The organism is Microcoleus sp. MON1_C1 (assembly GCF_036701945.1).
Lineage (GTDB): Bacteria > Cyanobacteriota > Cyanobacteriia > Cyanobacteriales > Microcoleaceae > Microcoleus.
The window spans coordinates 1-57671 of the sequence record NZ_JAUBRO010000035.1; the positions used below are offsets into that span (position 1 = coordinate 1).

The window sequence follows — 57671 nt, forward strand, 5'->3', positions numbered from 1 at the left end:
CATGACAAGTAAAATTTGGCAGCAAGTTCGTGAGCGAGTGCTTCTTCGTTGATGTACTCGTTTTCTTTGGCAAGGGCTATCGCTTTGTCGTACATTTCGAGCGCTTCTATTTTTTCGCCTAAAACACGATGCCTTTCTGCCTCTACTAAATAGAACTTGTGCAAATAATTCATCGGGGCATGATGCGCCCATTTCTGCATTTTTTCTTGATTAGCTTGTACGCGACCGAGAATTTTCTGTTGTTCAGATTCTTGGCTATTGGCATACACCGCTAACCGTACTAAAGAATCGTAAAAATGGAAGATAGGAACAACGGGCAATCCTACTAATGCCTCTAAATGCTTCTCTGCTATAGCAATATTCTCAGTTGCTTCAAAGTAATTTTCAAACCAATAACCAAGTAAAGTTTTGTTTAAATATAGGTAGGCAACTCCCGCTTTGTCGTTTGCTTGCTGGTACAATGGCAACTTCAGATCCTCATCGCAGGCTTCACCCTTTAGAATGCAAGGATTTTCGGTTCTTCCCAGCAGATTTAATATAGCCTGCCAAAAAATTTCTATATAATTAAGCGCTGTTGCTTGCTTGATTTTCTCAATAGCATCTCTGTTGATTGGTATCTCTCTGTCAAGCACAGTTAGTTCTTTGCCGCTATAGTAAGCGAAACACGAATGCTGTAGTAGACTATAGCCTGCATATTCTAAATCTCCTGTCTCCATTCCGCTAGAGTAACCTGACACCAAAGGCTCTAAGGTTTCTCTCAGATGCTCTTTCCAATGTCGGATGAGTGTATTTACAATGAAGACTGTCTTGGCTTTGATTTCTTGAGCATTTAACTTTGACACTAGAGTTAAAGCCAATTGACCAAACTGATAACCTGAATCAATATCTCCCACAATGGCACAAAGAAGAAGACCATAATTGCCATAAGCAAACGGAGAAACGGAAGCATTACCATATTGGACGGATAAATTTATTTGTTTGCACACCGTCAAGGGTACCAGTGTAGGAGCAGCAAGGTATGCAGGAGAAAAGATACTTGATAAAACTCTCATGGCTGCTAGTTTATAGGCATCGGTCATTTGAGGCAGGTTAGCTAAATCCTCAATTTCCAAGCCCTTCAAAATTGCCGCAGTTTCCCCTAGTGCCTGACCAATATCTGACAGGTTCGGCTGAGAGGGAAACTCCACCCCTAATAGCTTTAAAACTTGTAACCCCGTACTAACAGCTTCTAGCAGCCTGTTCTGCCCCATGTAAGCTTGCATCTGGACTTCATACACTTTCACTTTGTCCAGCAGCGTTTTGGCGCAGTTTTGTACTATCTCCACAAATCTCTGCATTCCTTCAAAATCACCGCCCAAAAAAACTGCCTCTGCTGCTTCCTGATGCAGGGCTAATGTCAGTTCATACTGACTGTTCCAACTATCTTCTCCTAACAGTCTTAAACCTACTTGCAAATATTTAATCGCCGACTCATGGGCTGTAGCTGCTTTGGCTTTTTGACCGGCAATTAAATTTAGTTTAGCAATTTCAGTGCGTTCGGATTCGTCGCTAACCAGTTCAATTCCTAGATTGAGATGATCGACGAGCGCAAATATTTCTTCCGTTCGCGTCTCTGTCGAGGTATTTTGCCACAGCAAGCGACCAATTTGCAAGTGAACTATTTTTTTAGAACTTTCTTCAATCAGAGCATAAGCTGCTTGTTGCACGCGATCGTGCAAAAACTTATAAGTAGTAATGATGAGATGAGACTGAAGAATTTCTTCTTCTGTCGTGCCTAATTCAGAAGTTGCTAAAATTAATCCATCTTGGATGGCTGGCAATAGCTCTTGAAAAGTTTCGGCGGTAGATTTTTCGTTGACTATCGAGAGAGTATTTAAGTCAAAACTATTGCCCACACAAGCGGCTAACCGTAAAACCTGCTGAGTTGCATCTGGCATTTTTCTCAATTTACCGACCATCAATTCAACGACGTTATCGGTAATCCCTACGGCTTCAATTTCTGAAATATTCCAATCCCAGTTTTTTTTGTGAGAATTAAAATTCAGGAGGTTTTCTTCATAGAGAGTTATGAGAAACTGATTGACAAAAAAAGGATTGCCTTGAGTTTTACCGACGACTAACTCAGTTAGGGGGAGAACTGAGCCTCTATCCCTACGCACAGTATCAGCTATCAGGTTAGTAATATGTTCGATATCTAAGGGAGTTAAAGTAATTTGGTTAATAGTCGCTTCTTGCTTTTGCAGCGCCTCCAGAGTCATTATCAGAGGATGCGTCTGGCTCACTTCGTTATCTCGATAAGCACCCATTAGAAATAAGTATTTTGTTTCCTCATCTGCCATCATTACTTGCAGCAGTTTCAAAGTAGCGGAGTCAGCCCATTGCAAATCGTCTAGAAAAATGACTAAGGGATGCTCGACTGAACAAAACACCCGGATAAATTTTTGAAATACTAAATTAAAACGATTTTGCGCTTCCGTAGCGCCTAACTCTTGGACGGGTGGCTGCTTGCCAACAATGAGTTCTACGTCGGGAATGACATCTATAATGATTTGGCCGTTATCACCAAACGCTGCTAAAAGTTTTTCTTTCCAAGTGCTGAGTTGCGTTTCGCTTTCAGTTAAGAGTTGCTTGACTAAGGACCCAAAAGCTTTAACAATAGCTGAGTAAGGAATATTGCGTTGAAATTGGTCGAATTTTCCGGCAATAAAATAACCGCTTGCCTTAGTAATCGGTTTATAAACTTCTTGCACTAAGGCTGATTTGCCAATGCCAGAGTAACCCGACACTAACATAATTTCTGTTGTGCCATTGCTGACGCGCTGGAAGGCTGATAATAAGGTTTCAATTTCTCGTTCTCTCCCATAGAGTTTTTGAAGTATTTGAAACTTATCACTCATATCTTTTTGGGCGATCGCAAAATCTACAATCGTTCCTTTAGCCTGTAGTTGTTCCAGACATTCTTCTAAATCTGCGAGAATTCCCCAAGCACTTTGGTATCTTTTTTCAGCAGTTTTTTCTAACAGTTTTACTACAATATCCGAAACCACTTTAGGAATTTTTGGATTAATTTCATGGGGCGGCACTGCTTGTTTAGCCATATGACAGTGGACTAATTCCATTGCATCGTTGTAATCGCATGGCAGTTGCCCCGTTAGCAGTTCGTAAAAAGTAACTCCTAATGAGTAAAAATCCGTGCGGTAGTCGATCGCTCGGTTCATTCTGCCTGTTTGTTCCGGCGATATATAGCTGAGAGTGCCTTCTAAAACATTAGGATTTTTTAGGGTAGGATTCTCACGAGTTAAAACAGTAGAGATGCCAAAATCTATGATTTGGACTAGCCCTGTTGTCGAGTTAATAATAATATTGCTCGGGTTGATATCTTTATGAATAATGTTATGTTGATGAATGTCGCCTAACGCCCTGGTTATTTTAATAGCGGTTGCCAAAAACTCTTCTAAGGTAAGTTTGTGATCGACCAACCACAGCTTTAATGATTTTCCACCACAATCCTCGAAAATAATAACTAAACTGTTTTGATATCTTTCTAAGCTGTAGGTTTTAGGGACACTTTCTAGGTTAAAATTGCGTGTAATTTCGTATTCCTGCTTGTATCTGACTAACGAAGCTGGCATCGGATAATCTTGCTTGATAAATTTGAGAATTACCGGTTGGTTGTCTTGCTTTCTCAGTCCTCGGTAAACTAAAGAATTATTACTTTCATGAATTTGGTTGGTAATGTCGTAGCCCGGTAAGTTAATCATTCTTACAGCCTCTTGCCAGTATTAATACTCTATTATTTTTTTAGGAACTGTTAATTAATTAAGTAGATGTATCCTCTAATACATAATAATATCCGAAAATTTAAGAAAAACTTAAGTTTAAAAAGAAAATTTATTTTTTATTAACATTTCTTAAAAATAAGACGGCTAAACATTCCGGTCAGGAGTGATCTCGCTCCACAGTTTCCTGCAAAATCCGGCAAAACAGAGTGAAGGGATCTCGCCCTTGGTCTTCACAGGAGATTTGTACGGCTTGTTATAGTTACTAGATCTATAGCCAGATATGGGGGGACTGGCGGGGGGTAAATTTGACTTTTGCAAGAACTCTAAAGAAGTTTATAGAGCACCTGCGATCGTGTAGAATCTGAAAAATTAATTTTAATGGAGTTTTGTTGCAAATGAAATTTTTGGCGATCGAAACACTAATTGTTAGTTCTATCCTTCTGTCAATCTCATCATTGTCCTCTGCTCAAAGTAATCAACAGGGCTCTACAATTCTCCCCACAGGAGCTTACTACGCTCAAGGAACAATGTTCAATAACTCCCGTAGAGAGATTGCACATCAAAACAATAGAATCTGCATCAAGATCGTCGATGGCCCTGCAAATCCCTACAAAGGAGTCGAATCTATCACAATTAGCAGCGTGTCTTTGGAAAATGGGAAATTCTATATTGATGCAACTGGCACAGAGCTAGTATTAAAAAACAATGGAAAAGCATTCTCTGGCGACATTCGCGGTACATGGGAGTATAGAGGTATCTCGCCCGATCCAAGGAGTCAACCCATACAAGCTAAAAAAATGGCAGAATGTGTAGCTGCTCAAGGACGATATGTGCAGAAGATGGAAGGAATATCCATTTCAGGAATCGATTTTCCCAAGCATTAACCACGATCGAGATGGGTGGGGGCGAAACCAAAAGGTGCTCTGTGAGATGCAGTAATCGGTAATCGAAGTAAGGTGCGGAGTACGCACCCTACTTAATTAGGTTATGCGTCCAAGACTGTATCCTCAATCGCAAAGCAAACTCGGAGAAGTCAGCACAAAGACATCCCTGGTTCCCACCCCTTCAGATTCCGGTTTAATCGGCGTAGTAAAGTGGAAAAACTCGTGGTCGTTAACTAACAGCAATTCCCCTGGCTGCAGAACTTTATTAAAAACAGGCTTCTCTTTTTTAGCCAAGTACAAATGCGTTTCCCCGCCTACAATATTAGTTCTGTCAACCGAGAAAATCCCGATAAAGTCAGTACCGTCTTGGTGAATCCCTTCCGGTGCGGGGTTGCCGAAATTGTGCGGCGAACAAGTCGTCCTGATTTGATGGATGCCGATTTCAGCTTCCGGGTGAATTTTGCAGGAATCGAAAAAAGCAAAAATCATCTGTTTGAAATTATCGAGGGCAATTAGCCGATCGTCCAATTCGGCAAATTCCCGCCTGATATCACCCACTAGCGGATTGTATGTTTTGCTTTGAAACAAATAGCCGTGAGGTAACTTAACTAACTCATCTCCGTTGACTGTAAACCGCGACAATCTTCTAGAACGATACTTACCTTTCACATACGGATCGACAGGCATATCGTCAAAAAAATCCTTGAAACCTTCTAGCTTAATCGAGTTTACTTTTTTGAAAGTAAACATGAAAGCATAATCCAAATGAATGGATTCTAATACCGTTTTCATAGATTTTTCTCCATGAAGCCTTGCTCCCCTCTCTAATTTAGCCTTGAGGAGGTGTATGCTTCTACTCTAGCGCAGGTTTTTTGTATGTGTCGTAAAAGACACTACAAAAATTGCAAAGATATCGTAAAGCTTGCAAGATGAATCCGGGGGCTTGTTCTTTTTTTAATCCAAAATCCAAAATCTAAAATCTAAAATCGATTGACCGCTTTCACCAGCGACTGACAGGCGCGCAGGAAAACGGCAACATCGACCCCAAGTGTGACGTACTGAACGCCAGCATCCATCCACTCCTGGGCGATTTCGGGGTTATCCGCAAAAGTACCCGCAGCTTTGCCTGCTTTGCGGATGGTTTGCACTGCCTCCTGCATCATGTCGATGACTCGGGGATCGCGGACTTGGCCGGGAATGCCGATCGACTGTGACAGATCGTAAGGCCCTAGAAAAATCACGTCCACCTCTGGCACAGTAACAATTTCTGCCAGGTTGTCGATGCCGCCTTTGCCTTCGACATGAATCACAACTAAGGATTCTTCGTTGAGTTTGTCGGTGATATTTGTACCTGCGGCGGTGTAAAGTCCCGCCCGCGTAGCGAAGGAAAGGCCTCGCGTTCCCAGAGGACTGTATTTAGCGCTTTTGACAGCGGTTTCGGCATCGATTTTGCTTTCTATTTGAGGTATTTGAACGCCTGCACTGCCGATGTCGAGAGCTCGTTGAATTTGCGGCCCGTCGTTTTTGCGGACGCGAATAATCGGTGCAATTCCAGTGCAGTCGGCGGCGCGACACAAATCTTCAGCAGCAAGCGGGTTCAGGGGGCCGTGTTCCATATCGATAACGGCGAAATCGAATCCAGCGTGACCGCATATTTCCATGAATGCGGGATAAGCGCAGTTCATAAATAAACCGAGGACGGTTTCCCCTTGTTTAATTTTTTGTTTGAGTTGGTTTTGACGCATAAATTTGGAGTTTTTTTACCGCCGCTGACGACCGATGAACCTAAATTGTTTTTAATAAAACAGCTAAAATATTGCTGTTACAAATTACTTTAGGTTAAGAGAATAGACAAAAACTTTGTAGCTGCTTTTGCTTCTCTTTTAAAAGGAATCAAGCACAAAAGCCAGCCAAAAATAAACATTCCTAAAATGGGTAAAAATATTGCTCCCACGGAGGGCTCGACTAACCAAGCAAATAAAGCAAACATTCCAATACTGCCAGTCGTCCACAGCCAAAGAATCAAAATTCCTATAACTATTTTATGTAAACTCATCCTAATTTTGATGGAACAACCGAACTGTTGAGTATGTATTTCTCCTTGTATAATTGGGAACAATAAATTTCGACCGATCATGATGCGATTGATTGTGAAGGTTTTGCCAGAAATCGTTCCTTCATAGGGTTTCGCAGGTGGCGGCCCAAAGGGTATAATTATTCTAACAACTTTGGGAGGAGTAACAACTTCGTCCAACCTGCGTAAAACCTCCGAAAAAGTTAAACTGGTGGTAATTGTTAAACTCTCAAAAGGAATCAATGACCTAAAAATTTTGACGATTTTGAGCATAAGGTAGAGCCGACTGTTCAATAGTTGTTGCTGGTATTAATGCCTCTTCTCTAAAAAAGTTTTCCCTGACAACACCGCGAAATACCAGTATACTGCAAAATAAACATTTAGATGGCATGAGTGTTTTTGGCGCTATGTCAAAATTAATTCCACAATCTCCGATGAAACTTCGACAGTATCTATTTTTGCTCAAAGGTCGATCGATCCTTAGCCTCACCCTCGGCATCATTTCCGCGATAGGGAGCATTTCGCCAGTATTTGCCGCACCTCCCCGCAATCCCGACACTGCTGAAACTTGCGACATTCTAGTAGCAGGCGGCGGGCTCGCAGGCGCTGCTACCGCTTACGAAGGTTTGCTGGCGGGGCGCACAGTTTGCCTTACTGAAATTACTGACTGGGTAGGCGGTCAAATTTCCTCCCAGGGAACTTCCGCACTCGATGAAAGAGAGACTCAGCGATCGCTCTTATTTTACCCCCGTGGCTACCTCGAATTGCGGGGGCGGATCGAGCAACATTACGGCCGGCTAAATCCCGGAGGCTGTTGGGTTAGCTATTCGTGTTTCATGCCCTACGACGGTCACAAAATTCTATTTAACATCTTGCAGGATGCCGCTAGAAAAGGCAAAGGCACGCTGAAATGGTTTCCCAATACGGTTATTAAAGAACTAGCAATTACTCCTGCTGTGGCCGGCAATGCGGTTGGGGGCCAACAAATTAAAAGTGCGATCGCCATTCAACACAAACCCGCCGCCAACACGCCACCACTAAACACCGAAACTCTTTCTCAAACTATCGAAGATGCCTATCGCTACGAAAATTCGGCGCGCTTTAATAAAACTATTATTCGGTTTATTCCTAAAGCATCTCAGAACCCCCCTAACCCCAGAAGAGGGGGGAATTCCACCAGTTCCCCCCCTTTACAAGGGGGTGCTGATTGGTACGTTGTAGATGCCACTGAAACAGGGGAATTGATCGGACTTGCGGATGTTCCCTACCGCCTCGGAATTGACCCGCGTTCTCCTCTCGAACCTTCCTCCCCCAGCCCAACCGGCGACGCTTACTGCACTCAAGGTTTTACCTACACCTTTGCGATGCAAGCAACGAAGGAACCGCAGCAGCATCAAGTGCCGTCTTTTTATCAACAATACGCTCCTTACTACAGCTACGAATTGCAGAGATTGGCGAGCTTTCCCTTAGTTTTCACCTACCGCCAAATCAGGAGCATGAGACCGGATGAAAAGCGACCTTCAGACCCGAAGCAATTCCCGATTTATCCCGGGGATATTTCGATGCAAAACTGGACTTGGGGCAATGACTATCGTCCCGGTTCTGCCCAGGATAATTTAATTTATTCTCGCGAGCAGTTGGAAGCAGCAGGTCAACTGCAACCGGGGGGATGGATGGGCGGTTTGCGAACGGAAACTTTGCGAAAGGGAGAGGAAAATGCCAAAGGATTTTTCTACTGGCTGGTAACAGGAACTACTGACTCGCAGCTAGGAGAGGGAGTCAAAAAGCCTAATCCAAACAATCGTTTTTTGAGCGGGTTGGATTCGCCGATGGGGACGGTACACGGACTTTCTAAATATCCTTATATGCGGGAGGGCCGGCGCATTATTGGGCGGCCGAGTTTCAATCAGCCTCAAGGTTTTATGGTGTGGGAAGTTGATATGTCTCGCACTGACTTTACGGCTGATTTTTACCGCCAGAATTTGTCGGAGGAAGAGTATCGCAATTTGTGGTTGGCTGTGGGTGGTTTGAATGCGCCGGCTTTGGCTGTGGGAAGTCAATCTGTTGAGGATACAAAATCGCGATCGCGCGCTACGATTTATCCTGATTCTGTGGGTATCGGTCATTATGCGATCGACTTTCACCCCTGCATGACCAACAGTCCGCCGGAAGCACCGGGAAATACCGAACGCGAAGGCACTCGCAAAGCTCAAGGACAAGCTTATCCCTTCCAAATTCCGCTGCGGGCAATGATTCCTCAGAAAATTGACAATATGTTAGTGGCGGGTAAAAGTATTGCTGTTAGCCACACAGCGGCGGCTGCTTATCGAGTGCATTCTTTTGAATGGTCTGCCGGTGTGGCGGCGGGAGTTACGGCTGCTTTTTCCTTGGAAAAAGGGATTCTACCTTATGAATTAGTGGACGAATTGCCATCCCGCGAGCCGAATTTGGAAGTGTTGCAGTTGCGGTTGCAACAAAATGCCAATCCGATCGCCTTTCCGGGTACTTCTATTTTCAATAGTTCGTGGCAAAATTGGAAATAATCGCAGTTGGTAATCTGTAGGGCGGGCATCCTGCCCGCCCTACAATAAAATTCACTCTTTGTAGAACAGGGTGGAACAGGCTTTCGGGCTTGTTCCTGACACCCGACAATCAACTGGTTACCAAGAAGAGCCTGCGAACCAGTATAAAATAACCAATAACAAAATAGCTGATCAACAGCAATTTGTCATCCATCTTTCGACAGAAGCAATCAGACACTGCTTTAGTTGGATAATATCAATAATCTCAAAAATATTCCCCCCTTCCCCTTCAAACTCGTCAAAGGTAACGCTCATGTCAACTGCACAGATAACCAGCCCCACTTCCAATAATTATGCCAAACAGTTACTTAGAACCTTAGTGGCAGTCAAAAAAGGGGACTTTTCAGTTCGGATGCCCATAGACCAGACCGGTCTAGCGGGGAAAATTGCTGACGAACTTAACGACATTATCGATCTCAATGAGAGAATGGCGGCCGAACTCGAGCGGATCGGCACAGTTGTCGGTAAAGAAGGCAAAATCGCCCAGCGGGCCACCATTGGCAGCGCCGAGGGGTCATGGGCAGCTAGCGTAAACTCTGTCAATACCCTAATTACAGATTTAGTGCAACCAACCTCTGAAACCGCCAGAGTAATTCGGGCCGTAGCAAAAGGAGATTTATCGCAAACTATCGCCTTAGAAATAGAAGACAGACCCCTCAAAGGAGAATTCCTCCAAACAGCGCAAATTGTCAACACAATGGTAGACCAATTGAGCTCCTTTGCGTCGGAAGTAACGCGGGTGGCTAGGGAAGTGGGAACCGAAGGGAAATTAGGGGTGCAAGCAGAAGTTAAAGGAGTTGCTGGAACTTGGAAAGATTTAACGGATTCAGTTAACTCGATGGCGGGGAATTTAACAGCACAAGTGCGTAACATTGCCGAAGTGACAACGGCGGTGGCAAATGGCGACTTGTCGAAGAAAATTACAGTAGATGTAAAAGGTGAAATTCTCGAACTGAAAAACACGATTAACATCATGGTGGATCAGTTGAGTTCCTTCGCATCAGAAGTAACCCGGGTGGCGAGAGAAGTGGGAACCGAAGGGAAATTAGGCGTGCAAGCTGAAGTCCGAGGAGTAGCAGGAACATGGAAAGATTTAACGGATTCAGTTAACTCGATGGCCGGCAATCTTACCGCACAAGTACGGAACATTGCCGACGTGACGACTGCTGTGGCAAATGGTGACTTATCTAAAAAAATTACTGTAGATGTTAAAGGTGAAATTCTGGAGTTAAAAAACACTATTAACATCATGGTGGATCAGTTAAATTCCTTCGCATCTGAAGTAACGCGGGTGGCGAGAGAAGTAGGTTCCGAAGGCAAACTCGGCGGTCAAGCAGAAGTTAAAGGAGTTGCCGGAACTTGGAAGGATTTAACGGATAGCGTTAACTTCATGGCAGGCAGTTTGACAGCACAAGTGCGGAACATCGCTGAAGTGACAACCGCTGTGGCAAAGGGCGATTTATCTAAGAAAATTACCGTAGATGTTAAAGGGGAAATTCTCGAACTCAAAAATACCGTCAACACGATGGTTGACCAATTAAATTCCTTCGCATCTGAAGTAACCAGGGTTGCTAGGGAAGTGGGAAATGAAGGAAAATTAGGCGTACAAGCTGAAGTGCAGGAAGTAGCAGGAACCTGGAAAGATTTAACGGATTCAGTTAACTCAATGGCCGGAAATTTAACAGCACAAGTCCGCAACATTGCTGAGGTGACGACGGCTGTTGCTAACGGTGACTTATCTAAAAAAATTACGGTACAGGTTAAAGGAGAAATTTTAGAACTGAAAAACACCATTAACGTGATGGTGGATCAGCTTAATTCCTTCGCATCTGAAGTAACGCGGGTGGCGAGAGAAGTGGGTTCCGAAGGTAAACTCGGCGGTCAAGCGGATGTCCGAGGCGTAGCAGGAACTTGGAAGGATTTAACGGATTCAGTTAATTTTATGGCGGGTAGTTTGACAGAGCAAGTACGGAATATTGCGGCTGTTACGACTGCTGTGGCAAATGGCGACTTGTCGAAGAAAATTACTGTAGATGTTAAAGGTGAAATTCTTGAACTGAAGAACACCGTCAACACGATGGTGGATCAATTAAATTCCTTTGCGTCGGAAGTAACCAGGGTTGCTAGGGAAGTGGGAACCGAAGGGAAATTAGGCGTGCAAGCTGAAGTTAAAGGAGTTGCGGGAACCTGGAAAGATTTAACGGATTCAGTTAACTCGATGGCGGGGAATTTAACAGCACAAGTGCGTAACATTGCCGAAGTGACAACGGCGGTGGCAAATGGGGACTTGTCGAAGAAAATTACAGTAGATGTAAAAGGTGAAATTCTCGAACTGAAAAACACGATTAACATCATGGTGGATCAGTTGAGTTCCTTCGCATCAGAAGTAACCCGGGTGGCGAGAGAAGTGGGAACGGAAGGTAAATTAGGCGTGCAAGCTTACGTGCGGGGTGTAGGGGGAACTTGGAAAGATTTAACCGACAACGTAAACTTGATGGCGGGGAATTTGACCGCGCAGGTGCGGAACATTGCGGAAGTGACGAAAGCGGTGGCAAATGGCGATTTGTCTAAGAAAATCACCGTGGATGTCAAAGGCGAAATTCTGGAGTTGAAAGACACTATTAACGTGATGGTGGATCAGCTTAATTCCTTCGCTTCTGAGGTGACGCGGGTGGCGCGGGAGGTAGGAACCGAGGGTAAATTGGGCGGTCAAGCTGAGGTGAAAGGAGTTGCGGGAACTTGGAAAGATTTAACCGATAACGTAAACTCGATGGCGGGGAATTTGACAGCGCAAGTGCGGGGTATTGCTAAGGTTGTGACGGCGGTGGCGAATGGCGATTTGAAGCGCAAATTAATGCTGGAAGCTAAGGGAGAAATTGCGACTCTGGCAGATACGATTAACGAGATGATTGATACGCTGGCGACGTTTGCCGATCAAGTTACTACCGTGGCGCGGGAGGTGGGAATTGAAGGGAAATTGGGCGGCCAGGCCAAGGTTCCGGGCGCGGCGGGGACGTGGCGAGATTTGACGGATAATGTGAATGAATTGGCGGCGAATTTGACTACTCAGTTGCGGGCGATCGCCGAAGTGGCAATTGCTGTTACCAGAGGCGATTTAACGAGGTCAATTTCCGTCGCCACTGAAGGAGAAGTTGCGATCGTTAAGGACAACATTAACCAGATGATCGCCAATCTCCGGGAGACTACGCAGAAAAATACTGAGCAAGATTGGCTGAAAACAAACCTTGCTAAGTTCACTCGAATGCTACAAGGTCAGCGGGATTTAGAAACTGTTTCTAAACTAATTCTCTCAGAATTGACGCCGCTGGTGTCTGCTCAGCATGGCGTCTTCTTTATGATGGAAGCTGTCGAACACGATCCGTTTCTCAAACTGTTAAGTACCTACGCATACCGCGAACGGAAGCATCTGGGAAATAGATTTAATTTAGGCGAAGGTTTGGTAGGACAGTGCGCCCTGGAAAAGGAACGCATACTGTTGACAGAAGTGCCCGAAAACTACGTTAAAATTTGCTCTGGACTGGGAGAATCTACGCCGCTGAATGTGGTGGTTTTACCCGTATTATTTGAGGGACAAGTGACGGCAGTAATCGAGTTAGCTTCGTTCCGCCGCTTCAGCGAAATACACTTGACATTCCTCGACCAACTTACAGAAAGTATCGCCATTGTCTTAAATACAATTGCGGCGAGTATGCGGACGGAAGAGTTGCTGAAACAGTCACAGTCTTTGGCAGAAGAGTTACAAACTCAGCAAAAAGAACTAACGGAAACTAACAAGCGCCTCGAACAACAAGCGCAGTCACTCCGCGCATCTGAGGAACTGTTGAAGAGTCAGCAGGAAGAGTTGCAACAAACGAATGAAGAACTAGAAGAACAAGCTGAATTGCTAGCGCTGCAAAATAAGGAAGTTGAGCGGAAAAACCGAGATATCGAACAGGCGAGGGGGTTGTTGGAAGAAAGAGCCGAACAGTTGGCTCTAACTTCTAAGTATAAGTCGGAGTTTCTGGCAAATATGTCTCACGAGTTGCGAACTCCGCTAAATTCGCTGTTGATTCTGGCTCGATTGCTTTCTGACAATACTGAAGGCAATTTGACTCAGAAGCAAGTTGAATACACGCGCACAATTTACTCGGCGGGAAATGATTTGCTGGGGCTGATTAATGACATCTTGGATCTCGCTAAGATTGAATCAGGCACGATGTCGGTGGAAATTGAGCAAGTGTTGTTTACGGACTTGCGAGATCATTTGGATCGGACTTTCCGCCAAATCGCCCAGGATAAGAAGTTGAGTTTTAAAATAGAGCTTGAGGCTGGGTTGCCAAAAGGTCTCTATACTGATGCTAAACGGCTGCAACAAGTTTTGAAGAATCTCCTCTCTAATGCGTTTAAGTTTACAGAGCGAGGTGAGGTGAAATTGCGTGCCGAAGTAGCGCGGGAAGGGTGGAGTTTAGAGATAGAAAGTTTAAGGAGTTCCCCTACTGTTTTGGCTTTCTCAGTTAGCGATACCGGGATTGGGATTTCTGCTGAAAAACACAGGGTTATTTTTGAGGCTTTCCAACAAGCAGATGGTAGCACTAGCCGCAAATACGGGGGCACGGGTTTGGGTTTGTCAATTAGTAGAGAAATCGCTAATTTGTTAGGCGGAGAAATTAAATTGACAAGTAGCCCTGGTGAGGGTAGTAGGTTCACGCTTTATCTGCCACAAACTTACCAAGAATCGCGAATAATAATCACTGATACGGGCTCGGGAACGGGCAAGCAAACGCCTCAATTACCCTCTGCTACTTCTCCCGCACTTCCTTTGCCGAATTTCCACTTGCCGATCGCGCCTTACCCCTCACCTTTAATCTCTGATGATCGAGAAAATATTGAGAGTGACGATCGCGTGCTTTTGATTATTGAAGATGATGTAAACTTCGCTCGAATTCTGTTGGATATGGCGCAGGAACAGGGTTTTAAAGGTTTGGTGGCTTTGCGGAGCGATATCGGTTTGGCGATGGCGCGAGAGTTCAAGCCAACTGCGATTATGCTGGATCTAAATTTGCCTGTGATGGATGGCTGGACAGTGCTCGATCGCTTGAAGCACGACCCAACTACGCGCCACATTCCGGTTCACATTGTATCAGTTGAAGAAGGGCGGCAGCGCAGTTTGCAGTTAGGGGCGATCGCGTACTTACAAAAGCCTGTCAGTCGCGAAGCCTTGAGCAAAGCTTTGACTGATATTAAGGGTTTTGTCGAGCGGCCAGTGAAGAGTTTGCTAGTCGTGGAAGACGACGAAACACAGCGTCTGAGCATTGTGGATTTAATCGGCAATCACGATGTTTCTACAACGGCTGTGGGGAGTGGTGCAGAGGCGCTAGCAATTTTGAAATCGGGGCATTTTGACTGCGTTGTACTCGATTTGGGACTACCAGATATGACTGGTTTTGAACTTATCGATCAGATCAAGCAAGAGGCTAATTTGAAAAGTCTGCCGATTATTATTTATACGGGCAAAGACTTGACAAGATCCGAAGAAACTCAACTCAAGCGCATGGCGGAAACAATCATTGTTAAAGATGTGCGATCGCCGGAACGTTTGTTAGATGAAACAGCTTTGTTTTTGCACCGAGTCCAAGCAAATTTGCCGGAACCAAAGCGCCAAATGCTAGAGCAATTGTATCAAACAGATTCGACGCTCGCGGGCAAAACAGTCTTGATTGTTGACGACGATATGCGGAATATTTTCGCCCTCACGAGTATGCTGGAGCGCCATAAAATGAAGATTGAGTATGCTGAGAATGGGAGAGAGGGCATTGCTAAATTGCAAAATACGCCTGACATAAATATTGTGTTGATGGACGTGATGATGCCAGAGATGGACGGTTACGAAACAATGGAAGCAATTCGTAATATGCCTCAATTTGCTTCGTTGCCAATGATTGCTCTTACTGCGAAAGCTATGAAGGGCGATCGGGAAAAATGTATCGAAGCTGGTGCGTCTGACTACATTACCAAACCTGTTGATACGGAACAGTTGCTCTCGCTGCTGCGTGTCTGGCTTTATCGCTAATGGAAGTCAGTTGTCAGTTGGCAGTTGACTGTTGGCAGTTGTTAGTTATTAGTTGTCAACAGTCAACAGTCAGCAGTCAACAGTCAACAGTCAGCAGTCAACAGTCAACAGTCAACAGTCAACAGTCAACAGTCAACAGTCAACAATGCCCCCTAACCAATTAGTAATTAAAAATGCCCGAAAGCCATGAACTTGAAACAATCGAAATTCAACTCCTACTAGAGGGAATGTTTCGCTATTACGGATTTGATTTTCGCAATTATGCTCTTGCCTCTCTCAAGCGCCGTATTTGGAACACTATTCGCTCGGAACGGCTCACCACTGTCTCGGCACTTCAGGAAAAGGTACTTCACAATCCTGCTTACCTAGACCGTTTACTGCTGGACATTTCTGTCAATGTAACGGCGATGTTTCGCGATCCCAGCTTTTACATTAGTTTCAGAAATAAAGTGGTGCCGCTACTGCGTACTTATCCTTTTATTCGGATTTGGCACGCTGGATGTTCAACGGGAGAAGAAGTCTATTCTATGGCAATCTTGCTGCAAGAAGAAGGACTTTATGACCGTTGTCGGATTTACGCTACGGACATGAATGAATTAGTTTTGAAAACAGCCAAAACAGGGATATACCCGCTGAAACAAATGAAAGAATATACGCAACTCTACCACCAAGCGGGGGGCAAGAAAGCGTTTTCTGAGTATTACACTGCTGCCTATGAAAATGCGATTTTTCGCTCTTCACTTAAAGATAATATTGTCTTTGCTCACCACAACCTAGCAACGGATAATTCTTTTAATGAGTTTAATGTTATTTTATGCCGTAATGTGATGATTTATTTTAACTCACACCTCCAAGAGCGGGTACACAAGCTTTTTTATGAGAGCCTAACAATGTTTGGAGTTTTGGGACTAGGACATCAGGAGTCTCTGACTTTTACACCTTATGAAAAATACTATGAACCAATTGAAAGTAGTGAGAAAATCTACCGAAGAGTTAAATAAAAAAAATTTTGAAATAGTGGTTGTTGGCACGTCTTTGGGAGGGCTAGAGGCTCTGACTGTGCTGCTGGCAAATTTGCCACAAAGCTTTCCTTTGCCTGTAGTTATTGTCCAACACCGCCATAAGAGTTCTCAGAATAGGCTGACTTATTTTTTACAAAAGCAAAGCTCTCTCCAAATCACAGAGGCGCAAGACAAAGAGGAGATCGTACCTGGACGGGTTTACTTGGCTCCTGCTGACTATCACTTGCTAATAGAATCGCCCTCTGACGAGGAGTTTAGCCTGTATGAAAACGACTTTACAGAAGGGGGGAGCGTGGCAGTGGAGCCAATCCACAATTCAAAATCCCCAATCCCCAATCGCGGAACTCCTAAATTTGCACTATCAACTGAGGCTCCTGTCTGCTACGCGCGGCCCTCAATCGATGTGCTGTTTGAGTCTGCTGCGGATGCCTTTGGGGAGAAAGTTATCGGCATAATTTTAACGGGAGCTAATTCGGATGGCACTAAAGGGCTGGCAAAAATTAAAGCTGAGGGAGGATTGACATTTGTGGAGGAACCGGCTTCAGCTCTATGCCCGGCCATGCCAGCGTCGGCGATCGCAAATGTTGAAGTAGACTGGATTTTACCCCTCTCTAAAATCGCTCCCTGTTTAGTCAATTTGCTAAGAATTAAAGATTAAAAAAATTATGACTCTGCAGCCCCCCCATCGAGTAAATGTCCTTTTAGTTGACGATCGCCCAGAAAATTTGATAGCTCTAGAAGCTATTCTCAACAGCCCGTCTTATCATCTAGTACAAGCTAATTCGGGCGCGGAGGCTCTGAGATGTCTGCTTAATGAAGATTTTGCGGTAATTTTGCTTGATGTGCAGATGCCGGGAATGGATGGATTTGAGACAGCTACATTGATTCGCTCTAGAGATCGATCGCGAGCGACTCCGATTATTTTTATCACAGCATTCAGCAGTAATGACACCCACGTGTTTAAAGGTTATTCTCTGGGCGCGGTGGATTACCTCTTCAAACCCTTAGAACCGGAAATATTGACCTCGAAGGTGCAGGTATTTGTGGAATTGTTCCAAAAAACAGTCGAGGTGAAGCAGCAAGCAACACAGTTAGCTGCGGTTAATAGTGAACTAAAGAAAAGTGAAGAGCGGTTTCGCACTTTGTGTGCTTGTTCACCACTGGGAATTTACTTAGCTGACGTTGAAGGCCGCTGTACTTACATCAACCCGCGTTGTCAAGCGATTTGCGGGTTAACTTTGGAGGAAAGTTTGGCAGAGGTTTGGCAGCGGGAAGTTCATCCAGAAGATCGCGATCGCGTAGTAGCAGATTGGTTAGCTTGGATTAAAGAAAGCCAGGAATATTCTAACGAGTTTCGATTAGCTGGTAGCGAAACTGTGCGGTGGATTCACGTGCAGTCGTCGCCCATGTTTTCGGATTTTGGAACACTGATCGGTCACGTGGGCACGGTTAGAGATGTCACAGACCGCAAGCAAGCAGAGGAAGAACGCGGCAGACTAATCCGCGAACAAGTGGCGCGGCAAGAAGCGGAGAGAGCTAACCAGATGAAGGATGAATTTCTAGCTATTCTCTCTCACGAACTCCGTACTCCTTTAAATGCAATTCTCGGCTGGTCTAGGCTGCTTCGCAGCAAAACATTTGACCAAGAAACTATTGATAAAGCCCTAGAAACAATTGAGCGCAATGCTAAATCTCAAGCTCAACTCATCGAAGATATTTTAGATGTTTCGCGGATTCTGCGGGGAAAAATAAATTTAAATATGCATCCGATTCGGTTGGAATCTGCGATTAAGTTGGCAATAGATTCATTGCAACCGCTGGCTGAGGAAAAATCAATAGTCCTAGAATTAACGTGCAGTCCAAATGTAGGTGAAGTGACCGGCGATTTCGATCGCTTGCAGCAAATTGTGTGGAATTTGCTGTCAAATGCGATTAAGTTTACTCCGCAAGAGGGTAAAGTAGAAGTGCGGTTAGAGTCAGTTGGAGATGAGGCTCAAATTCAGATAATTGATAGCGGCATTGGTATCGCTCCTGATTTTTTGCCTTATGTTTTCGATCGCTTCCGCCAAGCTGATAGCAGCACAACTAGGTCTTACGGGGGTTTGGGACTGGGATTGGCGATCGTCCGTCACTTGGTGGAACTGCACGGCGGTAAGGTGGATGCAGAAAATAATCCGGGCGAGGGTGCGAAATTTACGGTGGTTCTACCTATTGCTCAGAGGAAGACCCGAGGTGCAGAGGATGATTGGTCGCAGCTCAATGAGGCGACAGAGACTCTCCCCACTCTGGCTAATTTGCAATTGCTGGTGGTGGATGATGACGATGACACGCGGGAGTTTTTGATTGCTTTACTCGAGGACGAAGGAGCTATGGTGCGATCGGCGGCATCGGTGGCCGGGGCTCTAGATGCACTGGAGAGTTATTGGCCGGATCTGCTGCTGAGCGACATTGGAATGCCGGAAGCAGACGGTTATGAGTTGATCGCCCGGGTGAGAGAAATGGAAAGGCTCAGGGGTGGAAAGATGCCTGCGATCGCCCTGACAGCCTACGCCCGAGAGGAAGAGCGGCAGCAAGCGCTGGAAGCTGGTTTCCAGACGCACTTATCTAAACCAGTTGAGCTAACTAAGTTAATTGCCGCAATTGCTAACCTCACAGGAAGGCTCGGAAATCCCGAGCAGACGGACTCGGCGGTTTCAACCGCTTTGTTGACCCCCCAATCCCGTGCCGATTAGTGAGAAAAATATTAAGCTAGCTTAAAGGACAAGCGATCGACAGTTCGGAACAAGACACTCGTTTTTCCACAAAAAACTGGATATTTGCCGTTTTTTTGCTTCTACCTGCCGTCAAAGTACAAAATTACCCGCCAATCAATACATGAATATTTTTAGCAGTCTGCTTTCTGGTCCAACTCCAGCACCCCAAGTCAAAAAACAGCGTCGAGGCATTGAAATTAAGTCGGAACGCGAAATCGAAATTATGCGACAGGCAGGGAAAATCGTTGCAACGGTACTCAAAGAAATTTCCCTAATGGTAAAACCGGGAATGACTACTGCTGATTTGGATGCTTATGCCGAAAAACGCATCCGCGAAATGGGTGCCACTCCCAGTTTTAAAGGCTATCACGGTTTCACGGGATCGATTTGCTCTAGCATTAATAACGAAGTTGTTCACGGCATCCCCAGCGCCAAAAAAGTAATTCGGGCAGGAGATGTTCTCAAGGTAGATACTGGGGCATATTATCAAGGTTTTCACGGCGATTCTTGCATTACGATCGCAGTTGTGGAAGTGACTCCCGAATCGGCAAAATTAATCCGAGTCGCAGAAGAAGCTCTCTACAAAGGCATCGAACAAGTGAAGGCTGGAGCTTATTTGCTCGATCTGGCTGGTGCGATCGAAGATCATGTCAAAAGCAACGGTTTTAGCGTCGTTGAGGAGTTTACCGGCCACGGTGTCGGGCGAAATTTGCACGAGGAACCCTCGGTTTTCAATTTCCGCACGCGGGAAATGCCGAACGTGAAATTGCGAGCGGGCATGACATTGGCGATCGAACCAATTCTGAATGCCGGTTCTAAGTACACTCGGACGCTTTCTGACAAGTGGACTGCTGTAACGGTTGACAATGCTATGTCTGCTCAGTTTGAGCATACTGTGTTGGTGACAGAAACTGGTTATGAAATTTTGACAGATCGTTCAAAAGTTTAAGTGGAAGGGTTCAAGAATAATTTTGAGTTTTGAGTTTTGAGTTTTGAATTAAAGATTTAATCAGTTTTTAATCGTTAGATCAAAACCTAACTCAAAACTCTTGAGTTGAAAAACAATTTTTTTAGTTCCTTCGATGGATGGAGTGACAACAAGACTTAAATGCGGCTAAATTAAAAAATAGTGGTAAAGCGTAAGGGTAACAACTATGTCAGCACGATTATTATTGGTAGATGATGAACCGGGCTTGCGGGAAGCAGTACAAGCTTATTTGGAAGATAGCGATTTCGCGGTTGAGGTGGCCAGTAATGCTCGGGATGGGTGGGAACTCTTGCAGCAGACTAATCCGGATTTGGTGATTTCAGACATTATGATGCCCCAGGTGGACGGTTATCAGTTTCTCAAGCAAGTGCGGGAAGATCCTCGCTATAAGGCTTTGCCGGTGGTGTTTTTGACGGCTAAGGGGATGACGAGCGATCGCATTCAAGGCTATCAAGCAGGCTGCGATGCTTATCTTTCTAAACCCTTCGATCCCGACGAATTAGTAGCAATAGTAACCAATTTGCTGGCCCGCCGCGCGGCTGCTAAGGAGACGAGCGAAAATGCTGAAAGTCCAGATATTGCGGCTTTGACAAGCCAAATGGCGAGAATTGAGTCTTTGCTGAGCGGGCGGAGTTCGATCGCCCAAAGTCCTTCGCCGATTAAAATTGATTTGACTCCGCGAGAACAAAGTGTTTTGGATTTGGTTGCTCAAGGTTTGATGAATAAGGAAATTGCCCGCCGCTTGGAAACTAGCGTGCGTAATGTGGAAAAGTACGTCAGCCGTTTGTTTAGCAAGACGGGTACTAACAGCCGTACTGAGTTGGTTCGCTTCGCTCTCGAACACGGCTTGACGAAATAGGAGCCCTCTCGACTTGGCTGGAGGCTGTGCCTCGCCGAGCTGCGTTACCAGGCTCTTCCTGGTAACGAGAATTATGAAAAAACTTAGAAATGTTAAGATATAAATATTGACAGATATCCGGTGGCTGTGGTATGTCACATCAGCTTGCTGGTGGCAGCGCGGGAGTGCGAAAACTGATGTGCGATCGAACTTCTCACCCACTTTGCTTTGAGTCTGAGATGAACATTCGCAAAGGCTGGGGAATTACTTAACGGGAAAACCTGACTGTTTAAGAGTTTTCACGTAGTAAATAGAAAGGCAAACAGTTGACCGGATATGCTCCGTTAAGCAAACTTGCCGCGAAGAGTCAGATAAGGTTATATCCTGTGGAAAAAGAAGTCGCTATTCATTAATGACTCTGCTCAAAAACGGATACTTGCGAACGGCAGGAGTGGTAAGTAGCCCACAATTTTAGACCCTCGTTCAAGCTCTCAGATTCATCTGTGGAGTAAATCTAAAATCTAAAATCTAAAATCGACTCACAGCGCTCTAAAGTAGCGGCGGATGTTGGATGTATAGCAGCACCAAAGTTTGGTTTATATCAGGAGGATACCATGAGGAAAATCACGGCGCGACAAACAATAAGTGCCATAGTAGCACTGCCGATCCTACTAATGGCCAATACAACTCAAGCTTTTGCCGCTGATACCAGTCAGAAAATAGATCCAATTAAGAAAGTTTCGGATTTGGGCGATGAGCTAGATGTTGATATAGGGCTACCAACAACAATCAGCATTGAAGAAAGCGAGGATTGGGATGAACCTGATTTTACAGCTACTTTAGATATGGAGATTAGTAAATTTATGACAAACAATCTTCAAGCTGTAATTGATGAGCCGCCGCCGGTAGTTTATCTCAGTGCGGCGAGGGGCCAGTCAACCCGGGCCTGCCGGATTTCGGGGATCTGCGAATAACTGAATCGGAGTTGGGCGATCGACTCTTTTGCTGGGTACAATTGGAGCGATGGTAAAGATTTCAGTAAAATCAGGTTGATTTTGCTGAGAATATGCGAATAACAGAGTATGTATTTTTTCGGGTATGCTTTAATTTTATCCGCTACAACAATAAGTATGCAAGCTGAAATCAACTTAACTAGGTGATTGTTCGCTGTGATTGGCGATCGCAAAAAGAAGCTGAAATCAACTTAACTATGCCATTGTTCGCTGGGATTGGCGATCGCAAAAACGGTTACAAATCAGCTTAGATCAACCGCAAAAAGGGTCAGCACTTTCTGAATTTCACCTTTCCCATGCGGTCAAATCCTTCTTCCTTCTTTTTCCTCGCTTGCGAAGTAGAAGGGCATTCTTTCTGGCTTCGGCAGTTGACAGCACCTCTTCTGAAAAACTTTTTCAAATATTAATTATGATGAATTCGCATTGTCAGCAAGACACCGCAGCACAGCAAAACAAAAGTTCGCTGCAAACTCTCTCCCGGACTCTGAGAATGTCTCAGGGGCAATTTTCGCTGATTTTGGTGCGGTGCAATTACAGTGCGATGAGAGAGGAAATTGTACGGCAATTGCGGGAGGCGTCTGATATCGAGATTCTAGAAATTGTCCTCCCGCCATCTGTTAAAACTCTTTACACGACGATAGAAACCAAACTTTCCTGCAGCCATCCGGCAGCTTTAATGGTGTTTGGATTGGAATCGGTAAGGGCGATCGATCGACTGCTGACTTCTACCAACTACGTGAGGGAAGAATTTCGGAATAATTTTCCCTTCCCGGTGGTGCTGTGGGTGACCGACAAAATATTAAAAAAACTGATTCGGTTAGTAACAGATATCGAGACTTGGACGACCACTGTTGAATTTGTGATCGGCCCCGACGACTTGGTGGATTTCCTGGGCAAAAGTGCCGATCGCATTTTTTCTAATATTTTAGAAAGTGGCAATTGGCGTTTAACTAATTCTGCCATTCTCGGAGCCAATTCTTTGAGTGAACTAGAGTCGGCTAGCCAAGACTTGCAAACTTGCAACATCAGGTTAGAACCAGCTATTGAAGCGAGTTTGCAATTTATTCGCGGTCGGCACGAATATGCTTGTCACCGCATCCCTGCGGCTATTGAATTGTATCAAAAAAGTCTCAGTTTTTGGAAGCATCAAGTAGCGTTTATTGGGTCTAAAACACAATTTAGCGATTTGTTATTTACCGTTCACCCAGCACCGGTGTTAGAGGGAATTCTGCTATTCCACATCGGTCTTTGCTACCGCTTCCAAGCCGAAAAACACCGCAGCGGCAACCGTCCTTACTGGACGGAAGCTAAGAATTATTTTCAGGAATGTATTAATGTTTTAGAACGGGCGGGACGGTCGGATGCCGTTGGTATATTCATCAATCAACTTGGCGAAGTATTGCAGCATTTAGAAGATTGGGATGCACTCTGGAATTTAGCTATCAAAGCTCGGAGGTTACATGAAAATATGGAAAATTCAGCAGTTAACTTGGCTCAAGATTACGGCTTTTTGGCTAGAGTAGCCTTAGAGCAGAAGAACTGGCAAGGGGCGAAAGAATGGGCTTTAGTGGCTCTAGACGTTCTCAACTCTAATTTAGAAGCGACGGGACAGGGTACCCCTGTAAAGTCGCAGCATCTAGGCTTGTATCTGTTAATTTTAGCAGAGGCCCAGAGTCAGTTGGGCGAGATGCAGGAGGCGATCGCGCATTTAGAGCTTGCTCGCTCGGAAACCGAAGCGTGCTACAACCCGCAACTGTATTTGCGGGTTTTAGAAATGCTGCGATCGCTCTATTTTCAGCGGGGAGAATATCTCAAAGCCTTTCAAATTAAGCAAGATTATCGAGCGGTGGAACACACGTATCGGTTCCGAGCTTTTATTGGAGCTGGAAAGTTGCAGCCGCACAGAGAAGCGATTAATTCCGTCGCCGAAACTCTTGCCGGCGCTGCTACTATTGCTGACGAAATTACAGCTTCCGGCAGAGAGCAAGACCTCAACCGCTTGATATATAGGATGAACAATACCCCCGACAAACTGACAGTAATTTACGGTCAGTCTGGAGTTGGCAAAAGTTCAATAGTCACGGGAGGATTAGTACCAGCTCTCAAACAAAAAAAAATAGAAATGCGGACTGTTTTGCCGATAGTGCTGCAAGTTTACAACAACTGGCCGCGGGAATTGACCAGACAGTTATCTGCTGGGAAAGCTGAAATATTCGATCCGGAAATTTCCGAAGCCGTACCAGAAACTGCTCCGGTAGATTTTCCAGTAGAAGCAGGCGCAGTCGAGGGAAATCTTATTTCGGGATTTCACAGTGGCTCGACTGGGAATAATGAGGCTCAAAGGGAGCAGTCACAGCCAGTAGAATTAATCATAGAACAACAGGCGATCGAATACGAAAATATTCTCAAGGAGCTGAAAAGAAATTCCGAACATTTAGTGACTGTGCTGATATTTGACCAATTTGAAGAATTTTTTTTCGTGTGGAAAGAGCCAGCGGAAAGGCAGATATTTTTTAATTTTTTGCGGGGATGCTTGAAAATTAAATATTTAAAAGTCGTTCTGTGTTTGCGGGAAGATTACCTGCACTATTTGCTAGAATTTTCCCGACCAAAAAACCAGACCGGATTGGGTAATAATGATATTTTAGAGGACATTCTCAGCAAAAATATTCTGTTTTATTTAGGAAATTTTTCGCTGGTCGATGCGCGATCGGTAATTCGCACTTTAACTGAACGAGCGCAGTTTTACTTAGAACCGGATCTGATCGAAGAATTAGTCAAAGATTTAGCTGGAGAACTGGGAGAAGTCCGCCCGATAGAACTACAACTTGTCGGCGCTCAACTGCAACAAGAGGACATTAGAACTTTAACTCAATATCAGGAACTCGGCAACAATCCGCAACAAAAATTAGTCGAAAGGTTTCTTGAAGAGGTCATCAAAGATTGCGGTCCGGAAAATGAAGTTGCAGCGCGCCGAGTTTTGTATTTTCTAACAGATGAAGACGAGATCCGTCCCCTCAAAACCCGCGCCGAATTAGCCTCTAATTTAGCGACATTTGCCGAAGCTGACAAATTAGATTTAGTCTTAGAACTGTTAGTAAACTCGGGTTTAGTTTTTCGATGGACGGAACTGCCTGCTGAGCTTTATCAGCTCGTTCACGATTATTTAGTTAGCTTCATTCGCCAGCAGCAAGAATTAGATAAAAAGGCAGAATTTGAGGAACTGCGAAAGCAAAACCAAATTAACCGAGATGAAATTGAACAAATTCGCAAAGACAGAGAGCGAGACGCTTTGCTGTCGGAAGCTAGAGACAAACAGCGCCAAGCCCGAGACAAACAGCACGAAGCGGAAGCTCAACTTTACCACACTCGGAGATGGCAATTGCGGGCGGCGGTTCTAGGAGTGCTTGTACTCGGAGGTGTTTCGGCGATGGCATTCGAGCAAGCGAAACTAGCAGAAAGCGCGCGGCAAGAAGCAGAAAAAAGTCGGACTGATGCCCTAAATTCGGCGTCGGAAGCTTTAGTGCTTTCTAATGAAAAAAATCAATTAGGAGTGTTGGGAAATAGTATCAAAATCGGCCGTGATTCTCAGAAAAGTACAGCGCTGCCTGTGGACACTAAAAATCAAATTGCTGAAAGACTCAGACAAGCAGTTTCCGGGGTGCAAGAACGCAACCGTTTCGAGCAGCACAGCAAGTTTGTTTTGGATGTGAGTGTCAGCCCCGACGGCAATTTAGTTGCTTCGGCAAGTGCTGACAAAACTGTTAAATTGTGGAGCAAAGAAGGTAAGTTATTAAAAACTTTCAATCACCCAGATAGCGTGACGAGTGTTAATTTTAGTCCCGATGGGAAAACGATCGCTACTGGTTGTGCCGATCGCACAATTAGAATTTGGCAAGTAGATAACGACAAAAGTGCGATCGGCATTTTATCCGGCCACCGCGATATCGTCACCAGCGTCAGTTTCAGTCCCGACGGCAAAACCCTAGCTTCCGCCAGTCACGACAACACCGTCAAAATCTGGAACCTGGCGAACAAAAAATTGCTGCAAACCTTAACCGGACACAAAGACTGGGTGCTCGGCGTCAGTTTCAGCCCCGACGGCCAAACAATAGCATCAGCAAGTGTTGACAAAACTGTCAAACTTTGGAACCGAGAAAGTAAAACCCAAAAATTTACAATTAATCCCAAAACATTAACCAAACATTCTGACATTGTGTACAGCATTAAGTTCAGTCCAAACAGCCGAGAACTCGTCTCAGCAAGTGCCGACACCACAGCTAAAATTTGGAACCGAAACGGTGAGGAAATCAGAACTCTCAAAGGACATAACGATGAAGTTGTCAGCGCGAGTTTCAGTCGCGACGGCAAAAAAATTGTCACCGGCAGTGCAGACGATACGGTGAAAGTTTGGAGTCGCAGCGGCACTTTGCTCAATACTTTTCGAGGACATCAAGACGACGTAAGGGCCGTAACTTTCAGCGGGGACGGCACTATTGCTTCCGCAAGTAAAGACAAAATAGTGAAAATTTGGAAACCGGACAGCACTCCGCTGAATAAGATTTTATCTGGACACGAAGACTGGGTTTACAAAGTCAGTTTTAGCGCTGATAGCAAAACAATTGCTTCTGCTAGCGGGGACAAAACCGTGAGACTTTGGCGGGCTGACGGCAGTTTATTGAAAACCTTAGAAGGTCACAAGGATTCTGTTACCTGGGTTAGCATTTCCCCTGATGATAAAACAGTTGCTTCGGCGAGCGATGACAAAACAGTGAAAGTCTGGAGTTTAAACGGCAAACTGTTAGATACTCTCAGCCACAGCGGCATTGTCAGAAGCGTGAGTTTTAGTCCTGACGGAAAGATAATTGCCGCCGCCAATGCCGATCGCAAATTGTACCTCTGGCGCTGGAACGGTTCTAAAGCAACTTTGTTTGCAAAACTCGATCACAGCAATCCAGTAATTAGCGTTAGCTTCAGTCCCGACGGCAAAACTATTGCTACTGCTACCGCTGCTGAGGACAAGGCAAGCGGGAAGAAAAAGGCTTTTGAAATTACCGGAGAAAAGAGAGTTTACCTGTGGCAATTTAACGGTTCGTCGGCGAAAGCTTTGAAAACTCTCGACCACCAAGACAGCGTTAAAAATGTTAGTTTCAGTCCCGATGGCAAGACTATTGCTGCGGCTTGCGCTGACAAAAAAGTTTACTTGTGGGGGTTTGATGGAAAGGTGGCGGATTTAACTGAAAAACTCGACCACAGCGATACTGTAGAAAGCGTGAGTTTTAGTCCCGACGGCAAGTTGATTGCGGCGGCGAGTGGGGGAAATACTGTTAAGCTGTGGGAGTTTAATGGCAAGAAGGCGCTGCTATCTAAGACTTTGGAATCGAGCGATCGCGTGTTGAGCGTTACTTTTAGTTCTGATAGCAAAACTCTGGGTTTTGCTAGTAGGGATAGGACTGTAATTCTGTTGCCTGTGGAGAATTTGGAACTAAATAATATCATTGCTCGCAGTTGCGAGTGGTTGGGAGATTATTTGCAGAATGACCCGAATGTTGCTGAGGGCGATCGACTGCTGTGTCTTGGGTTTGGGAAGCAGGCGTTAAATAAGAGGAAGTAAACCCTGTTTGTAGTGAGGACTTCAGTCCTCTCTCTGTGGATGAATAAGGACTTGCATTCCTGACTGCGAACCTGGAGTTGAATTTAGATTAAAAAATATATGTGTTGACTGGTGTTTTAGGTTGTAAATTTGCGGTAAAATTCTAGTAATAAACTTAACTTCTTTGGCGCTTCGCCCGCCACATCAATCCGCAATACAAACAAAAGGTAAACCGCATGGATGTCAACTCCCCAAATGTCCACCCAATCCCGCCATTCAGCGAGACAAACGAGGAAACACCAGAGATAGGTGGCGGTTTGCCCATAATAGAATATTGGGCAAAACATACATTGTCCCCGGAAGGCCCGAAACTTTGGAAAACTTTGCTGCACAAAAGTGCCTGTTTGTCGTGTTCTTGGGGTACTGGCGGGCAGAAAGGAGGTTTTACAAATGAAGAGGGCGAAAAACTTCAGCGCTGCATGAAAAGCGTCGAAGCAATCTCCGCTGAAATCAAGCCGGCTATCTCAACTCAATTTTTTGAAAAGCAGAGTATTGCACAACTTCAGCAATTAACTTCAATGGAAGCAGACAGGTTGGGAAGGCTGAGTTTTCCGATGATTTTGCGGGCTGGTTCATCTCATTACGATCGCATTTCTTGGGAAGAAGTTTATCAAATTGCCGAAGCTGCTTTTCGCAAAACCCCCGAAAGAGTGGCATCTTACAGTTCCGGTCGCTCTTCCAACGAAGCCGCTTTTCTGCTGCAATTGATGATGCGGGCGATGGGTTCCAATAACTTAGCAGATTGTTCCGATCTCTGCCACGCTCCCTCGACAATCGGGTTAAGCGAAATGTTTGCTACCCGCACCTCGTTAGTGAGTCTAGAAAACTTGAAGGAAGCAGATTGCGTCGTGCTAGCGGGCAGCAATTCTTCCTACAACCATCCCCGTTTGATGAACGAGTTAATTAAAATTCGCGACAAAGGCGGTAAAATAATTGTAATCAATCCGGTGATGGAAATCGGGTTAGTCAAGTTTGGTTCTCCGGCATTTCCTGTCAAGTCGCTCATCCCCGGTTCCGATATTTCCTCCTTATACTTGCAACCAATTCCCGGCAGCGATACGGCGCTATTTGTCGGCATTCAAAAGTCTATAATCGAACAAGGATTGCTGGACGAAAAATACTTGCAAGCTCATACAGAAGGCTGGGAAGCAGTAGTCCAGCACGCCCGCGAAACCGATTGGGAAACTATTACTAAAACCTGCGGAGTTTCTCAAGCAGAAATTGAGGCTGCCGCCAAAATTATCGGCACGTCCCAGCGGGTTGTATTCGGTTGGGCGATGGGAATTACCCAACACGATAACGGTGTAGATAACGTTTTCAGCATTGCCAATACTGCGTTAATGACAGGAAATGTCGGCAAAGAAGGGGCGGGATTAATGCCCGTCAGAGGACACTCAAACGTCCAAGGATTCGGCTCTATGGGCGTCACTGTGAAGCTGAAAAAAGAAATTCAACAAGCTTTAGAAAAGTTATTGAATCGTCCCCTCAGTCCTGTTAAGGGCTACGACACTCGATCGCTCATTGAAGCAGCAGATGCAGGCAAAGTCGATACGCTGATATGTCTGGGCGGTAACTTGTATGGGGCAAATCCAGATTCAAATCAGGCAAAACAGGCTTTAAGCAATGTTGAAACCGTTATATACCTCGCAACTAAACCGAATTTAGGGCATTTTCACGGCTTGGCAAAACACAATACAATTGTGATTCCTGTACTGAATCGCTTTGAAAATCCCCACAAAACCACGGTGGAAGCCGGTAATAATTTTGTGCGTTTAAATGATGAGGGTGAAACTCATCTCAAAAATGCCGATCTGATTCCCGAAGTACAATTTTTGACGGAATTAGCGAGCAGAATTCACGGCGATTTTCCCGTGGATTGGCGCCAACTTCAAGACACAAAATACGTTCGGCAATTGATTGCTAAAACTATTCCGGGCTATGAAAAAATAGCGACAATTGATGAAACCAAAGAGGAATTCACCATCGGCGGTCGCATTTTTACAGAACCTAAATTTCCTACAAAGTCTGGGAAAGCGAAGATGTTTGTCACGCCTTTACCGAAGCTGAAATTACCGGAAGCGAAAGAGTTTGGAGTATCGGAATCAACACAGGGTATTGTTGTGGCATTGATGACGGGACGCAGCTATTCTCAGCACAATACTGTCGTCTACAAAATTGATGACAAGTACCGGGGAATGCCGCACCGCAACTGCATTTTGATGAACCGCGCGGATGCAGAAAGCGCGGGTTTGCAAGAACATCAGCGGGTTACGGTGCAGGGAAATGTGGGGAAAATGGAAAATGTCGAGGTGATTTACGGGGCGGTTCGTGAGGGTGCTGCTTTGATGTTTTATCCTGAAGTTAATGTGATTTTTCACCCGGAGATTGAAAAGCGATCGGGCACGCCTGCTTACAAGCGCGTACCTGCTTTTGTATACGCGGAAGTTCGGTAACGGATTCTGTAACGGATGTAATGGATGTTATGATTAGCTCTGCCTTCTGTCTTCTATAACTCACATTTTAGATGATTTTTAAGAACACGCAAGATGCTTGTTCCACAAGGAGTTAATTTTTTGTAGGGTGGGCATCTTGCCTGCCCCTATGCAAGTCTTAATTAACTCTTAATTTGCAAAGTTCTACCGCGCCAAGTCCATCCCCAACCAGTTTCAGTTTTAATCGCAGAACCGATCGCAATCGCCGCCACTAACGCACCTCCCAAACCTCCCAACCACCAGTATTTCGTCGGACATTCAGACATCTGGGCACCCAAGCGGCGCAAAGTGTAATGCTGCCAAATTACGATTAAGGATAAACAAATAGTTAACCAGGTAATTGGCAATTGGTAATTGGTAATTGGTAATTGGTAATTGCTGATTGCCAGAATTTCTGCGAAGTCCCCGTTAGCCAGCAAAATAGCTAATGCCAACCACGGCATAGGATAAAGAAATAACTTAATTGCAGCCATGTAAAACATCAAGCCCCAACTGCGGTTAGCGGCGAGATACAGATTCTTTGTCCAGCCTTCCCACAATGCGCTCCAAGACCGATACATCCGCACGGATGCCAAATTTGGCCCGGAATAAAGTCCGAGCTTTAAACCCGCACGTTTGATGCGTTTAGCTAATTCCACATCTTCCACAATTTCGCCGGCAACTGCTTCGTGACCGCCTATTTTTTCGTAGCCCGAGCGCCTAAATAACATGAACGGCCCGCCGGCAAAAGCACTGTCTGTTTTCGAGGGATCGTTGACGGCGGTAAAGTCGTAGCAAACTGCTAGGTGATTGAACATTATCGGCTGCACCAACCACTCGGCAAAACACTCACTTTCCCAGCGCTGGCATACAGGTGAACAAGTCTATTTTCTCGGTTTCGGCTGTGGCGATAGCGGTTTCGATCGCCGCCGGTTTGAGTCGCACGTCGGCATCGATAAATAATAAGAAGTCTCCGGTTGCTATTTGAACAGCTTGGGCGCAGGCCCAGTTTTTGCCCGCCCAATATTGGTTGGTTGGTCGCGGCTGACCTGCTAATATTTTAAGCCGGGGGTCGTTGAGATGCTGTTGCAGGGTTTGCCCGATCGCTAGTGTGTCGTCAGTCGATCGATCGTCTACAATCAAAACCTCTAGGTTCTCCACAGACAGCGGTGTACTCTCCAAAATGGCGATCGCGCAATCCCGAATATTCTCTGCCTCGTTGTATGCTGGTACGATTACCGAAAATTTAGGGAACTGCGCGGCGGACTCCGGTGACAGCTTAGCCAAACTTCTGTCGGTTCGAGGCGCATTTTCCACTGATCGGCGCAAGTTCTTAGTGTAAGCTCTACTTACAATCAGAGAAAAAATTAGCAGGGTTAACAATATCAAAGCGAACAGACCTCAAATTTTCGGTACACGATTTGTCTCCCTAAATATTAAAAAATATTAAAACAAAAAGCTAGTCGATCGCCCGAAAAGTTATTTTGACCGCCTCTTTTGCTATAATTTGTGAGCATCTTTCGGCTCGCTCGCAGCGAGGGGTCAGACCCCTCACCCATACAGCGACCGAAAAGCCGAGGATAGATATCAGTTGTCAGAGGATATTGGAATGGGCGAATTTTTGACAGTCGATGTGTTGGCGAACGGGATAGCCGTACTTGGTGCTTTCGGTTTTTTCTTTTTAGGATATCAAGCTTTGCAGATGTTGAAAAAATAAAGTATGGAAGAAGGAAGAAAGAAGAAGGAAGAAGGAAGAAGGATTAGCTCCTTGTTCCCCCCAAACCCCTAAAAAAAGGTGAGTAGGGGGTGGGAGAAGAGCATTCTTTCGCTCCCCTCAAACCCCTGAAAAAGGAGGATTTAGGGAGCGAAACTCAAAGACAAGTGACTCAACAGTGCAACTGTTTCTTGCGAAAATCAACCAAAAAAAGGCTGCGTTATTATCATGGTGAGCCAACTTTTAGATGGACGCTATCAAATCATTGAAGTCATAGAAACAGGAGAATTTGGACAAACCTATCTGGCAAAAGATATTCGCCGTCCGGGAGAACCGCAGTGCTTTGTCAAGCACCTGCGTCCCGGTACCACCGAACCGAAATTAATTAATACTACGCGCCGTCTTTTTCAGAAAGAAGCAGAAGTTCTAGAAAGGCTCGGTCAACACGACCAAATTCCTCAGCTATTCGCTTATTTTGAAGAAAATGAAGAATTTTTCTTAGTTGAATCCTTTGTTGCCGGTCACTCGCTATCAACCGAGATTGTACCGGGCAAGCCTCTGAGCGAAGAAAAAATGATTTCTTTGCTGAAGGAACTGTTAGAAATTTTAGTGTTTGTACACGGACAGGGAGTAATTCACCGAGATATTAAACCGGCAAATTTAATCCGTCGCTATTCAGATAACAAGTTAGTTTTAATCGACTTTGGCTCGGTGAAAGAAATTCACATCGCTCAAAGACAAGCACCGGTAACTGTGCGGATTGGCACGCTGGAATATATGCCGATCGAACAATTTCAATACAACCCGCAACTCAACAGCGATATCTACGCTTTGGGAATGATTGGCATCCAAGCAATGACGGGTTTGCCGGCTTACGATTTGCCTAAACTGCGGGATTTGAAAAATTCTAATAAGGGCGAAATTGTTTGGCGGCATTTAGCCACGTGTTCCCAAGCGCTGGCCGATGTTTTGGATAATATGGTGCGCTACGATTTTCGGGAGAGATACCAGTCGGCGGCGGAAGCTTTAGCCGATTTGAGGAAAATTGGCGATCGCTCGCGGGCGCGGATTCCCAAGCTGACAATATATCGCGAAGAAGTCGATCGGCGCAGCAGCAGCCGGGGTGATATTACAGTCGTCGGTCGTAGAATATTAGATGAACTGCGCGTCAGTTTGGAATTGCTGCCAGAAGAAGCAGAGGCGATCGAAGATGAGGTATTGAACCCTTACCGGAAATACAGGCAAAAAGGCGAACGCTACGAACAATCACTGCAAGAAGCAATGCAGCAAGAATATCCCTTTTCTCAGGAAACTCGCGACGAATTAAAACGCTTGCAGCAAGTTTTAGGGCTTACCGACGAAGATGCCGCGAAAATCGAAGAATTAGTCATTCCTAAATCTTTATTTGCTAAATTGTACAAGGCGATCTCCACAGTTTTGGAGGGACACCGCAACCCCAGTGGGCCACCAGCCAGCAGCGCCCCTCAACTCGAATTGCAGGCAAGTCCGGCGGTATCCTCGCAGGTAAATCTGAACGGAAAAACCGATTTCTCGTTAGCGCAGCCCGCCCCTACGGGGGCTACGCCAACGGAGAGGCTCGCTAGCCCCACAGCACTTGTCCCCAAAGAAACTCGCAAATTCAATCCTTATCTCGCCGGGGCAACAATTGCGGCTATCTTAGCTGCGATCGGCGGAATTTACGGATATCTCAAGTGGCAAGAATGGGAGCAGCGATCCCAGAAAGAATCCCAACAGCTCAATCAAATTGCCGCTCTCTATAAAGCCAGCAATTATGAAGACTGCATCAGCCAAATACCAACAATTGCCAACACTTCCAGCAGCTATGCGTCCGCTCAGGAGTTACAGGAACAGTGCCAAGCAGGTCTGCGGTGGAAGAACGCCAAAGTCAAAAATTTCGCTCAGCATTCAGATGCAGTTGGGTCTGTTGCTTTCAGTCCAGACGGCTTAATGTTAGCCAGCGGTTCTAAAGACAAAACCATCCAAATTTGGGATTTAGCTACAGGCAAGTCGATCCGCACTTTTCCAGGAGATTCCTCCACTATTTGGTCGGTTGCTTTTGACTCAAACGGTACGAAACTGGCGACTGGAACCGGTTTTTGGCGAGTCATGCTGTGGGATTTGAAAACAGGGCAAGTGATTCGCAGTCTCGACCACACTGCTTCTGTGTGGTCTGTCGCTCTCAGCCCGGACGGACAGCTTGTTGCTAGCGGTAGCGGAGACAAAACCACGAAGATTTCGGATGCAGCAACTGGCAGTTTGATTCAGAATTTTCCCGACCATACAGATTTTGTTTATTCTGTTGCTTTCACTCCCGATGGAAAAAGTTTGGTTAGCGCTTCTAAGGATAAAAAAATTACAGTTGTTGATGTAGCAACGGGGAGCTTGCTCAAAACTATTGAGGGACACGGCGACGCGGTGAGGTCGGTGGCTGTTAGCCCGGACGGCCAGACAATTGTTAGCGGTTCCTACGATGAAAGTATTAAAATCTGGAATATCGAAACAGGAGATTTAATTCGCTCTATCCAGGGACATTCTGACGATATTGTCTCGGTTGCTATCAGCCCGGACGGGAAGTTTATTGCGAGCGGGAGCAAGGATAAAACTATTAAAGTTTGGGATTTTGCTACCGGAGAATTGCTGAATACTTTGACGGGACATTCCGATGAAGTTTATGTGGTGACTTTTAGTCCTGATGGCAAAACTATTGCTAGCGGTTCTAAAGACAATACTATTAAGTTGTGGCTGAGGTAATCAGAAAGAAGGAAGAAGGAAGAAGGAAGAAGGAAGAAGGAAGAAGGAAGAAGAAAGAAGGAAAAATAGTCCTTGACGCACAGACTATACTTGTAGGGTGCGAAGTGCGTACCTTGTTACTACAGATAGTGTAACAATTGAAAACTTGTGTCCAGGACTGAAGAAGTCAGTCAACAGTCAACAGTATCCATTAGTCACTGGTCATTTAATTCCTAAGATTAAGCTCGTTTTTTAAGGTTTGGGGAAAGTGCCAATAAGGCGTTTCTAATTCGTCCTCAGTTGGATAATTTTCAGTTGATTTCTCTCGGATTTGAAAAAAGTGGTAGAGGTTCGCCACAGTTAAATCGGATATTTCTTGCCAATTCGAGGCAGCTAAAGCTTGATAGCCCGTAGCGATCGCCTGCTGGCTGATATAAAATTCGTATCTCCGGCGGATTTCCGGCGACACAGCGAAGGTTAGCTGGTCGCGCAAGGATAGAAAGTGAGACTTTTGCTTTAAACTTTCATAAAGTGAAGGTTCCGCAGCTAATACCGCGAATGTAGTGTACACGCTGCTTTTTAAACTCTCGCCGGTGAGTTTATCTAAACTAGCTAACTGGTGCTGCTCTTTTGGAGACAAAGTTTGCATCCAATCAACCTCATTTTGCCAAAATTCTATTACACTTAAATCATGACCGAGAATCCTAGTAACTTCAGGAAATAAAAAATCTAGTTCGGGTTCGGATTGACATCCTTTAACAACAGTTAGAAGATTTTGACAAATTTTTGATTGGAGTTCCAGCAGGCGATCGCTCACCATCTTGTAGGCCCGCTGCAACTGAAACGTGACCCCGATCGCCTGCTCGATCGCCCAAACACATTCCATTTGCCTGAGCTGTCCAGCAGAAGACAGCCCCTCCAACAAACTAGGATTATCATAAATTTTTAAAGCCTCAAACAGCATATCTCGCCCGCTATTAATTTCGGAATTCCGAAGTTTAATATCTGGCACAGTCAGGGCTGACTGACAGCGTTTGATAGCTTTAGAAAAAATCTCGTAACCGTTAACCAGTTTCTGGCGGTGCATTTCAAAATTAGAGTCGTGAGCCACCTTAAAAATCTGCTGGATTACCTCTACTCCCCTATCTTTGAGGATGTGTCTGAGATCGATAAATCCGTCTTTAATTTTTAGCTTCTGGTGCTTTGCCTCTTCTCGGATTTTTAATACTTGGTTGAGGTTTACTGCTGACAAAACTGTGCTCGATACAGTGCCAATACCAATGACAGCAGCAGTCGCTTGCATCACTGCCAAATTAATTTTCAGACAGTTAAGCATTCTGTATATTTTTTGAAACCCCTGATGAGTTTGAGCAACCTGCAGCGGCGCCAGTGTCACGTACACGGGAGCTACCAGTGGCTGTATGGGCCCACCTCCGGCTAACTGTGCGAGCAATCCTATAACTCCGCGATCGGATAGAGTTTCACTTCTTGATTGATAAAAAATTTTTGCAAGCTCCACAAACTCCCCTGTCACCGGATCTCTAGCTGCCGGGAGCAATTTTCCTGTTTTGGCAGCAGGCTGTACTAGGTTGCCACTATTGAGTCGCGCCTGAGTTGCAGGAGTGAATATATAATCCATGTGGTGACTCAGTTTCCATTCAAAAAGGCAGATGTTCTGTATTGTATGCTGTTTAGGGAAACGAGGGATGAAAGACAGATGAATGAGTATCTCAAGGCATTCCAGGCTATTACCCTGTTTAGCGATCGATTGTTGGCAGACGAATATCAATCCGTGGAGATTAAACAGTCAGCTACCCAACTCAGTTTAGATGTGGAACCTTGTATTGACGAAATTAAGCAATCTGCCATCAGACTCAAGGGGCTACTTCAGGTATGTTTCAAAGATGTATCTCAGGCTGAGGATGTCTGGAATAGCAAGCCGAGAATTGCTGGAGCATCTCCTGTTGATGTCTGGGAGCAAATTGGCGAACTAAGCGGATGCGATGTGAGAATTCGCAGTTTAGGAAAACAGGGCAAATATGATGCTGTTGTTAAAGTTCGCAAATCTTGGAGCGACAAGGCGACCAAGTTAAAAACTCAGTGGTTTTTGTGGGATAAAAACCCTCAACTATTTCAAAGAGATACTATTGGTTTTTTTGACAAAGATAATTTGCACAAAGAGTTACGTAATGAAGTGGATTCCCAGGCAGAGCGAGTCAGTTTAATTATGGAGAATGAACTGAGTTTAATTTTTAAAGAATTACAATCTATTGATATAGAAAAAATTGAAGTTTGTATTGACTGCTTCGACCTCAACAGTCAATCTAAATTTAGAGAGCGACTACAATCAATAGGGGGAGAGATTGTATCTAAGTTTACGGAGCCACTGAAATATTTGCCGGATTCTTATATGAAGAGTTTTAAAGATACGTTGAAAGAACCTGTAGAAACTCTCGTTCATAAAAGCAATCTCGGAATTACTTTGGTGGATTTTGAAGAGTTCTGTAAAGTGATTGGCTTAATCCTAGATAATGTGATTCTAGCTGTTTTTGAAGAGCGCATGAAACTGGCAATTAAAACCGTTGAAAAAGCGATTAGATTCTACAATAATTTTTTATATAAGCAGGCGCGGTATCAGAAAGAGACGCCGGAACAGCGAGCGGCGGAAAAAGATTGGATCGAATGCCAGCGGCAGCAACTCAGGGAAGTTCAGCAGTATATTGATGCAGTCATCAATCATTAGTGGTTAGTTATTAGTAATTGGCAATTTGTAATTAGGAGTTACTAATTAGTGTTTTAACTACTAATTACTGACTCCTAACTGCTGAATTCACGCAAACAGGACTTACGCCGAACGTAATTAATTATTTACGGCTCCATGCACACCGCACCTTAGCGCTATAATTCGCGCGTTAAACCACTTTTTGCGTAAGTCTTGCTAAAAATAGATACAAGCCCCGTAATTACGTCATGAAAAAAAAAATTAGACTTTAGTTCAACCTCCCACTCAAGGCTGGGGAGTTAATCTAAAATCTAAAATCTAAAATCTAAAATCGAATGACTATTGATATTGACCGCTGATTTCGTAAACGATCGCGCCCAAAGACGCTAAGCTAGCTAAAATTAGCATTCCTGCCGGCATGAATTTTTGAGTTTTAACAAGGCGCACAATAAATACTATTACTAAAACAGCGGAGATGGCTGCTGCTAATGTTAAACCCCAACTTTGTCCCATAAGCTGGGCGGTGCCGGCAAAAATTAGCAGCGAACCGCTAATCAAGCCCGAAATGAGCGAGGCTTGGCTTTTGGCCTTGATATAACCCATGATGCCGCCAACGAGTGTTAAAATGCCGTAGCCGATCGCCGCTGCTGTACCTAAATTCATTTTTAATCCTCCCGATTTCACTCTTTGCATCTAAATTTATACAGCGCGGCCTGCAATTAGTGTCACGAATTGTTAGAAAATTTATTAAAGCCAGTCAGGATATGTAACTGTTATACAATTGCCATTATGTCAGCCCTAACTTCTGGTGCGATCGCCCAAATCCGTTACCTCCAGCGCCAAGCAGCATCCCTGCTGCTGTATCAATCAGTTCTCAAAAGCCCCGCCGGTCAAGCTTTTCTCGATTTGCTGCAAGCCCTTCACCACAGCGAAGTCAGCGGTTTGGAATGTCAGGTAGCTTACGGGAACTGGTTCAAAGTTCAGGCTGCTAAAAATTTAAGCTGGAAAGATTCTCTGATTTCCGAAATTCTCAAAGACGAAAACCCCTTTTCACGCCGAGCACAGCAAACAGATTTTGCAAGTTTGCCCCCCGCTTTGGTGGAGGCCGCCCGACATGATTTACAAGTGCTGCAAAATATTTACGAATGCAGCAGCGAACAGTTGAGCAAGTGGGTGCGGGTAGCGGGTAAACTTGACGCAGTGCCTCCGATTTGGCATTCAGAAACTGTAGCAGAACAGGGAGATTTGCCGCTGCACGGGAAACTAGAAAAATGGTCGAGCGCGGCGGAATCTTTGGCAGTTTATTACCGACAGTTTGGCACGGGTTTGTTTGCCGAATATCGCGCTTTTAGGTGGCGGGGAGGGCAGTTTGCGAGTATTTCACATCCCGATCGCATAACTTTAAAAGAGTTGGTTTGCTGCGATTGGCAGCGGGATGCTCTGGTGAAAAATACGGAGTTTTTGTTAGCAGGTTATCCGGCTTTGCACGTCTTGCTGTACGGGAGCCGCGGTTCGGGCAAGTCTTCTTTGGTGAAGTCGCTGTTAAATGAATTTGGCTCTCGCAATCTGCGTGTGATTGAAGTATCTAAATCGGATTTGCAAGATTTGCCGCTAATTGTCGAGCAGTTGCGGGGAGTTCCTCAAAAGTTTATTATTTTTGTGGATGACCTTTCCTTTGAGGAAGATGACGATGCTTTTAAAGCTCTGAAAGTTGTTTTGGAAGGAAATGTCACTGCTCGCTCTCAAAATGTGGTAGTTTACGCAACATCTAACCGCAGGCATTTAATTCGAGAGTTTTTTGACGACAGGCCTCGCCCCCGCGACGGAGATGAAGTTCACGCTTGGGATACTGTGCAGGAAAAACTTTCCTTTAGCGATCGATTTGGCTTGACTTTAACTTTTGAGCCGGCGGATCAAAACACTTATTTAACAATTGTCCGACATCTCGCAGAACTTGCTGGAATCAAACTCGCTCCCGAGGATTTGGATCACCGAGCTAAAGAATGGGCAACTCGCCGCAATGGGCGATCGGGCAGGACTGCGCGGCAGTTTGTTGATTTCCTGAAAGCAGATTTAGCCATTTTTCACAAGTAGATCGTCTGCGCTGCGAGGGCGGGTTTTACCTGAAATATGGGAAGGGAATTCATGAGCTGAATACACCCGCCATTGCAGCGCCAAAGGGCGAAAGAAAAATTCTTAAGTTTTTCATAATTTAATTGATAATAAATAACTAACACAATTTGATATAATTATCAAAATCCCCAAAGAAACCTCCAGAGCCAGAACCCCTCCTGACTCCATAAATCGACCACTAAATAATGAGGAAAATATCATGGGTTTATTTGATAAAGTATCGCAGACTCGTCAAGAAACGGACGTAACGTTAGGGCCGGCAGAAGCATTTGCGGCGATCGCGCTAATTGCCGTAGCAGCCGACGGTTACATCAATGACAGCGAAAGTAAAGCGATTAGCATGACGCTATCTCGGATGCAACTGTTCCGCAGTTATCCGGATGACGTGATGAGAAAAATGCTCGATCGCCTGCTGATGATTCTGCAACGGCAAGGAGTTGAGGTACTGTTTAATGCTGCTTTGGCAACGCTTCCCGACGAACTTAAAGAAACTGTTTTTGCTGTCACAACTGATATCGCTTTAGCAGATGGCGAGGTTTCAGAAGAAGAAGAACAACTTTTGAACGATCTTTACAGTGCATTGGGGCTTTCCGAAGATATTGCCCTCAAGATTATAGACGTGATGTTGATTAAGAACAAAGGTTAAGAAAGAAAGGGGAGGAGTGAGGAGGGCGAATTTTACAATATAAAAAATTAGCGCCTACTTACTTAGCTGACAACTTCTCCAAAAGTGCGGTTTTACCGATATGATGGTTGGTAAAATTGCGATCGAATTTGCGATCGCCGTTACTACCTCAAATGCCTTTCACTTACACCCGCACTGTTCGCTTTCAAGATACCGATGCTGCTGGAGTCGTTTACTTTGCTAACGTTTTGGCGATGTGCCACGAAGCTTACGAGGCATCTCTAGCAGCATCGGGAATCAATCTCAAAGCATTTTTCAGCAATCCCCAGGTTGCCTTTCCCATAATTCATGCTAGTGTAGATTTTTATCGCCCAATGTTTGCGGGCGATCGGCTGATGATTCAATTGATGCCGAAACAAGTTACTGGCGATGAATTTGAAATTGCCTATCAAGTATTTTCGGGGGAAGTTGCAGGAAGAAGCGCTGCTAAAGCTCTTACTAAGCACGTCTGCATAGATGCAGTTAGCCGAGATCGAAAACAGCTATCAGAAGACTTGATGCAGTGGATGAGGAAATTTGAGATTGAGATTTCAAATTAGTTCTATCTTTAAATAATAGCAGGGTATGACAGTCAAATTTCTGTTTTGTTGATATTATTTCTGACTTTTTGATATTATGTCAAATCGCAATTATGCCATTGTGGGCACGGGAGCTTTAGGCGGATTCTACGGTGCTAGACTGCAACAAGCAGGTTTAGAAGTCAATTTTTTGCTACGCAGCGATTACGATCAGGTCAGAAAACACGGTTTGATTGTCGAGTCTCCCGAAGGCGACTTCACCCTCCCCCACGTCCGCGCCTACCACAACACGCATAAAATGCCTAAGTGCGACGTAGTAATTGTAGCGCTGAAAACAACTCAAAATCACTTTTTGCCCCAAATTTTGCCTCCTTTATTAAAGGATAACGGGACGGTTTTAGTATTGCAAAACGGATTGAATGTCGAACCGGAAGTAGCTAAAATTGTTGGTGCAGAACGAGTGGTTGGCGGGCTGTGTTTTCTCTGCTCTTATAAAGTTGGGCCCGGTCACATCTGCCACCTAGATTACGGCACTATCACCCTGGGAGAATATGCCCAGGACTACAAAGCAATTGGTATTACTGATAGATTGCACCAAATTGCTAAGGATTTTAAACGTGCTCATATTCCTATTAAAATGAGCGAAGATTTGCTATTGTCAAGGTGGAAAAAGCTGGTTTGGAATATTCCTTATAACGGGCTGTCTGTAGTGTTGGATGCCAGAACAGATGAACTGATGGCTAATCCCGATACTCTGATTTTAGTCAAGGAAATGATGCGGGAAGTGATAGCGGGCGCCAAAAGTTGCGATCGCATTATTCCCGATGACTTTATCCCACAGATGCTCGAATACACTCAGAAAATGAAGCCTTACCGCACGAGCATGAAAATCGATTATGATGAATCGCGGCCCCTGGAAGTTGAGGCGATTTTTGGTAATCCGATACGGGTGGCGCAGCAAGCAGGTATTAAGTTGCCCCAAATAGAGGTAGTTTACCGAATGTTGAAGTTTGTGGATGTTCAAAGACAAGAAGCAGAGAAGACGAGAAGGCTGTTAGGTTTGTCGTAATTAGTCAGTTGACTGTTGACTGTTGACTGTTGACTGTTGACTGTTGACTGTTGTCAGGAGGCGGAAATAAGCATGAGAAATTCTGCCTTCTGCATTGATTGCGATCGCCTAATAATTATTGATATTTGAGCGCAATTTCTTGCAATTTTTCTCGATTAACTTTGCCTTGAGAATTGCGCGGCAATTGTTCGACGATTACCCAATATTTCGGTCGCTTAAACTTGCTCAACTTATCTTCTAGTGCCGCTTGCAGATTTTTGACAGTAACTTCGGAATTAGCGGGAACGTAGATAGCCGTAACGACTTGACCCCAATCTTTGTCTGGCAAGCCAATTACAGCAATATCCGCAACTAAATTAGTCGATCGCACAACGGCTTCAACTTCCGCCGGGAATACATTTTCTCCGCCTGTGATAATTTTGTCGCTGCTGCGTCCGACGATATTTAAGTAGTTATTTTTATCAAAAAATCCCAAATCGTCTAATTGGAAATATTCGCTATCGCCAAAATTTTTAGGATAATAACCCAACGCCAAAGATTTAGCATTTACCACAATATTTCCGATTTGATTATCGCACAAAATATCGCCCTTGGCACTGCGAATAGTTATTTTAGCGTGCGGTAAAATTTTACCGGAACTGTTATTGCCAGCGAGAAAATCTTGGGGTTTTAGTGTAGCAATTTGCGAGGCAGTTTCGGTCATGCCATAACTGGGCGCTAATTTGATTTGATAGTTTCTAGCTGTTTCTAAAAGTTCCGGCCACGCGGGAGCACCGCCCAAAAGTACGGCCCGAAACCGTCCCAGCCAATTAGCTGTATCTGGATTTTGCAGCAGCCGTTGCAGTTGAGTTGGAACTAAAGAAATGAAAAATTCTTCTGGTTCTATGTCGCTTTTTTTACCACTTTCTAATTCTTTAAATGGCTGAATAGCGAGTTTTCCTCCGGTAGTAAAGGAACGCATGAATTGCATTAAACCGCTGACATGATATAAGGGCAAAACGCAAAATGAGTTGATTTGGTCAACTTGAAAATATTGTTGAAAACCTTGTACTGATGCTGTTAGCGTTTCCCAAGTATGGATGGCAAAACGAATTTTTCCCGACGAACCGCCGGTGGGAATCATGATCGTATCAAAACCGCTTTTACCGGACGAATGGAATTCGCGGCTATACAAACGAAGTCCGCCTTCGCGGACTGGGATATGGGGATTTTTGGGAAGCGGATATTGTCCTAAAAATAGGTCTGGTTGGACTAAATCAAAGACTTGTTCCCATTCTGGTTTTACCCAGTTGGGATTGCAGAGAAAAATGGGGCCTTTGGCGGCGCGGGCGGCGGTGAAACTGGCAAGAAATTGCACGGGTTCTGGTTCGGCGAGGCAAATTTTTGGGGGTGTTTTTTGTGCGGGATTTTGGGTGATTTCAAGAAATACCCGATCGACAATTCGGGCAAATTCGCGACTGTCACAACCGATAAGCCAGTTATCGGGCAAGCCAGACTTGATATCCAGAATATTTACTGTGAGATTTGTTGCCATAGATGCTTTCACCAAATTTTTGGATTCAAAACAATTACCTAACCCGCTTGATTTAGTCGTGGGAGTAATCTAAAATCTAAAATCTAAAATCTAAAATCGAATGATTGTCATCGAACCAGCAATCGGTGCCGAAGCCGAGTGCTCTCTTATTTAAAGACAATTGTGTTGCTAAGTTTAATGCTGCTTGTTTGCCGATTTCTGTTTCAAATACTGATGAGAAAACAGCGTCTATATTGTGAGTTTGACAAAATTTTCGCAGTTGGGATGGAGAACCGCATATCGCAGGTTTAATGACGAAAATACCCCGCCAGCCTTGGCTGTAGCACTCTTGGATGCGATCGAGGTTGGCTGCAGATTCATCAAGGGCGATCCGAGTTGCATAAATAGCATTTAATTCTACCATTTCCTGAAACTGTGTTACGGGCAACGGCTGTTCCAAAAATTCAATGTCTGCAGAAAAATCGGGAGTTGCTTTTACCTCGTCGCAAGCTTGCAGCCATGTTTTAGCCTCCGAGTAACTGAGTCCCCCGTTGGCATCTAACCGCAAAAATGCCGCTTCTCGATCGCACAAATTGTGCATTGCTTGGATTAGCTGCTGAAAAATCTTTAATTCTTCCTTAATTGCAGCAACACCAATTTTCCATTTAAACGTGCGATATCCGTCTAACCAAAGCACTTGCAAAGCCTGCAAAGCTGTTTCACCTGCTGGCAATAAACCGCTGAACCGATTTTGCATTTTCTCCCCCTTTTGGGAAAGGTAAGTTAAATTTTCGCTTGTCTCCCCCCCTTGGCAAGGGGGGGCTGGGGGGGGTGAATTTTGCTCGTTTGATAGTGCTGACTCAAATCCAAATTGACAAGCAGGCAATTCAGCAGAAATAGAGAAAATCGTCTCTTCTGAAATATTAGTCGCCAGCGATTTACAAAAATCTAAAGCTTGCTCCAAACTTTCGGAACCAAACCAACTCAAAGGGGCAATCTCTCCCCAACCAATTTGATTATTTTCGCCCACAAGTCGCAGGATAATTCCCGATCGAATATCCCAAATGCCGTGACTTGTTTGCAGTGGACGCTTAAATTTTCGCTGATAAGTGCGAAACTCGAATTGATAAAGCATTAGTTTTTTAGTTAATCATAAAATTCTCTCACAACTGATCCAAAATTATCAATATTTTCAAAATGAATATTGTGGCCAGCTTTGGGTACAATTTCCAGAAGGGCGGCCGGACACAATTTGGCAATTTCGGTATTTATAGTTGTAAATTTATCATCATATTCTCCCGCTAGCAAGAGGAGAGGGATTTGATTTTGTGCCAGTTTTCCCCAGAGAGAGGGCTGGTTGCCGGTTCCCATATTGCGGAGTGATTTGGCTAACTCTAAGGGATTGTTTGCTAAGCGGGTTTCTATGAGTTTGTCGAAGTGGGGAGAGTTTTTTAAAGATTTGAATAAAGGGCGATCGTACCAGTTGAATAAAAAATCTTTAATGTTGCTCTTTTCCAGCTTTTGTGCTAGCTGTAAATCGGCTTCCAGGCGGTGCGATCGCTCTTTTTCTGTTTTCAATCCTGGCGAAGCTGACTCTAACACTACTTTCTCGAATCTTTCGGGAAAATGTAATGTCATGTAAAGTGCCAATCGCCCGCCCATTGAATAGCCCAACAACAAACATTTGTCTACTTGTAAATTATCTAATAACTCGATTAATGCTTGGGCAGTATTTGACATAGTGTAGCAACTTTCGTCGCCGTTGACTTGGGTTTTTCCGTGACCGGGAAGGTCAACTGCTAAGCAGCAATAACTGTTATAAAGTAAGGGAATGACGCTGCTAAAGTCTTGACTGCTGCCCGTGAATCCATGCAAAAATAAAAGTGTCGGCTGATTCTTGTTGCCAGTTAAGGAATAGTGAAAGTTATAATTATTAAATTTGTCCATATACAATTATACGATTCAATGTGAGGTACGGATTGCTGAATTAAAGAAGATTTTGAGAAGTCGCCCAACTCTGCCAACTCCACGAACTCCCTCAACTTAGCAAACCATACCTCAATTTTACCGGAATTCTCGATCGCCCGATCTACAAAGCAAACCCCAACGCCAGCAGCAATCCGCTCGAAAAATGCAGCGTAACTGCGATAAACTTAGAGTTGCTGACCTTTGCCGGTTGGTCGTGATAGTCTGTGACATGGTGGCAAAGGTCGATCGCAAATGGCAAACTCCCAAAAATCAACAGTGTCCAAATTGGGAACATTCCCAAAGCCACAAATACCACAGTGAAAACATAAATGCTGCCGCACAACCACTGCAACAACTGGGCACCTTTTTTCGTACCGAGTCGAACAATTGGGGATTTTTTACCCGCTGCCAAATCGTCCTCAACTTGGTGAAAATGGGAACAAAATAAAATGATACTCGTTGTAATTCCCACGATGGCCGAAGCCGCTAAATTAGTTGCAGACCAAGTTTGAGTTTGACTGTAATAAGCAGCGGCCAAGGCTAGCGGCCCGAAGGTGAAAAAGCAAATAATTTCTCCCAAACCCTGATAGCCAAGACGAAACGGAGGCCCTTGATAAGTGTAGCCGAGAGCACAGCACAAAACTACCAGCAAAATTACTGTTGGGTCTTTTTGCCACCAGCTTATGGCGCAAATTCCCGACACTCCAACTGCTAAAAACAGATTGGCTAGCCCGAAAATTAAAGTTTTATTTCCGGTTAAGTTAACTAGAGAATGCGCTTTGTTTTTATCGATGCCTGTTTCTGAGTCAAATACATCATTGCTGAGATTCAGCCATGCTATAATCAAAATGGCTGACATTAAAAATGTCGAAAAAATTGACGAATTAATCGTTTGAGTTTCGGCAAAAGCAATTGCAGTTCCTACTGAAATAGGAATCACCGCAACGCTGTACATGGGCGGCTTGATTGCCGCCAGCCACAATTTACTATTTGAACGTTCAATTAACTTTGTTGTCATTACACAAACTTGATTCAATTGATAGCAGCGTAGTAATTTTACAATTTTATTGGTGAAGAAACTCTACTCTGTATCGGGTTGAGTGCGCGGGGGGCATCCCTTGAGAGGCTTTGCGGGCGATCGCACGCCCGGTAATGCCCGTCTGCAAACCTCTGCGGGGTCGATCGCATGAGAGCCGAGATTGAGTCGCTCAATCTTAAAGTTTTATGTCTAAATGTTTCGATCGATCGCGCGTTGGGGAAGCCCTGGAAGAGGATCATCTGTTTTCTGCCCCAAGCGAGCCCAAACTTTCCGGGAAACTCGAAAGGTCATGTTTTGCGATCGCCCTCCCGTGCTTAGATCGAAATAGGGGTTCTAGCGGGACAAAACCGCACTCTTTCTGACAAATCTGCTATTCTCGCTTTCATGACAGTAATACCGCACCGCGCTAATCTTTTACAAGACCGCAATCAACTGCATCAGTTTCTGTTAGATTGCCAGCAGTCTTTAACGGAAAAAGATCAAACAAAGATAGTTAGTATTTCTCAGGAGATTGCCCCCGTCGATCCGCTAGTTGTACTTCAAGAGATTTCCGAACCTTGCCAGCGACACTTTTACTTTGAAAAAAGAGACCCTATTGCCGGCAACAGTTTTGCGATCGCCGCCCTAGATTCGGCCATCCATCTAACAGTAGCCGGAAGCGATCGATTTGCCCTCGCTCAAAATTTTATTCAATCTTGTCTTGCCCGAACAATTGCCATCGGTACAGAACGCTTGCCCTTCAGCGGGCCGCACTTTTTTTGTAGCTTTGCTTTTTTTGATGAGAATGTCGCCACCAATTCTTACTTCCCCCCTGGCACCGTCTTTTTACCAAAATGGCAGATTACTCGCCTGAAAGATAGCTGCACAATTGTTGCAAATGCTATCATAAATCGCGACATAAATATTAAGATTGTTACCGATAATATTTGGCAAAATTTTGATAAAATTGCGTCTCGGCCTTACCCAAAAATAACTTCTATTAGAAACAGTTCGATACTTTTAAAACAAATTCCTGTGAATGATGCCACTCAATTCAAAACATCTGTCAAGTCCGCTTTAGAATTTATCCAGTCTCAATATTTCAGTAAAATTGTTTTATCCCAAGCAATAAATGTCATTTCCAAAACCCCTTTTAGTTTAATAGACTCCTTAAATAACTTGCGCCTTACTTATCCCGGTTGCTACGTATTTTCCACCAGTAACGGCCAAGGTCAAAATTTTATCGGTGCCAGTCCAGAACGCTTAATCAGCATTCACAAAAATGAATTAGTAACAGATGCCTTAGCTGGTTCGGCACCGAGGGGGAAAAATGAAGCGGAAGATGCGAATTTAGGCAAAGGTTTACTCAACAGCGAAAAGGATATTCGAGAACATCGAGTTGTAATTGATTTTATAGTCGATCGCCTGTCGAGTCTCGGCATCAATCCCGAATTTTCCCCGGTTCCCAGGCTGCTGCAACTGTCAAACATTCAGCATTTGTGGACACCCATAAGGGCTAGAATTCCCCGTGATATTCATTTATTAAAGATTTTATCCCAACTGCATCCAACGCCAGCGGTGGCGGGCGTACCGAGAGATATTGCCCTACAGCAAATTCGCGGCTGCGAAAGCTGCGATCGCTCTTTGTACGCAGCACCCCTCGGCTGGATCGATCGCACCGGCAACGGCGAATTTGCCGTCGGCATTCGATCGGCTTTAATCGATGGCGATCGGGCTATACTTTATGCTGGTGCTGGTATTGTGGCGGGTTCCGAACCCGAAAAAGAACTAGCAGAAATTCAGCTCAAATTGCAGGCACTTTTAAATGCGTTAGTTTAATTCAGCTCATTTGCAGAATGTAGAGTTGTCTGGCTAATTGATTGAGTCTGTGTTAATGTTTAATTTTCACCTCCTCAAAATGTTCTACTATGGGAAAAGGATCGTAAAAATGGTGAAGCATTCTTTTCCACTCTTGATATTGAGCGGAATTCCTAAATCTAATGGTATGAGCTTCTAAATTTTCCCATCTCACCAATAATAGATATTTTCCTTGAACTTCTGTGCAGCGATGAAGTTCGTGAGATAAATATCCATCTATAGACGCTATCAGACTGGAGGCTTCTCTAAAAGCTATCTCAAAATCCCTCTCACACCCAGATTTGACATTAAGCACAACCGCCTCAAGAATCATAAAAATGTATCCTGACAATTATTTGAGTATAATATCCTAGCACAATACAGAGTTGAGCTACTCAGGTTTAGCAATGCCAATAGATTTTCGCAACACAAATACCGTCTGGGCTTCCGTATTAGCAGAAACTTTGCAGCGGTTGGGATTAACTACCGCCGTGATTTGTCCCGGTTCGCGATCGGCACCGCTAACAATAGCCTTTGCTCAAAACAAAAAAATAGAAACTATTCCCATACTCGACGAACGTTCAGCCAGCTTTTTCGCATTAGGAATTGCCAAAAAATCCTATTTGCCAACCGCACTAATTTGCACATCGGGAACCGCCGCAGCCAACTTTTATCCGGCGATAATTGAAGCCAGAGAAAGTCGAATTCCGCTGCTAATATTCACTGCCGATCGACCTCCCGAACTGCGGGACTGTCACGCCGGACAAGCGATCGACCAAGTGAAAATATACGGCAATTATCCCAACTGGCAAGCCGAATTAGCGATACCTTCTGCGTCCAGAGGAATGCTAGACTATCTGCGGCAGGCGATCGTGTATGCTTGGGAGCGATCGCAATTTCCAACACCAGGCCCCGTCCACCTCAATATCCCGTTTCGCGACCCGCTTGTACCCATTCCAGACATAGCCGTAGAAGCTTTAGAAACAGAATTTAATCCCGAAGATTTCTTTGCAGGATTAGAACCCATTTTCGCAGGAGAAAGCTCTACCCCCCCCAGCCCCCCCTTGTTAAGGGGGGGAGAAGAAAGTACAATGCAACAGTGGCAAAAGTGCAGCAAAGGGATTATTATTGCAGGCGTTGCACAGCCTCAATTTGCCGAAAAATACTGTAGTGCGAGCGCCCAAATTTCCCAATTATTAAACTGGCCAGTTTTAGCAGAAGGACTATCCCCAGTCAGAAACTACGCCCAACTCAATCCTTATCTAATTTCCACCTACGATTTAATCCTGCGGAACCGCGAACTAGCAGATAAATTAACCCCAGAAATCGCCCTTCAAATCGGAGACTTACCCACAAGCAAAGAACTGCGAAACTGGCTAGACAAAACCCAACCAAAACGCTACATAATCGACCCCAGCCACCACAACTTCGATCCGCTACACGGCAAAACAATTCACCTGCGAACCTCTATAGAGCATCTAGCCACTGCTATTTCCCCTCAAGTCCCCCCCCTTAGCAAGGGGGGGTTAGGGGGGGTTCTAACCACTGCTACCACTAATATCCCCCCTCAAGTCCCCCCCCTAAACAAGGGCGAGTCAACTCAAATCCCCCCCCTTAGCAAGGGGGGGTTAGGGGGGGTTCTAACCTCTCCATCAAACGAATACCTCCAACTTTGGCGCAACACCGAAACCCAAGTCAGACAAACAATAGACCAAAAAATATCAACAATTAACAACATAATCGAACCCAAAGTTTCCTGGCTGCTTTCCCAAATTTTGCCACCTGGAACACCGATATTTATTGCCAACAGTATGCCCGTCAGAGATGTAGAGTTTTTCTGGAAGCCAAACAACTTAGAAATAAAACCTTTTGTCAATCGCGGCGCTAACGGTATAGACGGCACATTATCAACAGCTTTAGCTGTTGCTCACCGCAATCAAAGCAGCATCATGCTAACAGGCGATTTAACACTTTTGCACGATACGAACGGTTTTTTAATTAAAAATAAATTTGTCGGTCATCTGACAATCATATTAATTAATAACAACGGTGGCGGAATTTTTGAAATGTTGCCCGTTGCCAAATTTGACCCGCCCTTTGAAGAGTTTTTTGCCACGCCGCAGCAGATAAATTTTGCTCAGTTGTGTGCAACTTACGGCGTGGAACACGAGATAATAGACGATTGGGAACAGTTCAAACAAAAATTAAGTTTTTTGCCAAATAGCGGGATTCGCGTCTTAGAATTGCAAACAGACAGGCGCGCCGATGCTAAATGGCGGCAAGATAATCTAAGTAAATTTGCCAAAGATTTGTAAATTTGTAGGTTGAGCCGGTGGAAGGAAACCCAACCTACACTAATTTAAACTGCTGGTTGAGCTAGCAGCGGATCTAACTGTCCATCTGAATCGAGTTTGTGAATGTCATCGCAGCCGCCTACGTGTTGCTTATTAATGAAAATTTGGGGCACGCTGCGGCGTCCGTTAGCGCGCTCGGCCATTGCTTTTCTAGCGGCTTCGTCGCCATCAATTTTGTATTCCGTGAAATTTACGCCTTTCCACCACAGCAAAGTTTTGGCGCGGATGCAGTAGGGACAGGTTTGCCAAGTATAGATTTCCACATTGGCTTTGATGCGATCGGGCTTGCGGCCCAAGATGGGATTGAGAAAATCAAGCATTTTCGGTACTGGGGTAAAAATTAAACTGGTTGGGGGATTAACGATCATCTTAGCGAAATGCCGTCAGCCCCACGTCCTACCCAAAAATCGGCGCGGGATGGAATTTCCCGCCGCCACCTGTGGCACTGTGACCCAAGTCACAACTTTACTCTACTCGGATCACTTGCTTTCACCCTAGAGAATCACCTTCGCGCCCTTATTAATATCACCGATATTTTAAGGAAACCAGAAGATGATAGATATATCGAATTCAACCGCACTGCCATGCACCCCGTACAACTCCTCCCCGGCGCTATCTCTGAAATCCTCGCTTCTGTAACCGATACAGGCGTTTTGACTCTGGCGGATCGCTACGGTTTGATGGCCGCCACCTTCGACGACTCTCTGAATGACGAAGACAGAGGCTGTATCAACCGCTTGCTGCGGGCGGTGCTCAGAGGCCGAGTGAAAGTGGTCAACGAACTTTCAGCAGCATTCTAATCGGGATTTGAAGTTTTGTTCTGAAGGCAGGGTGAGTCAGCGGTAGATGAAAATAGTGGAAACTCAGGCAGGAGTGGAAACAGCGGTAATTTGAATTCGATTTAAAAGTTTTTTCCTCTAACTCAACAACGGTTTTTTTGTCAAAGCAGCCTTTACCGGCTGCTTTTTTTTTGATTTAATCGCGGATTTCCAGGTTGTACTGGCGGCAGAGGGCGATCAGTTTTTGTTGGAAGCGATCGCGCACATTGAAACTTGTGTTTTAACCACGTCTAAAGCTTCTATTTTGGGCGGGAAACAACCTAAAACCCTATCAGGGATTGAAACCCAGCAGTCAGCACCCTAACTAAGAACTTCCGCCGTGCCGGAAACAACCTAAAACCCTATCAGGGATTGAAACCTTGCCTCTTTCATTGACAAAAAATACGGACGGAAAGCCGCAATCAACCTAAAACCCTATCAGGGATTGAAACTTTCGGAAGTATTCACCAGAGGAGGAGACAGGAGGAAAGAGGGTATTCTTCTCCTGACTCCTGACTCCTGACTCCTTCTTCGCCGGAAAAAAGTTTACTTCCAACACTTGTCGCAGCACAGGTAGTGGTCATAGATAATCTCACCTTTGATAAAAGTGGTCGGATTCAGGAATTGATTCAAACAGCAGGGTGTAGACTATTATATTTACCGCCATACTCTCCAGAGTTTAACAAAATTGAACAAAGAAGAGTCTTGGCTAAAAAGTCAAATTCGCAAACAGCTTGATGAGTTTGATTGCTTACGTTTTGGCCACCCTTGGATGTCTTGTGCCTTGCATCCTAACACGGGCAGTTGCTATATGTGATTTCCCAGATTATTCAGTTGATAAAACCTCAAAATTATGACCAATCAAACAACTTCTCCACTCCTACTCAGCCCCTTAAAAATCGGAGATTTATCCTTAAAAAATCGGGTAGTCATGGCACCCCTAACGAGAGCCAGAGCCGGTGAAGCGCGGATGCCCAACGCCTTGATGACAGAGTATTACACTCAGCGAGCCTCCGCTGGTTTAATCATTACAGAAGCCACAGTGGTTTCTACTCAAGCTAATGGTTGGCTCAATACGCCCGGTATTTATTCAGACGAGCAAGGCGAAGCTTGGAAACAAATTGTGACTGCGGTTCATGCCCGCGAAACACCGATTTTCATGCAGCTTTGGCACACCGGACGAGCTTCCCACAGCAGTTTTCATGAAAACAATCAATTGCCAGTTGCAGCCTCTGCCATCAAAATAAACGGAGAAGGCATTCATACCCCTCTAGGCAAACAACCCTACGAAACCCCCCGCGCTCTAGAAACCCATGAAATCTCCCTGGTTGTAGAAGATTATCGCAAGGCAGCCGAACGGGCAAAAATGGCGGGTTTTGACGGTGTAGAAATTCACGCGGCAAACGGCTATCTCATTGACACGTTCCTGCAAACCAAAACCAATCACCGCACAGATTCCTATGGCGGCACAGTTGAAAACCGTTACCGTTTTCTTAAGGAAATTGTCGAGGCGATTATCACAGTATTTCCGGCAAACAGAGTGGGAGTTAGGCTTTCTCCCAACGGTATTTACAATGATATGGGTTCTCCAGAATATCGGGAAGATTTTCTGTATTTCGCAGGGCAGTTAAATGCCTATGATTTAGCTTACCTTCACTTGGTGGACGGTTTGGCTTTTGGCTTTCATGAATTGGGAACGCCCATGATGATAGCAGAGTTTGGCGATGTGTTTGCAGGGCCGCTCGTCGGCAACTGCGGATATACTCAAGAACAGGCTGAAACGGCCCTGAGCAGCAAAGTTGCGGATTTAATTGCTTTCGGTCGGGATTTTATCAGCAATCCCGATTTGGTAGAGCGTTTTACTAATGGTTGGCCGCTCAATCCGCCTGCTGAAGTCGGCGTCTGGTATTCTTTTGGGCCTGAAGGTTATATCGATTTCCCTACCTATCAGGAACCCGCAGCTATTTCTTAGTTGAGTTGGTTGGGGCGGGTTTATCAATAAATACCGAGTATGTGCATCATAGATAATGGTGAACCCGCCCCTAAAAGATTTACGGTTAATTTCTCAAAATACGAGTCGGAGTTGGAGCCATATTTAATTTTCATCGCCCGTTGAGAGCGAGCATCTCCTATTTGTAAAAACACTTCTTCTGCCTCCGGCCTCCTGGCTTCTGCCTCCTGCCTCCTGCCTCCTGTCTCCGGCCTCCAATTTCGGGCTTGGCTGCAAAAGTGAGAGGCTCCCAGTTGAGATCGAGAACGTTTCCCCATATCCTAATAACCATAGGGTACTTCCAAACATCCAAGCTGCTAGCTCAGCGTTTGAGTGCCTGAAAAAAATCAATAGCGGAAGCGCTTTTAACAAGATGGCACAAAATCACAAATCAACGGTTATCATCACCGGCGCTTCCTCCGGCGTCGGTTTGTACGGCGCGAAAGCTCTCGCAGACAAGGGATGGCACGTAGTCATGGCCTGTCGGGACGTGCGGAAAGCCGGAGACGCAGCCCAAGAGTTGGGCATACCTCAAGGCAGTTTCTCCATCATGGAGATTGACTTGGGCGATTTGGAGAGCGTGCGTCGGTTTGCTCGGGCATTTAAGGCCAGCGGCAGGCCTCTGGACGCTTTGGTGTGCAACGCCGCCATTTATATGCCTTTGATTAAAGAACCGCTGCGGAGCCCGGAGGGTTACGAGTTGACGATGACTACCAATCACCTGGGTCATTTCCTGCTGTGCAACCTGATGATGGAAAATATGAAGCCTTCCTATTATTCCGATGCGAGAATCGTGATTTTGGGAACCGTGACTCACAATCCAGACGAGTTGGGCGGGAAGATTCCGCCGCGCCCGGATTTGGGCAATTTTGAGGGTTTTGAAGCGGGTTTCAAAGACCCGATTTCGATGGCTGACGGCAAGAAGTTTGAACCGGTCAAGGCTTACAAAGATAGCAAAGTTTGCAACGTGCTGACGATGCGGGAATTGCACCGCCGCTTTCACGAATCCACGGGGATTACTTTCACTTCGCTGTATCCGGGATGCGTTGCGGATACGCCGCTGTTCCGCAACCACTATCCTTTGTTTCAGAAGCTGTTCCCGCTGTTTCAGAAGAATATCACCGGGGGTTACGTGTCGCAGGAGTTGGCGGGGGAAAGGCTGGCGATGGTGGTTGCCGATCCCGAATACAAGCAATCTGGGGCTTATTGGAGTTGGGGGAACCGCCAGAAAAAAGATGGTAAGTCTTTTGTGCAGAAGGTTTCTCCCCAGGCCCGCGATGATGAAAAAGGCGAGCGGATGTGGGAGTTGAGCGCTAAGTTGGTGGGATTGACTGACGGCGCTCAAATGGGTGCTGCAGCTAGTGCGGGCCGGTCTGCATAATTCACAGTTACAAATCCCCTTTATCAGGCTTGGCGGTTGAAACGGCGTCTACGCACAGGAGGTGGGTAGACGCGGACTCAATAATAAAGGGGGTCTTAAAGTCGGATTTGGTATGATATCAATTCCGGTTGCACTCCTCCGGAATTGTTGACTGTTGACTGTTGCCTGTTGACGGGCGGGTCGAAAAACTGAATGGTTGAGTGTTAACTGTTGTTGACTGTTGACTGTTGACGGGCAGGTCGAAAAACTGAATGGTTGAGTGTTAACTGTTGAGTCGATTTTATTATTTCGATGCAACCGGAAACGATATGATGCACCAAAATCAAAGAAACCGGGTTTTTTAGTGGCTCTGCAGGTTGTAACTCACATCTTGCACTATTCTTAAGAACAGGCAAGATGCCTGTTCCACAAGAAAATTTCTCTCTTGTGGAACAGGCATCTTGCCTGTTCATAAAAAGATTATTGAGAATGGTGCAAGAACTCAGTTGTAACCCGTCTTTTCGGAAACAACCCGGTTTCTGGTTTACCCTGGCGTCTAGGACTGTTCTGGTCGCTGCCTTAGCATGAAAGCGTAGGTTTTGCAACCAAAAATATAGGCTTTTTTTTACTGTTTACGATCGACTTACACGATATTTTTTCGGATAAAAATCCGGTTGGTGCGTAAGTGTTGGGAAATGAACAGCCGTCGATCGACCTTTTGGTTTGTAGCGTCGCCCAAACTGCTGGCTGCGACGGCTGTTTCCTTTTTTGCTGTTAAGATTGATTTTTACTTGAGGGTGCTAAGTTCCTGAAAATATTTTCCCCCACTTAAGCGAGATAATAATTATATTCTATGGCTTGTCGATCGCAAAAACTATTTTTATTCGCTGGTATTTTTGGGTTAGTTTTGTTGGGAAAACCAGCGAAAACATCCGCTAGCACAGTTGAAGTTTTGACCTCAAATGTTGAGGATTTGGCAGCAGTCAGCAGCGGAGGCGATCAAGCTTTAGCCCCCAACGATACCACTTTTGACAAACGCGAAGACTTGCCGATAAAAGACGAGGAAACGCAGTTACCCACAGAGTCAGAACAATCGGTGGCGGCGGAAACTCCCGACTTACCGCCGTCTGCGGCAAATTCAGTCGATGTGACATCTTACACCATTCTCAAGAACAGGCAAGATGCCTGTTCCACAAGGAGTGAGTTTTCTTGTGGGGTGGGCATCCTGCCCGCCCGTAAAAGGCTTATTGACAATGGTGCAACATCTCAGGCCGATCGCACTTTCAGCACAAAAACTCAAGAAACCCAGCTTTTTAACTCAGATCAAAAGCTAGAAGAAAATATTGACCGACAAAAAATTGATTTGGGTATCGATCGCGACTTGCAACTGAGTCAACTGCCCAACCCAATTTTGCCGCGAGAACCCGAATTACCAGCTCCTGAGCCGCCGCAACCGCCTGCGCCGTCTCCCCTCCAACCCACCCAGCCAACACCCGCTGAAAGCGAAATTACACCGGGGATTCCGGGTACAATTAAGGTCGCTGGCTTTGAATTTGAGGGCAACACGGCTTTTAGCGATCGCGAACTCGCAGAAGTTACGCAACAGTTTGCGGGGCGCGAAATCACCTTTGCTGAACTGATCGCAGCCGAAGCAGCCGTCACTCAAAAATATGTAGCGGCAGGATACATCAATTCCGGCGCTGTAATTCTCGCCAACCAAACCTTTCCGAGAGACGGAGGTGTGGTGAAAATTCGGATTGTAGAAGGCGGATTAGATGAAATTGTGATTACTGGAAACAGGCGCTTAAATTCAAATTACGTGCGATCGCGCCTTGAGCGCGCTACCAGACGCCCCCTCAACCGATCTCGGTTGCTGGAAGCCTTGCAATTGCTGCAACTCGACCCCTTAATTGCCAATATTTCCGCCGAATTGCAAGCCGGAAGCCGCCCGGAAAACAGCCGCTTAGAAGTGCGGGTAAAAGAAGCAAACAGCTTTAGCGGTGAAGTGTTCGCAGACAACAACCGATCGCCCAGCGTCGGCAGTTTTCGGCGCGGTGTTCGCATCAATCAAGCAAATTTGCTCGGTTTGGGCGACGGATTAGAGGTATCTTATGCTAACACCGACGGTAGCAACGAATTCAACGGCAGCTACACAGTCCCCGTCAACGCGCGCAACGGCACGATTGGGTTAGCTGCGAGTGCTGCTAGCACCAATATCATCGAGGAACCGTTTGATGCTGCTGAAATTGAGGGGAAATCGCGGACTTACGAGTTAACTTACCGCCAGCCGATTGTCGAAAAGCCCGATCGCACTTTGGCTTTGGGACTGAGTTTTTCCCGGCAAGAAAGCGATACATTCCTGTTGGGGGAAAGATTTGCGCTTTCGGCGGGAGCAAACGAGCGCGGCGAAACCCGGGTTTCGGCTGTGCGCTTTTTTCAAGAATACGTGCAGCGGAGTTCCAACCAAGTGTTCGCGGCGCGATCGCAGTTTTCCCTCGGCACTAATCTGTTCGGCGCTACTGCGAACGATAGCGGGCGTGACAGCCGCTTTTTGGCGTGGCGCGGACAAGCGCAGTACGTGCGGCTGCTAGCGCCAGAAACCTTGCTGATTGTGCGTTCCGATATTCAATTAGCCGATCGCCCTCTGCTTTCCCTCGAACAAATTGGGATCGGCGGGGTTCAAAGCGTGCGCGGATACCGCCAAGATTTGCTGTTAACTGATAGCGGTGCGATCGCGTCTGCAGAAGTGCGAATCCCGGTTTGGCGTGTCCCGGAAGTCGAAGGATTGTTGCAAGTCGCTCCGTTTATCGATTTTGGGCTAGGGTGGAACCAGTCGGAGGAAAAGGCGAATCCTGAGTCGGATAAACTGCTGGGTGCGGGTTTGGGGCTGGTTTGGCAGATGGGCGATCGGTTGAATGTGCGTTTAGACTACGGTATTCCTTTGATCAATGCTCGATCGGGCGATCGAACTTTGCAGGAAAAAGGCTTATACTTTCGGATTAATTACTTTGCTTTCTAAATTTTAGGTTGGGTTGAGTGCGATCGAACTCCAACACTTCTCTTCGCCCAAC

38 protein-coding genes and 1 pseudogene are annotated in these 57671 nt (G+C 45.3%); 25 read left to right on the forward strand and 14 right to left on the reverse strand.

Translation table 11 applies throughout. The features are described from left to right. On the reverse strand, positions 1-3761 hold a 3761-nt coding region (locus QUA62_RS19545), incomplete at its 3' end, for a serine/threonine-protein kinase PknK (RefSeq protein WP_333406110.1). Between the two features lie 416 nt (positions 3762-4177). On the opposite strand from QUA62_RS19545, the gene QUA62_RS19550 reads away from it, so the two are divergent. After that, positions 4178-4666, forward strand: coding sequence for a hypothetical protein (locus QUA62_RS19550; RefSeq protein ID WP_333281313.1), 489 nt, complete (start codon positions 4178-4180; stop codon positions 4664-4666). A 123-nt stretch (positions 4667-4789) separates the two neighbouring features. Here QUA62_RS19550 and QUA62_RS19555 read toward each other — a convergent pair whose 3' ends face one another. From QUA62_RS19555 to QUA62_RS19565, 3 genes are all read right to left on the reverse strand, one after another. After that, a complete protein-coding gene (locus QUA62_RS19555; protein ID WP_333406112.1) occupies positions 4790-5458 on the reverse strand; it encodes a 2OG-Fe dioxygenase family protein in 669 nt (222 codons plus the stop codon). 188 nt (positions 5459-5646) lie between these two features. Then, the gene (locus QUA62_RS19560) at positions 5647-6411 is read right to left on the reverse strand and encodes an aldolase/citrate lyase family protein (protein ID WP_333406114.1); all 765 of its coding nucleotides are present in this window, start codon (positions 6409-6411) and stop codon (positions 5647-5649) included. An 89-nt stretch (positions 6412-6500) separates the two neighbouring features. Then, entirely contained in the window at positions 6501-7013 is a 513-nt protein-coding gene (locus QUA62_RS19565) for a hypothetical protein (RefSeq protein ID WP_333281316.1), read from the reverse strand. A gap of 134 nt (positions 7014-7147) precedes the next feature. Here QUA62_RS19565 and QUA62_RS19570 point away from each other — a divergent pair, with 134 nt between their 5' ends. The 10 genes from QUA62_RS19570 to QUA62_RS19615 all read left to right on the forward strand — a co-directional run bounded on the left by QUA62_RS19570 (position 7148) and on the right by QUA62_RS19615 (position 30112). Next, entirely contained in the window at positions 7148-9283 is a 2136-nt protein-coding gene (locus tag QUA62_RS19570; protein ID WP_445301692.1) for an FAD-dependent oxidoreductase, read from the forward strand. A 292-nt stretch (positions 9284-9575) separates the two neighbouring features. Further along, the gene (locus tag QUA62_RS19575) at positions 9576-15392 is read left to right on the forward strand and encodes a HAMP domain-containing protein (RefSeq protein ID WP_333406116.1); all 5817 of its coding nucleotides are present in this window, start codon (positions 9576-9578) and stop codon (positions 15390-15392) included. Positions 15393-15565: 173 nt separating this feature from the next. Continuing rightward, complete coding sequence (locus QUA62_RS19580; RefSeq protein WP_333406118.1) at positions 15566-16393, forward strand: protein-glutamate O-methyltransferase CheR; 828 nt, start codon at positions 15566-15568, stop codon at positions 16391-16393. Next, the gene (locus tag QUA62_RS19585; RefSeq protein WP_333281330.1) at positions 16347-17072 is read left to right on the forward strand and encodes a chemotaxis protein CheB; all 726 of its coding nucleotides are present in this window, start codon (positions 16347-16349) and stop codon (positions 17070-17072) included. The genes QUA62_RS19580 and QUA62_RS19585 overlap by 47 nt, the downstream gene beginning before the upstream one ends. A gap of 7 nt (positions 17073-17079) precedes the next feature. Beyond that, positions 17080-19146 carry a response regulator gene (locus tag QUA62_RS19590; RefSeq protein ID WP_333406120.1) on the forward strand — a complete coding sequence of 689 codons (2067 nt, stop codon included), beginning with the start codon at positions 17080-17082 and terminating at the stop codon, positions 19144-19146. Positions 19147-19288: 142 nt separating this feature from the next. Continuing rightward, positions 19289-20116: a type I methionyl aminopeptidase gene (gene map / locus QUA62_RS19595; RefSeq protein WP_333281336.1), complete on the forward strand. Its 828-nt coding sequence runs from the start codon at positions 19289-19291 to the stop codon at positions 20114-20116. Between the two features lie 205 nt (positions 20117-20321). Then, positions 20322-21014: a response regulator transcription factor gene (locus QUA62_RS19600; protein WP_190663224.1), complete on the forward strand. Its 693-nt coding sequence runs from the start codon at positions 20322-20324 to the stop codon at positions 21012-21014. A 653-nt stretch (positions 21015-21667) separates the two neighbouring features. Next, positions 21668-21967: a hypothetical protein gene (locus tag QUA62_RS19605; RefSeq protein ID WP_333406122.1), complete on the forward strand. Its 300-nt coding sequence runs from the start codon at positions 21668-21670 to the stop codon at positions 21965-21967. Between the two features lie 448 nt (positions 21968-22415). Beyond that, positions 22416-27620, forward strand: a complete 5205-nt coding sequence (locus QUA62_RS19610) for an nSTAND1 domain-containing NTPase (protein WP_333406124.1) — start codon at positions 22416-22418, stop codon at positions 27618-27620. 215 nt (positions 27621-27835) lie between these two features. Then, positions 27836-30112 (forward strand): FdhF/YdeP family oxidoreductase, encoded by a 2277-nt coding sequence (locus QUA62_RS19615; RefSeq protein WP_333406126.1) that lies wholly within the window; start codon positions 27836-27838, stop codon positions 30110-30112. Positions 30113-30273: 161 nt separating this feature from the next. On the opposite strand, the gene QUA62_RS19620 is transcribed toward QUA62_RS19615, so the two are convergent. Both QUA62_RS19620 and QUA62_RS19625 read right to left on the reverse strand, forming a co-directional pair. Beyond that, positions 30274-30948 carry a glycosyltransferase gene (locus QUA62_RS19620; protein ID WP_333406128.1) on the reverse strand — a complete coding sequence of 225 codons (675 nt, stop codon included), beginning with the start codon at positions 30946-30948 and terminating at the stop codon, positions 30274-30276. A gap of 31 nt (positions 30949-30979) precedes the next feature. Further along, complete coding sequence (locus QUA62_RS19625; protein ID WP_333406130.1) at positions 30980-31447, reverse strand: glycosyltransferase family A protein; 468 nt, start codon at positions 31445-31447, stop codon at positions 30980-30982. A 625-nt stretch (positions 31448-32072) separates the two neighbouring features. Between QUA62_RS19625 and QUA62_RS19630 the strand changes: the two genes are divergently transcribed. After that, positions 32073-34616, forward strand: a complete 2544-nt coding sequence (locus QUA62_RS19630) for a protein kinase domain-containing protein (protein ID WP_333406132.1) — start codon at positions 32073-32075, stop codon at positions 34614-34616. Beyond that, a complete protein-coding gene (locus tag QUA62_RS19635; RefSeq protein ID WP_333406134.1) occupies positions 34604-34750 on the forward strand; it encodes a hypothetical protein in 147 nt (48 codons plus the stop codon). Before QUA62_RS19630 ends, QUA62_RS19635 begins: the two co-directional genes overlap by 13 nt. 71 nt (positions 34751-34821) lie before the next feature. On the opposite strand, the gene QUA62_RS19640 is transcribed toward QUA62_RS19635, so the two are convergent. Next, positions 34822-36234: a hypothetical protein gene (locus QUA62_RS19640; RefSeq protein WP_333219608.1), complete on the reverse strand. Its 1413-nt coding sequence runs from the start codon at positions 36232-36234 to the stop codon at positions 34822-34824. Positions 36235-36312: 78 nt separating this feature from the next. On the opposite strand from QUA62_RS19640, the gene QUA62_RS19645 reads away from it, so the two are divergent. Beyond that, positions 36313-37338, forward strand: a complete 1026-nt coding sequence (locus QUA62_RS19645) for a hypothetical protein (protein ID WP_333406136.1) — start codon at positions 36313-36315, stop codon at positions 37336-37338. A gap of 318 nt (positions 37339-37656) precedes the next feature. Here QUA62_RS19645 and QUA62_RS19650 read toward each other — a convergent pair whose 3' ends face one another. Next, complete coding sequence (locus QUA62_RS19650) at positions 37657-37980, reverse strand: TMEM14 family protein (RefSeq protein WP_190735279.1); 324 nt, start codon at positions 37978-37980, stop codon at positions 37657-37659. Between the two features lie 126 nt (positions 37981-38106). On the opposite strand from QUA62_RS19650, the gene QUA62_RS19655 reads away from it, so the two are divergent. The 4 genes from QUA62_RS19655 (at position 38107) to QUA62_RS19670 (ending at position 41722) form a co-directional block, all read left to right on the forward strand. Next, positions 38107-39411 carry an ATP-binding protein gene (locus QUA62_RS19655; RefSeq protein ID WP_333406138.1) on the forward strand — a complete coding sequence of 435 codons (1305 nt, stop codon included), beginning with the start codon at positions 38107-38109 and terminating at the stop codon, positions 39409-39411. A gap of 238 nt (positions 39412-39649) precedes the next feature. Continuing rightward, positions 39650-40096: a tellurite resistance TerB family protein gene (locus QUA62_RS19660; protein ID WP_190739853.1), complete on the forward strand. Its 447-nt coding sequence runs from the start codon at positions 39650-39652 to the stop codon at positions 40094-40096. 152 nt (positions 40097-40248) lie between these two features. Further along, positions 40249-40674, forward strand: a complete 426-nt coding sequence (locus tag QUA62_RS19665; RefSeq protein WP_333218668.1) for a thioesterase family protein — start codon at positions 40249-40251, stop codon at positions 40672-40674. Between the two features lie 76 nt (positions 40675-40750). Continuing rightward, the gene (locus QUA62_RS19670) at positions 40751-41722 is read left to right on the forward strand and encodes a putative 2-dehydropantoate 2-reductase (RefSeq protein ID WP_333281364.1); all 972 of its coding nucleotides are present in this window, start codon (positions 40751-40753) and stop codon (positions 41720-41722) included. 115 nt (positions 41723-41837) lie between these two features. Here QUA62_RS19670 and QUA62_RS19675 read toward each other — a convergent pair whose 3' ends face one another. The 4 genes from QUA62_RS19675 to menA form a co-directional block, all read right to left on the reverse strand. Then, on the reverse strand, positions 41838-43256 hold the full coding sequence (locus tag QUA62_RS19675; RefSeq protein ID WP_333406139.1) for a 2-succinylbenzoate--CoA ligase: 1419 nt from the start codon (positions 43254-43256) through the stop codon (positions 41838-41840). A gap of 76 nt (positions 43257-43332) precedes the next feature. Continuing rightward, the gene (locus QUA62_RS19680; RefSeq protein WP_333406141.1) at positions 43333-44370 is read right to left on the reverse strand and encodes an o-succinylbenzoate synthase; all 1038 of its coding nucleotides are present in this window, start codon (positions 44368-44370) and stop codon (positions 43333-43335) included. A gap of 11 nt (positions 44371-44381) precedes the next feature. Continuing rightward, a complete protein-coding gene (menH, locus tag QUA62_RS19685) occupies positions 44382-45182 on the reverse strand; it encodes a 2-succinyl-6-hydroxy-2,4-cyclohexadiene-1-carboxylate synthase (protein WP_333406143.1) in 801 nt (266 codons plus the stop codon). Positions 45183-45324: 142 nt separating this feature from the next. Next, positions 45325-46221: a 2-carboxy-1,4-naphthoquinone phytyltransferase gene (gene menA, locus QUA62_RS19690; RefSeq protein WP_333406145.1), complete on the reverse strand. Its 897-nt coding sequence runs from the start codon at positions 46219-46221 to the stop codon at positions 45325-45327. Between the two features lie 405 nt (positions 46222-46626). Here menA and QUA62_RS19695 point away from each other — a divergent pair, with 405 nt between their 5' ends. Next, complete coding sequence (locus QUA62_RS19695) at positions 46627-48060, forward strand: isochorismate synthase (protein ID WP_333406147.1); 1434 nt, start codon at positions 46627-46629, stop codon at positions 48058-48060. Between the two features lie 52 nt (positions 48061-48112). On the opposite strand, the gene QUA62_RS19700 is transcribed toward QUA62_RS19695, so the two are convergent. Continuing rightward, complete coding sequence (locus QUA62_RS19700; RefSeq protein WP_333406149.1) at positions 48113-48412, reverse strand: antibiotic biosynthesis monooxygenase; 300 nt, start codon at positions 48410-48412, stop codon at positions 48113-48115. A gap of 73 nt (positions 48413-48485) precedes the next feature. Here QUA62_RS19700 and menD point away from each other — a divergent pair, with 73 nt between their 5' ends. Then, positions 48486-50393 carry a 2-succinyl-5-enolpyruvyl-6-hydroxy-3-cyclohexene-1-carboxylic-acid synthase gene (gene menD / locus QUA62_RS19705; RefSeq protein WP_333406151.1) on the forward strand — a complete coding sequence of 636 codons (1908 nt, stop codon included), beginning with the start codon at positions 48486-48488 and terminating at the stop codon, positions 50391-50393. A 44-nt stretch (positions 50394-50437) separates the two neighbouring features. Here menD and grxC read toward each other — a convergent pair whose 3' ends face one another. Beyond that, on the reverse strand, positions 50438-50752 hold the full coding sequence (gene grxC / locus QUA62_RS19710) for a glutaredoxin 3 (protein WP_333406153.1): 315 nt from the start codon (positions 50750-50752) through the stop codon (positions 50438-50440). 264 nt (positions 50753-51016) lie between these two features. Between grxC and QUA62_RS19715 the strand changes: the two genes are divergently transcribed. From QUA62_RS19715 to QUA62_RS19735, 5 genes and pseudogenes are all read left to right on the forward strand, one after another. Beyond that, positions 51017-51232, forward strand: a complete 216-nt coding sequence (locus QUA62_RS19715; RefSeq protein ID WP_006633950.1) for a hypothetical protein — start codon at positions 51017-51019, stop codon at positions 51230-51232. Positions 51233-51796: 564 nt separating this feature from the next. Beyond that, positions 51797-52067 (forward strand): annotated as a pseudogene (locus QUA62_RS19720) (transposase); the annotation flags it as partial. Positions 52068-52103: 36 nt separating this feature from the next. Beyond that, positions 52104-53222, forward strand: coding sequence for an alkene reductase (locus tag QUA62_RS19725; protein ID WP_333406155.1), 1119 nt, complete (start codon positions 52104-52106; stop codon positions 53220-53222). Between the two features lie 391 nt (positions 53223-53613). Beyond that, positions 53614-54621: a protochlorophyllide reductase gene (locus tag QUA62_RS19730; protein WP_190731608.1), complete on the forward strand. Its 1008-nt coding sequence runs from the start codon at positions 53614-53616 to the stop codon at positions 54619-54621. A gap of 832 nt (positions 54622-55453) precedes the next feature. Continuing rightward, positions 55454-57619 carry a ShlB/FhaC/HecB family hemolysin secretion/activation protein gene (locus QUA62_RS19735; protein WP_333406158.1) on the forward strand — a complete coding sequence of 722 codons (2166 nt, stop codon included), beginning with the start codon at positions 55454-55456 and terminating at the stop codon, positions 57617-57619. Positions 57620-57671 lie beyond the last annotated feature (52 nt).

Excerpts from the sequence above, each read along its gene's own strand:
- QUA62_RS19550 (WP_333281313.1), top strand. The coding sequence starts at position 4,178 with ATGAAATTTTTGGCGATCGAAACACTAATTGTTAGTTCTATCCTTCTG.
- QUA62_RS19590 (WP_333406120.1), top strand. The coding sequence starts at position 17,080 with ATGACTCTGCAGCCCCCCCATCGAGTAAATGTCCTTTTAGTTGACGAT.
- QUA62_RS19675 (WP_333406139.1), bottom strand. The coding sequence starts at position 43,256 with ATGGCAACAAATCTCACAGTAAATATTCTGGATATCAAGTCTGGCTTG.
- QUA62_RS19640 (WP_333219608.1), bottom strand. The coding sequence starts at position 36,234 with ATGGATTATATATTCACTCCTGCAACTCAGGCGCGACTCAATAGTGGC.
- QUA62_RS19650 (WP_190735279.1), bottom strand. The coding sequence starts at position 37,980 with ATGAATTTAGGTACAGCAGCGGCGATCGGCTACGGCATTTTAACACTC.
- QUA62_RS19575 (WP_333406116.1), top strand. The coding sequence starts at position 9,576 with ATGTCAACTGCACAGATAACCAGCCCCACTTCCAATAATTATGCCAAA.
- QUA62_RS19665 (WP_333218668.1), top strand. The coding sequence starts at position 40,249 with ATGCCTTTCACTTACACCCGCACTGTTCGCTTTCAAGATACCGATGCT.
- QUA62_RS19605 (WP_333406122.1), top strand. The coding sequence starts at position 21,668 with ATGGCCAATACAACTCAAGCTTTTGCCGCTGATACCAGTCAGAAAATA.
- QUA62_RS19655 (WP_333406138.1), top strand. The coding sequence starts at position 38,107 with ATGTCAGCCCTAACTTCTGGTGCGATCGCCCAAATCCGTTACCTCCAG.
- QUA62_RS19680 (WP_333406141.1), bottom strand. The coding sequence starts at position 44,370 with ATGCTTTATCAATTCGAGTTTCGCACTTATCAGCGAAAATTTAAGCGT.
- menA (WP_333406145.1), bottom strand. The coding sequence starts at position 46,221 with ATGACAACAAAGTTAATTGAACGTTCAAATAGTAAATTGTGGCTGGCG.
- QUA62_RS19560 (WP_333406114.1), bottom strand. The coding sequence starts at position 6,411 with ATGCGTCAAAACCAACTCAAACAAAAAATTAAACAAGGGGAAACCGTC.
- QUA62_RS19585 (WP_333281330.1), top strand. The coding sequence starts at position 16,347 with ATGAACCAATTGAAAGTAGTGAGAAAATCTACCGAAGAGTTAAATAAA.
- QUA62_RS19630 (WP_333406132.1), top strand. The coding sequence starts at position 32,073 with ATGGTGAGCCAACTTTTAGATGGACGCTATCAAATCATTGAAGTCATA.
- QUA62_RS19670 (WP_333281364.1), top strand. The coding sequence starts at position 40,751 with ATGTCAAATCGCAATTATGCCATTGTGGGCACGGGAGCTTTAGGCGGA.
- QUA62_RS19555 (WP_333406112.1), bottom strand. The coding sequence starts at position 5,458 with ATGAAAACGGTATTAGAATCCATTCATTTGGATTATGCTTTCATGTTT.
- QUA62_RS19730 (WP_190731608.1), top strand. The coding sequence starts at position 53,614 with ATGGCACAAAATCACAAATCAACGGTTATCATCACCGGCGCTTCCTCC.
- map (WP_333281336.1), top strand. The coding sequence starts at position 19,289 with ATGAATATTTTTAGCAGTCTGCTTTCTGGTCCAACTCCAGCACCCCAA.
- QUA62_RS19715 (WP_006633950.1), top strand. The coding sequence starts at position 51,017 with ATGCACCCCGTACAACTCCTCCCCGGCGCTATCTCTGAAATCCTCGCT.
- QUA62_RS19565 (WP_333281316.1), bottom strand. The coding sequence starts at position 7,013 with ATGCTCAAAATCGTCAAAATTTTTAGGTCATTGATTCCTTTTGAGAGT.
- QUA62_RS19735 (WP_333406158.1), top strand. The coding sequence starts at position 55,454 with ATGGCTTGTCGATCGCAAAAACTATTTTTATTCGCTGGTATTTTTGGG.
- QUA62_RS19725 (WP_333406155.1), top strand. The coding sequence starts at position 52,104 with ATGACCAATCAAACAACTTCTCCACTCCTACTCAGCCCCTTAAAAATC.
- QUA62_RS19570 (WP_445301692.1), top strand. The coding sequence starts at position 7,148 with ATGTCAAAATTAATTCCACAATCTCCGATGAAACTTCGACAGTATCTA.
- menH (WP_333406143.1), bottom strand. The coding sequence starts at position 45,182 with ATGGACAAATTTAATAATTATAACTTTCACTATTCCTTAACTGGCAAC.
- QUA62_RS19645 (WP_333406136.1), top strand. The coding sequence starts at position 36,313 with ATGAATGAGTATCTCAAGGCATTCCAGGCTATTACCCTGTTTAGCGAT.
- grxC (WP_333406153.1), bottom strand. The coding sequence starts at position 50,752 with ATGCTTGATTTTCTCAATCCCATCTTGGGCCGCAAGCCCGATCGCATC.
- QUA62_RS19600 (WP_190663224.1), top strand. The coding sequence starts at position 20,322 with ATGTCAGCACGATTATTATTGGTAGATGATGAACCGGGCTTGCGGGAA.
- menD (WP_333406151.1), top strand. The coding sequence starts at position 48,486 with ATGCCAATAGATTTTCGCAACACAAATACCGTCTGGGCTTCCGTATTA.
- QUA62_RS19620 (WP_333406128.1), bottom strand. The coding sequence starts at position 30,948 with ATGTTCAATCACCTAGCAGTTTGCTACGACTTTACCGCCGTCAACGAT.
- QUA62_RS19615 (WP_333406126.1), top strand. The coding sequence starts at position 27,836 with ATGGATGTCAACTCCCCAAATGTCCACCCAATCCCGCCATTCAGCGAG.
- QUA62_RS19660 (WP_190739853.1), top strand. The coding sequence starts at position 39,650 with ATGGGTTTATTTGATAAAGTATCGCAGACTCGTCAAGAAACGGACGTA.
- QUA62_RS19700 (WP_333406149.1), bottom strand. The coding sequence starts at position 48,412 with ATGATTCTTGAGGCGGTTGTGCTTAATGTCAAATCTGGGTGTGAGAGG.
- QUA62_RS19580 (WP_333406118.1), top strand. The coding sequence starts at position 15,566 with ATGCCCGAAAGCCATGAACTTGAAACAATCGAAATTCAACTCCTACTA.
- QUA62_RS19695 (WP_333406147.1), top strand. The coding sequence starts at position 46,627 with ATGACAGTAATACCGCACCGCGCTAATCTTTTACAAGACCGCAATCAA.
- QUA62_RS19610 (WP_333406124.1), top strand. The coding sequence starts at position 22,416 with ATGATGAATTCGCATTGTCAGCAAGACACCGCAGCACAGCAAAACAAA.